Source organism: Furfurilactobacillus curtus, from assembly GCF_054657915.1.
Genome location: NZ_BAAHXU010000001.1, coordinates 1,380,856 through 1,438,526, shown reverse-complemented (window position 1 = coordinate 1,438,526; position 57,671 = coordinate 1,380,856). Strand labels below are relative to the sequence as shown.

At 42.5% G+C, this 57,671-nt stretch carries 56 protein-coding genes and 1 tRNA gene (2 of these 57 only partly in view); 9 read left to right on the top strand and 48 right to left on the bottom strand.

Annotated elements, in window-relative coordinates; genetic code table 11:
* Positions 1 to 675, bottom strand: partial view of an ROK family transcriptional regulator gene (locus ACYQ0Y_RS06790; RefSeq protein ID WP_407882681.1) — the 5' portion only. Its footprint begins 447 nt before the window's first position; the window shows 675 of its 1,122 coding nt (coding positions 1-675); the start codon lies at positions 673 to 675; the stop codon falls past the left edge of the window.
* Positions 676 to 889: 214 nt separating this feature from the next.
* Between ACYQ0Y_RS06790 and ACYQ0Y_RS06785 the strand changes: the two genes are divergently transcribed.
* The 3 genes from ACYQ0Y_RS06785 to ACYQ0Y_RS06775 all read left to right on the top strand — a co-directional run bounded on the left by ACYQ0Y_RS06785 (position 890) and on the right by ACYQ0Y_RS06775 (position 4,163).
* Positions 890 to 1,666, top strand: coding sequence for an SDR family oxidoreductase (locus ACYQ0Y_RS06785; RefSeq protein ID WP_407882680.1), 777 nt, complete (start codon positions 890 to 892; stop codon positions 1,664 to 1,666).
* Between the two features lie 88 nt (positions 1,667 to 1,754).
* Entirely contained in the window at positions 1,755 to 3,320 is a 1,566-nt protein-coding gene (locus ACYQ0Y_RS06780; protein ID WP_407882679.1) for an FGGY-family carbohydrate kinase, read from the top strand.
* 186 nt (positions 3,321 to 3,506) lie between these two features.
* Positions 3,507 to 4,163: a hypothetical protein gene (locus ACYQ0Y_RS06775; protein ID WP_407882678.1), complete on the top strand. Its 657-nt coding sequence runs from the start codon at positions 3,507 to 3,509 to the stop codon at positions 4,161 to 4,163.
* On the opposite strand, the gene ACYQ0Y_RS06770 is transcribed toward ACYQ0Y_RS06775, so the two are convergent.
* The 5 genes from ACYQ0Y_RS06770 to ACYQ0Y_RS06750 form a co-directional block, all read right to left on the bottom strand.
* Positions 4,160 to 5,197 carry a lipoate--protein ligase gene (locus ACYQ0Y_RS06770; protein ID WP_407882677.1) on the bottom strand — a complete coding sequence of 346 codons (1,038 nt, stop codon included), beginning with the start codon at positions 5,195 to 5,197 and terminating at the stop codon, positions 4,160 to 4,162. The two genes, ACYQ0Y_RS06775 and ACYQ0Y_RS06770, sit on opposite strands and share 4 nt — an antisense overlap.
* A gap of 504 nt (positions 5,198 to 5,701) precedes the next feature.
* Positions 5,702 to 5,932: a hypothetical protein gene (locus ACYQ0Y_RS06765; RefSeq protein ID WP_407882676.1), complete on the bottom strand. Its 231-nt coding sequence runs from the start codon at positions 5,930 to 5,932 to the stop codon at positions 5,702 to 5,704.
* Positions 5,933 to 6,137: 205 nt separating this feature from the next.
* Positions 6,138 to 8,003: a heavy metal translocating P-type ATPase gene (locus ACYQ0Y_RS06760; RefSeq protein ID WP_459935467.1), complete on the bottom strand. Its 1,866-nt coding sequence runs from the start codon at positions 8,001 to 8,003 to the stop codon at positions 6,138 to 6,140.
* Positions 7,996 to 8,550, bottom strand: a complete 555-nt coding sequence (locus ACYQ0Y_RS06755) for a ferritin-like domain-containing protein (RefSeq protein WP_407882674.1) — start codon at positions 8,548 to 8,550, stop codon at positions 7,996 to 7,998. Before ACYQ0Y_RS06755 ends, ACYQ0Y_RS06760 begins: the two co-directional genes overlap by 8 nt.
* Positions 8,551 to 8,560: 10 nt before the next feature.
* Positions 8,561 to 8,779, bottom strand: coding sequence for a heavy-metal-associated domain-containing protein (locus ACYQ0Y_RS06750; protein ID WP_407882673.1), 219 nt, complete (start codon positions 8,777 to 8,779; stop codon positions 8,561 to 8,563).
* Positions 8,780 to 8,856: 77 nt separating this feature from the next.
* On the opposite strand from ACYQ0Y_RS06750, the gene ACYQ0Y_RS06745 reads away from it, so the two are divergent.
* Positions 8,857 to 9,495, top strand: coding sequence for a Crp/Fnr family transcriptional regulator (locus ACYQ0Y_RS06745; protein WP_407882672.1), 639 nt, complete (start codon positions 8,857 to 8,859; stop codon positions 9,493 to 9,495).
* A 126-nt stretch (positions 9,496 to 9,621) separates the two neighbouring features.
* On the opposite strand, the gene ACYQ0Y_RS06740 is transcribed toward ACYQ0Y_RS06745, so the two are convergent.
* The 6 genes from ACYQ0Y_RS06740 to ACYQ0Y_RS06715 form a co-directional block, all read right to left on the bottom strand.
* Positions 9,622 to 12,156 carry a M1 family metallopeptidase gene (locus ACYQ0Y_RS06740; protein WP_407882671.1) on the bottom strand — a complete coding sequence of 845 codons (2,535 nt, stop codon included), beginning with the start codon at positions 12,154 to 12,156 and terminating at the stop codon, positions 9,622 to 9,624.
* A gap of 88 nt (positions 12,157 to 12,244) precedes the next feature.
* Complete coding sequence (locus ACYQ0Y_RS06735; protein ID WP_407882670.1) at positions 12,245 to 13,471, bottom strand: multidrug efflux MFS transporter; 1,227 nt, start codon at positions 13,469 to 13,471, stop codon at positions 12,245 to 12,247.
* 303 nt (positions 13,472 to 13,774) lie between these two features.
* On the bottom strand, positions 13,775 to 14,191 hold the full coding sequence (gene arsC / locus ACYQ0Y_RS06730) for an arsenate reductase (thioredoxin) (protein WP_407882669.1): 417 nt from the start codon (positions 14,189 to 14,191) through the stop codon (positions 13,775 to 13,777).
* Positions 14,192 to 14,224: 33 nt separating this feature from the next.
* On the bottom strand, positions 14,225 to 15,103 hold the full coding sequence (pepI, locus tag ACYQ0Y_RS06725) for a proline iminopeptidase (RefSeq protein WP_407883440.1): 879 nt from the start codon (positions 15,101 to 15,103) through the stop codon (positions 14,225 to 14,227).
* Positions 15,104 to 15,151: 48 nt separating this feature from the next.
* Positions 15,152 to 17,083 (bottom strand): GTP-binding protein, encoded by a 1,932-nt coding sequence (locus ACYQ0Y_RS06720; RefSeq protein ID WP_407882668.1) that lies wholly within the window; start codon positions 17,081 to 17,083, stop codon positions 15,152 to 15,154.
* A gap of 155 nt (positions 17,084 to 17,238) precedes the next feature.
* Complete coding sequence (locus ACYQ0Y_RS06715) at positions 17,239 to 17,886, bottom strand: NAD(P)H-binding protein (protein WP_407883438.1); 648 nt, start codon at positions 17,884 to 17,886, stop codon at positions 17,239 to 17,241.
* A gap of 302 nt (positions 17,887 to 18,188) precedes the next feature.
* On the opposite strand from ACYQ0Y_RS06715, the gene yaaA reads away from it, so the two are divergent.
* Complete coding sequence (gene yaaA / locus ACYQ0Y_RS06710; protein WP_407882667.1) at positions 18,189 to 18,941, top strand: peroxide stress protein YaaA; 753 nt, start codon at positions 18,189 to 18,191, stop codon at positions 18,939 to 18,941.
* Between the two features lie 386 nt (positions 18,942 to 19,327).
* Here yaaA and ACYQ0Y_RS06705 read toward each other — a convergent pair whose 3' ends face one another.
* The 4 genes from ACYQ0Y_RS06705 to ACYQ0Y_RS06690 form a co-directional block, all read right to left on the bottom strand.
* On the bottom strand, positions 19,328 to 20,590 hold the full coding sequence (locus tag ACYQ0Y_RS06705; RefSeq protein ID WP_407882666.1) for a chloride channel protein: 1,263 nt from the start codon (positions 20,588 to 20,590) through the stop codon (positions 19,328 to 19,330).
* Positions 20,591 to 20,779: 189 nt separating this feature from the next.
* Complete coding sequence (locus ACYQ0Y_RS06700; RefSeq protein ID WP_407882665.1) at positions 20,780 to 21,586, bottom strand: glycosyltransferase family 8 protein; 807 nt, start codon at positions 21,584 to 21,586, stop codon at positions 20,780 to 20,782.
* A gap of 83 nt (positions 21,587 to 21,669) precedes the next feature.
* Positions 21,670 to 21,858: a GNAT family N-acetyltransferase gene (locus ACYQ0Y_RS06695; RefSeq protein ID WP_407883436.1), complete on the bottom strand. Its 189-nt coding sequence runs from the start codon at positions 21,856 to 21,858 to the stop codon at positions 21,670 to 21,672.
* Positions 21,816 to 22,115: a hypothetical protein gene (locus ACYQ0Y_RS06690; protein ID WP_407882664.1), complete on the bottom strand. Its 300-nt coding sequence runs from the start codon at positions 22,113 to 22,115 to the stop codon at positions 21,816 to 21,818. Before ACYQ0Y_RS06690 ends, ACYQ0Y_RS06695 begins: the two co-directional genes overlap by 43 nt.
* 199 nt (positions 22,116 to 22,314) lie before the next feature.
* Here ACYQ0Y_RS06690 and ACYQ0Y_RS06685 point away from each other — a divergent pair, with 199 nt between their 5' ends.
* On the top strand, positions 22,315 to 22,650 hold the full coding sequence (locus ACYQ0Y_RS06685) for an isochorismatase family protein (RefSeq protein WP_407882663.1): 336 nt from the start codon (positions 22,315 to 22,317) through the stop codon (positions 22,648 to 22,650).
* A gap of 520 nt (positions 22,651 to 23,170) precedes the next feature.
* Here ACYQ0Y_RS06685 and ACYQ0Y_RS06680 read toward each other — a convergent pair.
* From ACYQ0Y_RS06680 to ACYQ0Y_RS06665, 4 genes are all read right to left on the bottom strand, one after another.
* Complete coding sequence (locus ACYQ0Y_RS06680; RefSeq protein ID WP_407882662.1) at positions 23,171 to 25,063, bottom strand: hypothetical protein; 1,893 nt, start codon at positions 25,061 to 25,063, stop codon at positions 23,171 to 23,173.
* Between the two features lie 563 nt (positions 25,064 to 25,626).
* Entirely contained in the window at positions 25,627 to 26,058 is a 432-nt protein-coding gene (locus ACYQ0Y_RS06675) for a hypothetical protein (RefSeq protein ID WP_407882661.1), read from the bottom strand.
* On the bottom strand, positions 26,052 to 26,261 hold the full coding sequence (locus ACYQ0Y_RS06670) for a hypothetical protein (protein ID WP_407882660.1): 210 nt from the start codon (positions 26,259 to 26,261) through the stop codon (positions 26,052 to 26,054). The genes ACYQ0Y_RS06675 and ACYQ0Y_RS06670 overlap by 7 nt, the downstream gene beginning before the upstream one ends.
* Positions 26,262 to 26,318: 57 nt before the next feature.
* A complete protein-coding gene (locus ACYQ0Y_RS06665) occupies positions 26,319 to 26,672 on the bottom strand; it encodes a MerR family transcriptional regulator (RefSeq protein ID WP_407882659.1) in 354 nt (117 codons plus the stop codon).
* Positions 26,673 to 26,813: 141 nt separating this feature from the next.
* On the opposite strand from ACYQ0Y_RS06665, the gene ACYQ0Y_RS06660 reads away from it, so the two are divergent.
* Entirely contained in the window at positions 26,814 to 27,194 is a 381-nt protein-coding gene (locus ACYQ0Y_RS06660; RefSeq protein WP_407882658.1) for a carboxymuconolactone decarboxylase family protein, read from the top strand.
* Positions 27,195 to 27,293: 99 nt separating this feature from the next.
* Here the strand turns inward: ACYQ0Y_RS06660 and ACYQ0Y_RS06655 are convergent, their stop codons facing one another.
* The 19 genes from ACYQ0Y_RS06655 to ACYQ0Y_RS06560 form a co-directional block, all read right to left on the bottom strand.
* Positions 27,294 to 28,151, bottom strand: a complete 858-nt coding sequence (locus ACYQ0Y_RS06655) for a hypothetical protein (RefSeq protein ID WP_407882657.1) — start codon at positions 28,149 to 28,151, stop codon at positions 27,294 to 27,296.
* Positions 28,152 to 28,301: 150 nt separating this feature from the next.
* The gene (locus tag ACYQ0Y_RS06650; RefSeq protein ID WP_407882656.1) at positions 28,302 to 29,945 is read right to left on the bottom strand and encodes a recombinase family protein; all 1,644 of its coding nucleotides are present in this window, start codon (positions 29,943 to 29,945) and stop codon (positions 28,302 to 28,304) included.
* A gap of 2 nt (positions 29,946 to 29,947) precedes the next feature.
* Positions 29,948 to 31,291: a recombinase family protein gene (locus ACYQ0Y_RS06645; protein WP_407882655.1), complete on the bottom strand. Its 1,344-nt coding sequence runs from the start codon at positions 31,289 to 31,291 to the stop codon at positions 29,948 to 29,950.
* A gap of 105 nt (positions 31,292 to 31,396) precedes the next feature.
* Positions 31,397 to 31,885 carry a replication initiation factor domain-containing protein gene (locus ACYQ0Y_RS06640; protein ID WP_407883434.1) on the bottom strand — a complete coding sequence of 163 codons (489 nt, stop codon included), beginning with the start codon at positions 31,883 to 31,885 and terminating at the stop codon, positions 31,397 to 31,399.
* A gap of 402 nt (positions 31,886 to 32,287) precedes the next feature.
* Positions 32,288 to 32,626 carry a hypothetical protein gene (locus tag ACYQ0Y_RS06630; RefSeq protein WP_407882654.1) on the bottom strand — a complete coding sequence of 113 codons (339 nt, stop codon included), beginning with the start codon at positions 32,624 to 32,626 and terminating at the stop codon, positions 32,288 to 32,290.
* A 205-nt stretch (positions 32,627 to 32,831) separates the two neighbouring features.
* Positions 32,832 to 33,875 (bottom strand): hypothetical protein, encoded by a 1,044-nt coding sequence (locus ACYQ0Y_RS06625; protein ID WP_407882653.1) that lies wholly within the window; start codon positions 33,873 to 33,875, stop codon positions 32,832 to 32,834.
* A 204-nt stretch (positions 33,876 to 34,079) separates the two neighbouring features.
* Complete coding sequence (locus tag ACYQ0Y_RS06620) at positions 34,080 to 34,385, bottom strand: hypothetical protein (protein WP_407882652.1); 306 nt, start codon at positions 34,383 to 34,385, stop codon at positions 34,080 to 34,082.
* Positions 34,386 to 34,388: 3 nt separating this feature from the next.
* Positions 34,389 to 35,339: a LysM peptidoglycan-binding domain-containing protein gene (locus ACYQ0Y_RS06615; RefSeq protein ID WP_407882651.1), complete on the bottom strand. Its 951-nt coding sequence runs from the start codon at positions 35,337 to 35,339 to the stop codon at positions 34,389 to 34,391.
* 11 nt (positions 35,340 to 35,350) lie between these two features.
* A complete protein-coding gene (locus tag ACYQ0Y_RS06610) occupies positions 35,351 to 35,632 on the bottom strand; it encodes a Mor transcription activator family protein (protein ID WP_407882650.1) in 282 nt (93 codons plus the stop codon).
* Positions 35,633 to 35,744: 112 nt separating this feature from the next.
* Positions 35,745 to 35,981 (bottom strand): Mor transcription activator family protein, encoded by a 237-nt coding sequence (locus ACYQ0Y_RS06605; RefSeq protein WP_407883432.1) that lies wholly within the window; start codon positions 35,979 to 35,981, stop codon positions 35,745 to 35,747.
* Positions 35,981 to 36,298, bottom strand: a complete 318-nt coding sequence (locus ACYQ0Y_RS06600) for a hypothetical protein (protein WP_407882649.1) — start codon at positions 36,296 to 36,298, stop codon at positions 35,981 to 35,983. Before ACYQ0Y_RS06600 ends, ACYQ0Y_RS06605 begins: the two co-directional genes overlap by 1 nt.
* Before the next feature lie 155 nt (positions 36,299 to 36,453).
* Positions 36,454 to 36,933 (bottom strand): 23S rRNA (pseudouridine(1915)-N(3))-methyltransferase RlmH, encoded by a 480-nt coding sequence (rlmH, locus tag ACYQ0Y_RS06595; RefSeq protein ID WP_407882648.1) that lies wholly within the window; start codon positions 36,931 to 36,933, stop codon positions 36,454 to 36,456.
* An 868-nt stretch (positions 36,934 to 37,801) separates the two neighbouring features.
* On the bottom strand, positions 37,802 to 39,094 hold the full coding sequence (locus ACYQ0Y_RS06590) for a S1C family serine protease (RefSeq protein ID WP_407882647.1): 1,293 nt from the start codon (positions 39,092 to 39,094) through the stop codon (positions 37,802 to 37,804).
* A gap of 202 nt (positions 39,095 to 39,296) precedes the next feature.
* Positions 39,297 to 40,085 (bottom strand): MBL fold metallo-hydrolase, encoded by a 789-nt coding sequence (locus ACYQ0Y_RS06585; RefSeq protein ID WP_407883430.1) that lies wholly within the window; start codon positions 40,083 to 40,085, stop codon positions 39,297 to 39,299.
* 158 nt (positions 40,086 to 40,243) lie between these two features.
* Positions 40,244 to 41,167 (bottom strand): two-component system regulatory protein YycI, encoded by a 924-nt coding sequence (locus ACYQ0Y_RS06580; RefSeq protein ID WP_407882646.1) that lies wholly within the window; start codon positions 41,165 to 41,167, stop codon positions 40,244 to 40,246.
* Between the two features lie 47 nt (positions 41,168 to 41,214).
* Positions 41,215 to 42,534 carry a YycH family regulatory protein gene (locus tag ACYQ0Y_RS06575; protein WP_407882645.1) on the bottom strand — a complete coding sequence of 440 codons (1,320 nt, stop codon included), beginning with the start codon at positions 42,532 to 42,534 and terminating at the stop codon, positions 41,215 to 41,217.
* On the bottom strand, positions 42,524 to 44,383 hold the full coding sequence (gene walK / locus ACYQ0Y_RS06570; RefSeq protein WP_407882644.1) for a cell wall metabolism sensor histidine kinase WalK: 1,860 nt from the start codon (positions 44,381 to 44,383) through the stop codon (positions 42,524 to 42,526). The genes ACYQ0Y_RS06575 and walK overlap by 11 nt, the downstream gene beginning before the upstream one ends.
* Positions 44,384 to 44,409: 26 nt before the next feature.
* Positions 44,410 to 45,120 (bottom strand): response regulator YycF, encoded by a 711-nt coding sequence (yycF, locus tag ACYQ0Y_RS06565; protein ID WP_407882643.1) that lies wholly within the window; start codon positions 45,118 to 45,120, stop codon positions 44,410 to 44,412.
* Positions 45,121 to 45,253: 133 nt separating this feature from the next.
* Positions 45,254 to 46,243 (bottom strand): helix-turn-helix domain-containing protein, encoded by a 990-nt coding sequence (locus tag ACYQ0Y_RS06560; protein ID WP_407882642.1) that lies wholly within the window; start codon positions 46,241 to 46,243, stop codon positions 45,254 to 45,256.
* A gap of 138 nt (positions 46,244 to 46,381) precedes the next feature.
* On the opposite strand from ACYQ0Y_RS06560, the gene ACYQ0Y_RS06555 reads away from it, so the two are divergent.
* The gene (locus ACYQ0Y_RS06555) at positions 46,382 to 46,801 is read left to right on the top strand and encodes a hypothetical protein (protein ID WP_407882641.1); all 420 of its coding nucleotides are present in this window, start codon (positions 46,382 to 46,384) and stop codon (positions 46,799 to 46,801) included.
* A 135-nt stretch (positions 46,802 to 46,936) separates the two neighbouring features.
* Positions 46,937 to 47,009, top strand: a tRNA-Lys gene (locus ACYQ0Y_RS06550).
* A 521-nt stretch (positions 47,010 to 47,530) separates the two neighbouring features.
* On the opposite strand, the gene ACYQ0Y_RS06545 is transcribed toward ACYQ0Y_RS06550, so the two are convergent.
* From ACYQ0Y_RS06545 to ACYQ0Y_RS06505, 9 genes are all read right to left on the bottom strand, one after another.
* A complete protein-coding gene (locus tag ACYQ0Y_RS06545) occupies positions 47,531 to 48,976 on the bottom strand; it encodes a helix-turn-helix domain-containing protein (RefSeq protein WP_407882640.1) in 1,446 nt (481 codons plus the stop codon).
* A gap of 53 nt (positions 48,977 to 49,029) precedes the next feature.
* On the bottom strand, positions 49,030 to 49,854 hold the full coding sequence (locus tag ACYQ0Y_RS06540; protein WP_407882639.1) for a WxL protein peptidoglycan domain-containing protein: 825 nt from the start codon (positions 49,852 to 49,854) through the stop codon (positions 49,030 to 49,032).
* A 19-nt stretch (positions 49,855 to 49,873) separates the two neighbouring features.
* Positions 49,874 to 51,850 (bottom strand): hypothetical protein, encoded by a 1,977-nt coding sequence (locus ACYQ0Y_RS06535; RefSeq protein ID WP_407882638.1) that lies wholly within the window; start codon positions 51,848 to 51,850, stop codon positions 49,874 to 49,876.
* 7 nt (positions 51,851 to 51,857) lie between these two features.
* Positions 51,858 to 52,907, bottom strand: coding sequence for a WxLIP family cell surface protein (locus ACYQ0Y_RS06530; RefSeq protein ID WP_407882637.1), 1,050 nt, complete (start codon positions 52,905 to 52,907; stop codon positions 51,858 to 51,860).
* An 82-nt stretch (positions 52,908 to 52,989) separates the two neighbouring features.
* Positions 52,990 to 53,679: a WxL domain-containing protein gene (locus ACYQ0Y_RS06525; RefSeq protein WP_407882636.1), complete on the bottom strand. Its 690-nt coding sequence runs from the start codon at positions 53,677 to 53,679 to the stop codon at positions 52,990 to 52,992.
* Between the two features lie 311 nt (positions 53,680 to 53,990).
* Positions 53,991 to 54,641: a YoaK family protein gene (locus ACYQ0Y_RS06520; protein WP_407882635.1), complete on the bottom strand. Its 651-nt coding sequence runs from the start codon at positions 54,639 to 54,641 to the stop codon at positions 53,991 to 53,993.
* A 66-nt stretch (positions 54,642 to 54,707) separates the two neighbouring features.
* A complete protein-coding gene (locus tag ACYQ0Y_RS06515) occupies positions 54,708 to 55,868 on the bottom strand; it encodes an LCP family protein (protein ID WP_407882634.1) in 1,161 nt (386 codons plus the stop codon).
* Between the two features lie 19 nt (positions 55,869 to 55,887).
* The gene (locus ACYQ0Y_RS06510) at positions 55,888 to 56,670 is read right to left on the bottom strand and encodes an ABC transporter ATP-binding protein (protein WP_407882633.1); all 783 of its coding nucleotides are present in this window, start codon (positions 56,668 to 56,670) and stop codon (positions 55,888 to 55,890) included.
* Positions 56,671 to 56,688: 18 nt separating this feature from the next.
* Positions 56,689 to 57,671 carry the 3' portion of an ABC transporter permease subunit gene (locus ACYQ0Y_RS06505; protein WP_407882632.1) on the bottom strand. Its footprint extends 760 nt past the window's final position, so 983 of the gene's 1,743 nt are visible here — the last part of the coding sequence; its start codon lies beyond the right edge, outside the window; it ends in the stop codon at positions 56,689 to 56,691.

Below are 57,671 nucleotides of genomic sequence, written 5' to 3'. Positions count from 1 at the left end.
AGTATAAATGTCATCATCAATCATAATCGCAGTGCCAAGGTGTTCACCAATCGATAGATACACCGCATCGCGATGATCCTTAGACAAGGTCTGTTCTGCCATCGCGACACAATCGGCATCATGATACAAAGTAACTGGTAATCCAAACGCCGTTTCAAACCGTGCGCTGGTTAATCCAGTGCAATCTAGAATTTTTCCATACAGGACTGTTTTTCCATCTGGGGAAATCAAGCCTTGAATGCCAATGCCAACACCAATCACCTTGTCCTGATCAATTTTTTGCTCCAGCAAAAATTGATGGAGCCATTGCGCTAACTTCGTGAAGTAAGTGTCATCAGTCGTAAAATCAATCGTTAACCGAGCCGTCCCTAAGTTTTCAAACATCACATTCAATAGCGATAGCGTTGCGTGATCGGAAAAAATTTCCAAACCGATGGCAAAGCGACGATCGCGATTTGGTGAATAAACTACCGCCCGGCGGCCAACCTGTGAAGAAAACTTTCCATCAGTTACGATCAACTCATCAGCTAGTAATTGATGTAAGGTCTGTGTCACTGTCGGTAAGCTAAGTTGCATTTGTTGAGCAATTTCTTGTTTAGATATTTTTTTTGAGTTGTAAATCAGCTGGTACATGGCCGCTGAATGCGGTGTGCCAGTGGTAATGGCATCTGTCATATTGTCCCCTCACTCCATTTTCACTACTCAAAAACTACCATTATGAAAAAATAAAAGCAATTTTAGAAAACGGTTTCAAAAAAGTGTTGACATCTTCTCGCTCACGTTTTACATTGTTGGTGTATTAAATAAAGCGATTTTGCAAAACTATTTGAATTAAATATCCAATTAGTCCAATGTTACTTTTAAAATCGTTTACCTTAGGAGGATAAACATGGGTATTTTAGATCGTATGGCACTCACCGATAAGAAAATTTATGTTACCGGTGGCGCTCAAGGCCTAGGTAAAGCCATGGCAACTGGGTTAGCTGAAGCAGGTGCTGATGTCGCTATTGTTGATATCAACGGTGACAAGGCGCAAGCAACAGCGACTGAAATTGCTGATGCAACTGGCCGTAAAGCAATTGCGGTGAAAGCCGACGTCACGGACCCTGATGAAGTTCAGGGCATGGTTGACACGGTTGTTTCACAATTAGGCGGTTTAGACGCGGCCTTTAACAACGCCGGGATGTGTTTAAATATTCCTGCCGAAGAAATGTCGTATCAAGACTGGTTAAAAGTCGTTAACTTGAACTTAAATGCTGTCTTCCTTTGCTCAACAGCTGCTGGTCGCTACATGATTAAGCAAGGTAAAGGCTCAATTGTTAATACGGCTTCAATGTCAGCACACATTGTTAACCGTCCACAACCACAAGTCTCTTACAACGCAACTAAAGCGGGTGTTATTCAAATGTCTAAATCACTCGCCATTGAATGGGCTAAAAAAGGCGTGCGGGTTAACACCATCAGTCCTGGTTACATGGGAACTGATCTAACCTTGAGTTCACCTGATCTCAAGCCACTAATCAAGACGTGGAATGACTGGGCACCATTAGGTCGTTTAGGTCGTCCAGATGAATTGCAAGGAATTGCCGTTTATCTAGCTGGCGACACTAGCAGCTTCTCAACTGGGGATGACTATCTGGTTGACGGTGCCTTCACTGCTTGGTAAACCTAAGTTAATCGTTACTGAGGCGAGTTATTGCGGCTGCAATAATCCGCCTCTGTCTATCCTTAACAGTCAGAAAGGACGTCAACCCATGAATTATTTAATTGGGACTGATATTGGAACCTCAGGGACTAAAAGTATCTTAATGGATACGGAAGGCCACTTGATTGCACAAGATTTGGAAGAATACGATGTCTTAACTCCTAAACCACTTTGGGCTGAACAATGGCCTGATGTTTGGGTTAAAGGAGTAAAGGATTCGATCCGCGCCGTCGTTAAGGCAGCTAAGTTAAACCCTGAAGATATCAAAGGCATTGGGATTAGCGGTTTGTATGGGGGCTCCGGTGTGCCACTTGACGAGCATATGAAACCCGTTCGTCCGGATCTAATCTGGATGGATCGTCGTGCGCAAGCCGAAACAGACTGGGTAAAGTCACACATTAGCCCAGAACGTTTAACAGAAATCACCGGTAATGATGTTGCCGACCCTTACTACGGCTACACAAAAATTCTCTGGATTAAGAATCACGAACCAGAAAATTGGCAAAAAATTCGTTTATTCTTGCCGCCGAATAACTACGCAATTTATGAATTAACCGGTCAAATTTCAATCGACCATTCGGCCGCCGGTAATCTAGGTGGGTTGTATGACATTAATACCAACACTTGGTCACAAGAAATGTTGGATGCCATGGGAATTCCCGCCAGCATGATGCCTGATTCAATCGTTGACTCAACCACCATCGTCGGTGGTCTCACTGCTGAAGCAGCTGCTGATCTGGGCTTAAAACCTGGCACACCAATCGTTCCCGGTGGTGTTGATGTTGGGGCCGCTAACATTGGCATGGGCGTCTTCGAACCTGGTCGTTACGTGGCCGCGATTGGTTCTTCAATGAACGCTGCGCTAGTGAGTGAAACACCGATTAAAGGTCAAGGACTGATCGTTTGGCCGTATCCTTATGATTCCAAGCATCTCGTCTATAACTTCTCCGGTTCAGCAACCGCTGGTGCTATTACGAAGTGGTTCCGCGACAATTTAGGTGAAAAAGAAGTCCAAGATCAAGCAGCCGGTGGTGTAAACGCCTATGTCGCATTGGATGAGCTTTCAAAAGACATTTCCGTCGGTAGCGATGGTTTAATCGTTCTCCCTTACTTCATGGGTGAACGCGCACCTGTATGGAATTCGGATGCTAAGGGATTAATCTTTGGTCTCTCACTTGTTCATACCAAAGCTCACTTATATCATGCTTTCCAAGAAGCCGTTTGCTATGCCTTACGTCACAGTATTGAAAGTACCGGTCGCGATCTAGGTGACTATATCGTCATTGCAGGTGGCGTAACTAATTCCAAACGGTGGGTCCAGATGTTTGCCGATATCACTGGCTACGCGGTTCGCACCCCCATTGAAGATGCTGAAGCCAACTTAGGCGATGTTATGTTGGCTGGTCTAGGCACGGATACCCTAACCGTCGATGACGTGCAAAAATGGCAAGTTCTTGGCCCCAAGGTTGAACCAGACCCTAAACGTCACGAAGCTTACAATAAATATTATGAATTGTATCGCAAGCTGTATCAAGATCTCGAAGGCGACATGCACACGCTGACTGAGATCACGACTGAAACAGATGCTTTGCTGAAACCACAATCGGTTAATTAGTTGTTGTCTAGGTCAAATAGCTTTCGCACACATTCCTAGTTGACCTAGTTAAGACATAAATTTTAATCAATCCAGCTTAAAAACACACCCGTTATCGGTAAACTTTCACCGATAACGGGTGTGTTCGTTCTTTTAGTGGTTTAATAAAGCTAATAACTACACTTCTTTCAGGAGGTCAGACAAGCAGTGGTTAAACAAGGTCACTACGCAAAAAGTAGTCGGCAAAAGCGATTACGTCATTTAAACCAGCGCCTTACCAAACAAAATAGTCGTACAATTCCCGATACCCAACTGAGTGACTTTCTGACGGTGCGTTGGCACTTAACTCAGCACCAGCCAGACGTCATCGAACAGACGATGCTGCATTTCTTACGCACCTGGCTTGAACAAGCTGCTCAACAATCAACCTTACCTTGGAATCTAACGGTGGCAGCCAAAGCAACCTTAGCCCAATTTAACCGCGATGTTCCTTGGCAATTCTACTTGGTGTTAGATCAGCAATGGTCGCATTTTCAATCATTCATCCAAAAGGAGCTCCCCGCTGTACCGCTAAGCGATCGCCGTCGAGTGTCCCAATTACTCACGGAGCCTCAATGGCACCAACAATTAGCTCAACAATTGGCCGTTAATAACTTATTATTGCTATTTAATGGTGACCAACACCGCCTGGCAAATGTGACTCAAGCACAAATCGAACAATTAACCACCAGCTTACTAGCTGATGATCAGGTGAATTGGTCACAAGTGGCAGCGCTGTTTGCTGGGACGCCGTTTAGCATCCCAGTTGATGCCGATGCAGAGAGCAAAAGTTGGCTTAAATCGTTGATGGCACTAGCTAGTTAATCTTTTGCCAACACCAGATGAGCGAACTGTTCTCCACTCATCCACGGAAAGACTTGCTTAATCGCAGTTGTATCAAACGTTTGTGCTAAATCGTTAAACGTCATCTTCGTCCCCACTAATTGACCCTCGGCCGTCGATAAATCTGCCACTTCAGTGAAAAAATCGCCAAAAATCATCGCCTGTGTAAGCCGTTCCTGTTCTACCTCGAAATTAATGGCGACGGTTCCCTGATCATAATGATGGCGCACATAATTGCTAAAGTGCGGTTGCCGCCCATAGTTCCATAAATCGTTGCCGTACCGTTCAGCTTTAATCGCCATAATCTGTGCCCACTGTTCATCAGTAAAACTAATAGTTGGGATTGGATCGCCGAGTTTCACGTGAAACACTTGTGCGAGGAACCGTTGCCGAAAGCCATCCGCACTTAAATCCTGTTGAGTAGCCGGTAATAACGACTTAATGTCGGTGATCCGGCTCGCTACTGAATGAAAACCTTTTGATTCAAACTTTGAACGCAATGGCGTCAACAATTGACTCGCCATTGTCGGATTAGCTTTGAAAATAATCGTGCCACCAACACCGAAACGTTGTCCGATTTGAAAACCAGCCATCCCGGACACTTTTCGTTCAGCGATCGTCACATCGTTTCGGCCGGTTAACGCCACATTTGGTAAGCCAAGGTCGGTTAATGTTTGAATGAGTGGCTGTGCATAATGGGCAAAATTCAATCTAAAGCCCATACTAGCCACCTCCACAATATTAAAAGTATACACAAAACTACCTTCGTCCATATAGACGGCCCCGCCACCTGATGAACGTCGGATCAGTTCGACACCGGCATCGCGCAAAGCGGTTAAATTCACTTCCGTGTAAGCGTCCTGCAGGCGACCAATGACCACCACCGGGCGATTAGTCGCTAACAGCAACGTATCTTCACTAAAAGGATTTTGCTGTGCTAAATAAGAAGTAATTGCCTCGACATCTGCGGCACTAGTTACAGCTTTACCTTGATACGTCAAATCGATTAACTTCATGGCCCACCCTCACCTTCGTTGACAATTTCCACTAACCATCACCTTTATTGTAAGCCAATCCGTGAACATCCCGCATTTAATTGATGTCACACGATGATCATAAGGAACAAAATATGTTAGCAAACGAACTACAGCTTTGGCATTTTTTAAACCACGGTTTATCGTCGGCGTCCCCCACTGCAATGACCATTACCCAGTAAAACATTGGCATCTAGGAGCAAGATCAGCGAATGGTCAAATTTAACCTTGCTCTTCGCTGGGTGAACCCTATCAGCCCATCGCGTGGTTTAAAAACAGGCTCTTGATGTCCCCATAGTCATGTCATCTCTAAATGGGCAAATAACCGTTACCAAAATGGCAGTCAGTTTTTACTGTCCAATCCTGACAACCCATCCATCAAGCTGAGCGGCAACAGCTTGAACAATGCTTTGCTATCATCGCTAATTTTTTAGCCGGACAACTAAACGAAATCAACTACGAAAAAATCTGAACGATCAATTTGATCTAAGCCGGATATTGCTTCAAAAAGGCACGAATCACACGCCAAACTGCCGGATCTTCGGTTGATAATCCTACCGGTAAATACTGTTGTAAATCTTGTTGAATAAACCCTTCATTCAACCGGAACCATTCATCCTCATCGACCGCATCCTGAAATGTATTGTGATAATATGGATCGTCAATATTTAATAACGCATCGCGAATGATTGTTTTTTGTTGATCTGAAAGCGTCATGATAACCCCCTGTGTGTTTGATGACATCATTCTCTTTGAAGATATACTAACATCGTTTACCTTGTCATGACAAAAGAACTCAGAGCGCAGTCAGCCGTTTTGAGCCTGAGCACTAGCAAGTTGGCAGTGATTGGTGGGCTTTACCAATTGCTGGCAACAGGCTAGGCACAAGGATCAGGCTGGTGGAGCTCGACACTCAGGGCAACTAATGAGTAGTAAATTTTAACCGCAGCAAGCGCATGGCATTTGCGATTACGACCAAAATACTCAGTTCATGTACGAGCATGCCACTGGCCATGTTGATTTTGCCCAAGCTCAGGCCAATCATCAATAGCACAACCGTGCCAATGGCGATCACGATGTTTTCAGTGGTATTTAATACCGTTCGTTTAGATAAATATTGCGCGTCGGCTAATTTACTAAACTTGCCATCCGTCAACACGACGTCAGATGTTTCAATCGCTGTATCGGCGCCACTTCCCATCGCGATCCCAACATTAGCTAACGTCAACGCTGGGCTATCATTAATGCCGTCACCAACGAAAATGGTTTGGTGCCCAGCCGTTGTTTGAGCAGTGAGGTAAGCCGCCTTTTGTTCGGGCAACATCTGCGCTTGAACATTGTCGATGCCTAACTGATCGGCAACTGTCTGCGCCATCACTTGATCATCACCAGTCACCATTGTGAGCTTGCGAATACTCCGGCGTTTTAATAAACGTAATGTTGCGGCAACGTCAGGCCGAACAGCATCTTTAATCCCCAGTAACACCATCAGTTGTTGATCAACAAGCGTCAAAACAACTGTCTCGCCTTGTTCGCGCATGCGTGCTAAATCATGTCGTTGTTGGGGCGTTAACTTCACCTGGTCAGTAAGAATCCGCGGGCTGCCGACGACAATGGTCTGGCCCTCAAACTCCGCGGTAATGCCGACACCGGCAACCGTTGTGACTGATAAGGGTTGTTTAGGAACCTTGATCCCTCGTTTGTTGACATCGTTTAAAATCGCTTGGGCCAGTGGATGTGTCGTTTGTGCTTCCATCGCCGCCAATAAACCTAACCAACGATCATCTTCACCATAGAAACGCCGATCGACAACGTCGGGATGACCAATTGTTAAGGTACCCGTCTTATCAAACAAAGCAGTATCCACTTTAGCAAGGGCATTCATAACCGTACCGCCCTTCAACAAGATGCCTGCTTGCGCGCCACGGCCAATGCCAGCAACATTAGATACCGGTGCACCAATCACTAAAGCACCAGGACAAGCTAAGACTAAAATCGTAATCGCCAAACGAAGATCACGAAAAATCACGAAAACGAAGATCGCAATAATCAGCACCAATGGCGTGTAATATTGCGCAAATCGATCGATAAAGCGAGCCACCGGCGCTTTGGTGTCCTGTGCTTCTTCGACCAATTCGATGATCTTACTAAACGTTGAGTCCTCACCAGACTTCGTCGCCGTCATGGTGAATGCCGTTTGCTCATTCATAGTCCCCATGTACACAAGATCCCCAACGTGTTTAACAGCTGATACAGATTCACCGGTGATCATCGCCTCGTTAATGGCCGTTGTCCCTGTTGAAACAGCCCCATCAACTGGCACTTGATCACCTGGACGGACCAGCAGCTGATCGCCTGGGTCAATCTCATCTACTTCAACTGTCTCTGTCTCGCCATCAGCCACTAGTTTTACAGCTGTCGTAGGCGCCATTTGCGTCAGCGATTTTATCGCTCGTCGCGTTTTATTAAGCGTTCGCTGTTCCAAATAGGTACCGAACACAAATAGAAAGGTGACCATGGCGGCTTCTTCCAGTTCTCCGATCAAGAAAGCGCCGACGACCGCAATACTCACAAGTAATTCCATGCTAATGGTTCGCGCTTGCAGTGCACCGATCGCTTTTAATCCTGTGGGTAATCCTGCAACAATACTAGTCACGATAAATAAAACGGCGGTTAACTGCGCCATGTGCAAGATATACTGACTAATTAAGCCGGCGATTAACGTAACTGCTGCAATGGCCGTCAGAGTCGTCCAATTTTGGTTCATCCACCGTTGAACTTTACTCATGATCGTCATCCTCATCTTCATCCCCGACCAAACCAGCTAATCCCCACCGCCCTAGGCGTGCTTTCAACTGCTGTCTAGTTGAAATTAATTGCCGTTGCACAGTCAACAAGGTGTGTTCAAGTAACGGCTGTTCATCGCGCTGCGCTAATTTCACACCACGATCGATAAACATTAATTGCGTCTGCAAATCGGCCACTAGTTGCTCAAACATTGCTTGTACTGCAAGATATTTGTCCTCACCATGAGTTTCAACCATGGCGTATTCACTTAATTCAGCGAGCGCCGAAGCTGGCTTACCACCCTCAGCCAGCACGGCTTGGCCCAAGGAATCAATTTGCTGTTCAGCCACAGTATGAATGTTGCTTAAAAATTTTTGGGCAGCTAAAACATTTTTCCCAGTGATATACCAACCAAATTGCCGAATTTTCAATGATTCCATTACCAGATTGGCGATAATGTGGTCAGTCATCGCGGCGGCTGTCGGATGGTGGTGATCATAATTAGCTTGTGTTTGTTCTGTCCGATACAAATCTCCAATTGATGCCATGGTCTGCCTCCTATGCTGATACCTTTACCCCTTTAACGTCGTAACCAAGTCGTTCAATCGGCTCGGTTAAGCTCGCCTCAGAGACGCTACTATCCGTCGTAACTTTGACTTTACTAGCATTGAAGAGCACCTTGACCGTTTCAACGCCGGTCACACGGCCAACCGCTTTTTCAATTTTTGTTAAACAACTGGGACAGGTTAATGCATCTAATGCCACGACCATTTTCATGTTAATGATCCCCCTTTTATTTGAATGATTTAAGCATAAGGGCTGGTGGCAAGCCACAACTTGACGAGGATCAAGTTGTGACAATTTTTAAGACCCTTTCAACCCAACAAATTCAATTAATCGATCAGATCGTTCATCATCACCACTTTGCGACTGGCGATTTTCTCTATCAAGAAGGCGATCCAACGACGGCATTGACAATTGTTGCCAGTGGTCAAGCCAAAGCCTTCCAAACAACCGTGGCAGGTAAAGAACATCTCCTTTACTTGTTACAAGCTGGCGATATTGATGGTGAAGCAGCCCTCTTTAGCGACGACAAGCACTATTCAGTCTCTGCCCAAGCGCTGACGCCAACAGCCGTTTGCTCAATTGAACGCCGTGAATTTCAGAACCTCTTACTAAAATACCCGCCGATCAATCTCCAAGTTTTAAAAGCTTTGGGGCACAAACTGCTAGGCGTTGAAACACGAGCAACCAAGGCGAATACAGCCTCCGTTGCTGACCGACTAGTAGACTATCTCATTGAAACAGCGGCCTCATTAGATACCAATCAATTTCAGTTACCGCTCAAGCAAAAAGACTTAGCGACTTTTATTGGCACCACCCCAGAGACAGTCAGCCGTTTGCCGGCCCGACTCGCTAAAGCTGGCGCTATTAGTCGCCCGAAAACTAACCAAATCAAAATTATCGACGCAGATAAATTGTTGTTAGAATAATCGGCCAATCACTTGATCCAAAACTAGCCATTTATTCCCCAGGAAATAAACCCCGGCCTAAAATTTTAAATGAGTCCAAAAAAAGAGCATCGCTGAAACGATGCTCTTTTTGCATTCAAATGAGTCTTATTTAATAACTTGGGCTAGTGCCGCGGCAACCTTTGCCTTGTCTGCTTCAACCAAGGCAACACGGCTCGCGATCACATTCGTATCCATTGTGATTTCACGGGTTAAGCCAGGTGTCGGCAATTTTGGTTCGAAAAAGGCCTTAAATTCAGCCAATCGAGCTGGTGTATGGAACACACCGGCAATGACCGTAATGTACGTCGAAAACTCCATGTCACCGCCTACAGTATCTTCAAGCCATTGCCAATCTTGCCGAATCCAATCCCACGCTGCCTGTTCGCCGGCCTGGTTTGCCAAAACGCCGCGGAACCAACCGCGCAAATCCTGAGGCTTGATCGTATCAGCATCTTCAAAATGACTGATAAGTGCCTCAACCAGTGTCTGATCCCTAGTGCTGGTCAATGCAGACATCAGGTCAAGCTTGTAACTTGCATCTGGTGTCGACTTGTAAGCCGCTAGCAATTGATCAAAGAGCGCTGAGGAACCGAAATGCTGGACTTCATTTCTTAAAATATAAACACGCGTATCAGCTGGTAAGTTGGCAAGATCGCTTTGATGACTGCTAAACAAATCATGAGCAGCACTAATCGCCGTTTGATCTTCGGCATAGAGCGCCGCGTTTAACACGTATGGTCGGGTTAACTGGTCATCGTTTGATTCATTCGCCACTGGTAACCAGCCCAAACGCTTAACTTGGTCAGCGCTCAATTGGTCGAAGAGCGTCTTTAACGAGCGTTCTTCAACTGAATCAGGTGTCACAAATTTTTTGAGGTTATTGGCAACCGTGTATAAAGCCGCGTTTACCACCGCTGAATGACTAGTCGCAAACTGAGTTAATAACGGAATCACCTCGGCGTAAGAGAGCTGTTGCCCTTCCGCCAGTAAACGCAGATTTTGAAGTAAGGCCAACTGATCAATCGCTGGAAGCGTCTCAACGTTAGCTAAAATATCTTTCATCAACGTATCATCATATTTGACGATAAAATGTGAACTATTCCCTAAGTTCAACCGGAAAGGCACGTTGGCTGTCGCCCGCAATGATTGGTAGTCGCCTAAGACAAGCTGTTGATCGCTCATAATCGTCGGCGCGGCTTCATAGTTACTATTAAGTGGAATCTGCCATTGCCGCCCAACTTCTTGGCCATCGCCAATAAAGAATTGTTGTTGTGATAACGTTAACTGGCCATCAATAACGCTAGCGGTAACCACGGGATAACCAGGTTGTTCCAGCCATGAATTCATAATTGACCCGATATCCATTCCCGAAGCTTTACCCAAGGCAGCCCATAAATCAGCCCCTGTTGCATTGCCAAAATGATGAGCGGCAAAATAGTTCTTCAAGCCAACACGTAACGCATCGTCGCCGACTAGTGCCCGCATCATCACAAGCATCCGCGCCCCTTTTGCGTAAACGATGGCGGCATCAAAGAGCGCATCAATTTCAGCTGGATTATTAACCTGCACGTGGACGGATTGAACGCCATCCGTTGCATCACGTTGTAGCGCAGCGGGTACATCCGATGTTTGGAACATTTCCCAGACATGCCAGTCCGGTTCCAAATGATCCACTGCGACATATTCCATCATGTTAGCAAAACTTTCATTCAACCATAGATCATCCCACCACTGCATCGTCACTAAATCACCAAACCATTGGTGAGCCAATTCGTGGGCAATGACCGTCGCCACTAATTGTTTCATATCCAACGCGGTGTTTTCAGGATCAAGCAATAAGTATGCTTCTCGGTAGGTCACTAACCCCCAGTTTTCCATCGCACCAGCCGAAAAATCAGGCAGTGCCAATTGCCAGGAATGTGGTAACGGATAAGGCGTTTGATAAAAGTCTTCGTAGAATTCAATCGAACGTTTGGCGATATCAAGCGCAAAATCCAATTCATGTGGTTGATGCGCTTTAGTGGCAAACACGCCAACTTGAACACCACTCTTAGTGGTCGTCTGTTTACTTTGCAAATCACCAAAGGCAAAGGCCACTAGATAAGTCGACATTTTAACTGTCTCATCAAAGTAGTGAACACCATTTTCAACGTGATTTTCTGGCATATTGCTCAAGACAATTTCGCCCGGTTGCTCATCAAACTTAATTGCCAAAGCAAAGGTTGCCTTGGCTTCTGGTTCATCAATTGACGGAAATGCTTGGCGCGCGAATGTCGTTTCAAACTGAGTCCCAATAATCTGCTTCTTAACGCCATCTACTTCGTAATAAGATGGGTAAATACCCATCATTGAATCAGTCAATTTAGCCGTATAATCGATGGTTAAGGTTACATCACCGTTGCTAGGCAACGTGATCCGAATCGCTTCATTTTCGTCATCCACAGTGAACGGAACGGTTTGCCCATCTGCTTGGACTTGACTAATTGCTAGTCCTTTTTGATGAACATTGATCGCTGTCGTAGTCGCCTGACCCGTAATTTTGGTCTGTCCACTAAATGACTTAGTCTCTCGATTGATATCTAGGTAAATATCATAATGCGATGGTTGAAATGCTTGATAAAAACGCGCTAACTCTGCCATAGAATTCTCCTCGTTTTATTAGATTAAAGCCATTATACGCTAAAAAAGGCTAACCTTAAGAATTAACAACTAAATGTCATGACAAACTTTAACGTAAGGGCTGGTCCTTACGAAGACGTCCCGTGTTACGGCGCACCAATAAGAAATTAATCAGCACTAAAATCGACGTTGAAATGAACACCCCAGGATAACCGGCAAAATTGGTGACGGTTGATCCAATCAAGGGACCGATGACGTTACCGGTCGCTTGAAAGCTTTGATTCCAACTAAAGACCTGTCCCATCGTATCCGGAGATGAATACTTGGCCATGATCGTTTGAACACTCGGAATTAATGCTGCATCTGAAATGCCAATCAATAACCGCAATCCACCTAATTCCCAAACATTGCGGACGAATGCCATAGGAAGAAAGACCAACATGGAAAAAAGCAACCCAACCGTTAAAATCCAGTGAGTACCGATTCGATCCCCTAAGGCACCAAAACGGGGCGCAGCAATGATGGTTGCCACACCATTGATTGCTTCAATGACACCAGCTGCGATTGCCACGTGACCACCGCCATGCATTAATTGCTTGACGTATAAACTCAAAATCGGCTCAATTGAGTTGTTCGAAGCCTGGATAATAAGCGTCGTGATAAACATTCCCAAAATAATCCGCCGATTATCGAGGGTTTTAAAAAAGTTTCCCCGTTGCTGCAACTGTGCCTTAGTCACCGGAACAAAATGTTCCTTAACAAAAAACAGAACCAAAAAGAACGCCGCTAGCATCATAATCCCAGTCACCGCAAAGGTATACCGATAGCCGACAAAGTCAGCAATAACCCCACCGACTAATGGACCAATTAATGTGCCAGAAACATTACCCGTTGTTAATGTACCTAAAGCTTGCCCGCTCTTTTCTCGCGGGACCGATGTGGCAATTAAGGCGTTAGCATTACTGATAAAACCAGAAAAAGCACCTTGTAACAATCGTAATCCGATTAGTTCATACACATTAGTGACAAAACCAATCGATCCAATAACCACCGCCATCCCCAAGGAAGCGCGTAGCAGCATTAATTTACGTCCATGTGTGTCAGCCAGGCGTCCCCATAACGGAGACACCAGTGCCTTTACAATAAATGGTGCGGCAAAAGCAATGCCGCTCCAAAAAGCATTTTGTCCATTGGTGAAATGGCCTAATGTCCCGATGTATAACGCGATAAAAGGACCAATACTGCTAAAACCAATGCCCACCATGAAATTGCCAAACCATAGGACACGCAAATTACTGCGCCACTCAGCAACTGGGGTTATGTTCGATCCATTCATTTGCTGCCTCCCCAGCTCATTGAGTTCGATTGTCTCAGCTCAGGACAACTCCTCATCGAAGCATATGCCCACCCTGGCTCAGCCAACTTTACTCTAATTTTTCCGCCAAGCTAACTTAAATTAAGCCGGCCAATTCTAACAAAGGACGATTATAACACCGGACGTCAAATAGCACTTTGGTCCTGAGCAAAACTTAAATCAGTCGTTATTTTAGCTCATCAGCCGATCGTTTCACGTGAAACATTAATGATGAACATAAAAAATGGATCTTGCTAAATAACGCAAGATCCAAGGCAAATTCGGTTATATTGCTGTCTCATGGCTAGCCAACTGGCGAACACGCTGGTCAATGCCATCACGTACGTTTCGAAAAATGGCCATGATTTGATCATCAGTACCTGTCGCCTGTGCTGGATCAATAAAGTCCCAATGCTCATGTTTAACTGATGCTGGCAATCTTGGACATCGATCACGAGCATCACCACACAATGTCACAACCAAATCGCATTGCTGTAAATAAGCTAAATCGATCCGCTTGGAAACTGCGTGCGAAATGTCAATATCTCGCTCAGCCATGACTTGAACCGCGCGTGGATTTAAACCATGCACCTCGATGCCTGCGCTGTCCACGCGCCACTTGGGCAAATATTGATGAGCGAAGCCTTCTGCCATTTGACTCCGACAAGAATTGCCTGTACATAGAAAGTAAACTTGTGGCATATAATCTCGCCTCCGGTTTCATGTTCAATTTACTTAATCATGAGCGTGTAACCATTGATCTAACACCTGAATAAAGGCGTCATGCTGATCTAATAAGGCTAAGTGACGGCTATTAGCAAATAAATGCCATTTAGCGTTAGGAATATGATCGGCCACTGACTTCGCAATTAGCGGTGTACATAAATCATCCGTGCCACTAGTCACTAGCGTTGGCGCCTGAATTTTAGCCAACTGATCGGTTAATTCAAAATCACTAATCGTACCATTCTCTGTAAACTCATTGGGTCCTTCAGCAATTAAGCTTGCCCGTTGACCATTCGTCGGTCGGCGTAACGGTTCAGGTGAATTTTCATCAGGATCATCCCAACAATAACGTTCCATATAACGATCATTTGCTGCTAAATATTTAGGCTCTGTGAAATCACCTGTTCGTTCCGCTTCGGCAATGGCTTGACGATCTTCATAACTCAGATAAGAAATGAGCCGATGTTGTTCTTGAGTCCATAGTTTAATCGAAGCCGGTGAATCATCAATCATCACACTTTTGACACCATCCGGATTAAATTGCGTCAAATAGTACATTTCAAGCATGCCACCCCATGATTGATCCAGCAAATGAACCTGATCAAGGTGCAGGTACTCACGCAAAGCAATTAATTCCGCCACCCACGTTTCTTTCACATAGATCGCAGGATCTTCTGGCAAAGAAGATTTTCCGCAACCGATCTGATCATACATGATTAATTGACGCCCCGTTTTAGCGTAATCGTCTAGTAATTCAAAGTAGTTATGCGATGACCCTGTCCCACCATGAATTAACAGCAAGGGTGCTAACCCCGCTTGCCTTTCGCCGACGATTCGATAATAGGTTTGATAGCCTCTAAATGGCATGTATCCTTCAACAATTTTCATCATTTTCTGCCTCACTTACTTAACCAGCCCGTCTAACACAAATTCAACTTACATTTTGGTTTGATAGGGATAGTGCGCCATGTTGGGAACTTGATCCCAATCTACTGGGTAACCAGCCCCATGCGCACAAAAAACAGAGTCTGGTGTGTTAGGTAGATCGGCCTTAGGATCGTAACGACGATCAAACACCACCTGGTCTGCTGCCTGACACGATTGATACCCAGCCACTGAACATTCAAATTCACCTTGACCACGGGTGTAACCTTGAACTTCTTTAGCATAATCTTGCATATTGGCCACCGGTGCCGCACCAGTCAATATCCTTCCATTACTCCTGGCCAAAGGCGTATCAAAATGACCATGCATGCGTTCAATATCCGTCATTGCCCGCCCAATTTGATCTTCTGGCACCACTAATCGAAATGAATACCAAGGCTCCAGCAAATCGCAATCACCATTGGCTCGAAGCATCATCAAGCCTTGCCGCACCGCTCGCCAGGCTGCTTGGCGAAAATCACCGCCAACGGAGTGAACATTGCTGGCTCGGCCACCAATTAGTGTGATTTTAACATCCGTCAAAGGCGCACCGATTAAAACCCCAACATGTTCCTTCGAACGTAAGGCCGTCAGCACCTGATGTTGCCAATTTTTATCCAAAACTTCCAATGAACAATTTGAAGCAAAGATCAGGCCACTTCCTGCCGGTAAAGGTTCTAACCGTAAATGAACTTCCGCATAGTGACGTAGTGGCTCAAAGTGCCCCACGCCCTCTACCGCTCGCGTAATCGTCTCACGATACATGATCTGTCCTTGCGTAAAAATCACCGGTAAATGGATCATTTCTTGCAACCGCTCTTGCAAAATTTCTAACTGAACTTGCCCCATGATCTGCACCCGAAGTTCTTGCAGTTCACTCGACCAAGTCACATGCAGGTTGGCATCTTCATCAGCCAATTGGTTTAAAGCTGGCAAATAAACATGGGGATCTCGCTCCTGTAGATCAATCGCATAAGTCATCACCGGTTGAATGACCATTTTGGCTGCGTCATGACTGTCACCTAATCCTTGACCTGGATAGCTCTGTGTTAACCCAGTTACAGCGACTACTTCACCGGCCTTAGCTTCTTGAATAGTGGTGAATTTTGCGCCATTATATCGGCGCAATTGATTGGCTTTCTCATCAGGTAATAACAGCTGTTTGGCTGACAAGGTGCCACCGGTGACACGAATCCAAGAGAGCCGTTCGCCCTGTACATCGTGAGAAACTTTAAAAACACGTGCACTAAATTTTGGTTGAGGTTCACGCTCCTGCGTCCAATCATTTAAACCAGTCAACAATTCATCAAGACCCGTCAATTTTAGTGCTGAGCCAAAATAGCAAGGAAAGATTTTCCGCTGTTGAATCAGCTGTCTAACCTGTTGGTCACTCAAAGTTTCGTTCGCCAAATAGTCAGCTAACACAGTTTCGTCCTGAACCGCTATTTCTTCTCTGATTGCTACTGATAAAGGTGTGGTAAATGCCACACACCCGGCTGACAAGTTCGTTTTCAATGTGGCTAATAATGCATCTGCATCGACACCGGGTGCATCCATTTTATTGATGAAGATAAAGGTTGGCACATGATAGCGGTCAAGCAGTCGCCACAAAGTTCGCGTATGTCCTTGAATCCCCTCAGTCGCTGAAATAACTAATACGGCATAATCCAAAACGGACAGCACCTGCTCTGTTTGGGCAGCAAAATCAACATGTCCCGGTGTATCTAGCAAGGTTAGGCTTAAATTTTGAAATGCTAAACTGGCTTGATGAGTATTGATTGTAATACCGCGCCGTTTCTCTAATGCATCTGGATCTAAAAAGGCGCTTCCTTTATCCACACGACCGAGAGCTCTTATTTCGCCAGCTCGATAAAGTAACCCTTCTGACAAGGTTGTTTTACCTGCATCAACATGGGCCACAATCCCGGCCACAATTTTCTTCATGCGCATTTCTCCTCAAACCACAACTGACTTACTATCTATTAGTCATCATACACGGATTCTTCGTTTATTCCCCGGGAAATTTAAACTGCTTAAAAAAAGCTACCCGATCAGGGTCACTTTCCATACCCCATCTAAGTAGCTTTTTCACAGTTCTTTCACTTAACTTGTGCTAAGGCAGTGTCGATTGATTCACCACCACTAGCCATTTCGATCACACGCTTAATTGTTTGATCATACGTTGGTAACGTGGCTAAGACCGCCGCAACATCGGCAATTGGATTGGTGGTTGCCGATAATTTTCCAATCGAAATTTTCCCTGTCCCTGTCGTTTCAGTCAACGTGGCTGGCTGTAAAATCGTGTAATCTAAAGTAGTCTGATTAACTAAATAATTATCTGCAAAAAACTTTGCGACATTGTAATCCATGATATTAGCTAAACCACCTTCGTGCCATTTATCAGGTTCTAAGGCATGTAGCGAACTAAGCATGATGTATCGTTTAATCCCGTTTTTCTCCGCTGCCTGCATTGTCTTGACTGCCCCAAACGCATCCGTTTGCAGTAAATCTTGACCTCGTGAACCAGCGGTGAAATAGACGACATCCACCTGGCCGATCACTTCGGCAATATCGTTCATGTCTGCCTGTAAATCTAACTTCACAGCGGTGACCAACTCATTTTCCCTTAACACCACGTTTTCCGGATGTCGGGCTCCCGCGATAACCTCATGTCCATCGGCAACTAGATTTTGAATTAATGCAGACGCCACCCGTCCAGTTCCACCAGCAATAAATATTTTCATAATTCGTTATCCTTTCAATTACTTAGTACTACTACACCAATCGATGAACTTCATTCAGATAAGTGAGCTTTAACAACCAACGTGTCGATGCTTCAATGCCGCCACTATAAACCTTTTTCAGCTAACTCACTTTCTTATGCATAATGAACCACATTACCCATACAAGTCTAGTCATCTGCATTGTGATTAACTAGGCAGCTTCATATTGGCCCTTTATCGCTTCCTGATGCCACTGTTTTTGCCTTCAGTTGACGAATAAAACTGATAAAATAATGCCATCAATACATGTGGGAGTCGCCTAACTTATGAAACTTATTATTTCGCCAGCCAAGAAAATGGTTATCAATACCGATGACTTTACACCCCGTAGCACACCAACCTTTCTAGTTGAAGCACGACAGTTACACAAGCAACTTCAATCATTATCTTACGCTGAATTAAAGGCATTGTGGCATTGCAGTGACAACGTGGCTCAGACCAACTACCACTTATTACAGCAAGCCGATTTGGACCAAGCCTTAACACCAGCCATCATGGCTTTCTCTGGCATTCAATACCAATATATGGCCCCCGACTTGTTCACGGCACCGGCATTATCTTATATCCAAACGCACCTACGAATTTTATCTGGACTATACGGTATTTTACGACCCTTTGATGGTGTCATTCCATATCGATTAGAGATGCAAGCCCCGCTACAGACGGCACAAACACATAATCTATACGATTTTTGGGGCGATCGCTTATACACCGCTCTGCAACCCGCGTCAGAGCCCATTATTAATCTTGCTTCCAATGAATATGCCAAGTCAATTCGGCCCTATTTACGCCCTACCGACCAACTGGTGGATATTAAGTTTGCTCATCTAGTTGATGGTAAATTGAAAACACGGGCTACTTTAGCCAAAATGGCACGTGGATCAATGGTGCGTTTTATCGCGGAAAATCAACTGGAAACCATCGCTGATTTGACGACTTTTAATGATCCAAATTATCAATACGATCCCGTAAGATCCACCGATTCAACATTAGTCTTTATTGCCACCAAAGGCAATTAACAAGCGGACCAACTTGCTATCGCAGCTGGGACTTCTGTGGTACCTCCCATGTTGTGCAGGGCACGGCGTCACCCATGGTCGATAGCTTGCCAATGTTCACGCCAATGACTTGTTTTTTAGTTTGTGCTTGGATTGCTTTAATGGCAGGTCGATCCTCTTCTAAACCAAATTGAAGCACGGCCACCTAGCCTGGCACTATTTCGCTGGCTGATTGTACTAAATTACCCTTCCCCAAAACCAAATACGCCTTAGCTCACCACCATTCAAAAATGCCGGGTTGAAGAAGTCTTAAGACTTCTCCAACCCGGCTATTCGTTTCTAACAAACATTACCGATCAATACCGACTTTTAACCACAATAATCATCGCTGAGTTCTACGGGCAACGTCACTTTGATGTAACCGGACGGGTTCGTTTTAACACAAAATTTCCCGTCGCTAACGCCAAGCTAATGCCGACCCCTAGGGGAAGAAACGCCGAATAATTCAAATGGCACACCTCAAAGACCATAAATAACGCCATTAATGGTGCTTGCTGTGAAGTGGCCAGCAAGGACGCCGCGCCAATGACCGCATACTGCCAGATTTGAATACCAGGAATAAATAAACTAGCGATAAAACCGACTAACATCCCTAAAACGGCTCCTAAAGAAATCGATGGCGTTAATGTCCCGCCTGAGGCCCCTGACTTAAGGGTAAACACAGTGACAAAAGCTTTTGCTACCGCCCCCACTAACAAAAGGCTTGTCATCGCGCTAGTTTGACTATGAAAAGCAGCTTCAGCCAATGCCCGACCATTCCCCATAATTTGTGGAAAATACATCGCAATCAACCCGGTCACCAGACTGATCACTGGCAATTGCCACAGGATTCGTTGCTTAGTCGCCCGTGTCCGCCCGGCCCACTGAAAGGCCTGGCGAAAATAGGCACCAGTAATCCCGCAGAGTGGCGCCAAAATGATCACCACCGGCAATGATGCCACGGTAAACTTTGTGCGACCGACTAAGTAATATGGACCAAACCCACGCAATAACGATCCCATCAACATAGCAACTGTCGACATGGTTAAACTAACCACTACGGTTCGTTTAGTCACCTTTTTCAATAAAATTTCTACGCAAAAGAGCATCCCCGTTATGGGGGCGATGTAAATGCCGGCGAATCCAGCACCAGCAGCGGAAGCAATTAATAGTTGTCGATCATCTTCGCTCACTTGAATGTGTCGAAACTTTTTTAGCCCATCGATCCAGGTCTGTGCGATCAACGCCCCTAATTGACGAGGTGCGACTTCTCGACCAACCGGTGCGCCAGTGGCGACGTAAAAGATCTGAGTAAAAACATCAACGAGTGTTGCCGGAATTGGCATCCGTTTACCAGCAACGCCATCACTAATCCCTACGACTGGTTTAAAATGAACACTACTATACCACCACAATATTGTGGCAATCCCACCACCCAACACGAGTGAAATCAACCGATGTACAGGCGAGATGAAGATTGCCGCTGGATAAAGTGCGTTTTCCTCAAAGCTCAAAAAAACATGTTCAATGAGATCTAAAAAAGAACCCAATGTTAAGGCACCAATGCCAATTAGCAGCCCTAATCCTAAGGTCGAAATGGCGATGATGCCTTGTTCTCGTTGTTTATTCATTCGTACAGGTACTTCCTTTCACCATCGCCTAATCAGGCCTTGAGGATAATAGACCAAACAAGCACAAACTTTCTAAAATAGAATACCACGCCATCTAATCTACATCACCAAAAGCATCATACAGATTAATGATGCTTGATAACTCGTTAACCCACTCATTTTACTTGACCGCCAACTTGGCAATCATGTTCAACGTCGATACTGAAGATATAGCGTCGTGAAACGACCATCACTATTTTGCTCCCACGGCTTCGGCCGGCCAGCAAAATGTAACACCACCGTATTAGCCATCACCCACTGTAAATCATGATCGCCACGGCTGCGCAACTGATAGGTCATAAATTTGCGCGTGTCATAATTCCATATTTCCTCTGGTACCTCTAAAATATGGGATCCGTATAAAAAGTTTAATACATCTTGATCTGGTAAAAGTAGCTGGCCACGGTATCGGTCAATCGCCTGTTGAATGTCTACGGCCTTAATTATTTTTCGTGTTTGACCCAAATCCATCAGTAAGAGACCCGTATTAAAATATTTTGTTGCCGTGTTTAAGCGCAAATTATTGAGCGGCGTAACGGCGTCAATTAATCCGGCATGCGCTGCAGCTGCCATCATGGCAGTGCCAAGATCCAGTTGCCACAATTTTGTTAAGTCATTAATAATCAACGTGTCTGGATCAAGATAAATGACCCGTGTGACTGATTGTGGCAACAAGTCGCCTGCCAATAAACGAAAGTACATCTCCTGTGGATAGTTATGAATCGTGTCAATCGCTTGTGTGCCGAACACCTGATCAACTTTAATGGCTGAAAATGTCCAACCTAAATGATTAACGAACCGCGATAGTTGCGTTAATTCATTTTTGGTAATCGATTGATGTAATAACCACACGTGGCAAGTGATATCCGAATTATTATCAGCTAAAGAAAGTAAGGCGGTCTTGAGTGGTAGCAGATACTGTGCATTCAGTGTGACTAATAAATTAATTTCCATCATGATTATCCTTCAAGTCGCTTTATCAATATGAGCATCAGTCATTGTTAACCATGTCCTAGCGTTTGATACTGCCCGATGTCATGTTAAAAGGCGGCCGTGAAAACCGCCAAATCGGTTAGTTGCTGAAAACCAGTTTTCCCATAAAATTTTTGCGCACCACTATGCGGACGAGTCATCAACATCATCGAATGGATGTCTTGTTTAACTAGCGCGCTTTGAATCTCGTTGATCAGCTGTTGCCCGAGTCCCTGTTGTTGATAATTTGGCGCAATAAAAAATTCTTCAATTTCAATATAGTATATTCAAATCCTTCATACCATGGTTTGATAAAGCCATAACTCACTGCAATGACGTGCTGGTTCTCAATCCCTAAGTAGCTCATAAAATAGTTATTGGCGACATGCTTTCTAAGCATCGCGGCCACCCGTGCTACATCAAAATTTTCTAACCATGGCGCTTGTGAAAACACTTGGACGTATAGTTGAACGATTTCATCAAAATAACGTGGTTCATACTTGATCACTTTCATTTACGGCCTCTTTACACTTCATTATCGAGATAACTTAGACCATTTAACTACACTTCATCTGATTTCTCCAGACGTTTCACGTGAAACAAGTTAATTTGAAACAAAAAAAGCATCCGCCATTGTGCCGATGCATTTACTAGCCTACTGTGAGATTCAAGGAATCGGTATTTAGTCAAAATCATACTGAGAGGACTTAACTATGTTAACTGACACTTTAATTGTTATCGATTTACAGAATGGCATTATTGGTAATCATCCTGATCTACCAGCCTTTTTGACTAGAATTAACCAACGCATCGTTGAATATCGAAAGGCTGAAAAACCAATTCTATTTATTCAACACAACGATCAAGAAATTAAATATGGCACCATCGCTTGGCAATTAATCACTGGATTAGACCGCCAGCAAACAGACATCGTGATTGAGAAATGTCATCCCAATGCTTTCCTAAAAACGGACCTTCTCTTTCAAAAAAAATTGATTAAATTCATTATACTGGCCATTTCCAGCTACTCACCAAACCATGATTATTGATACTCTCGACGCTTCAGTCGCTGAATGCTCACCATCGGCATCGCCACATTCCATACATGTACGTAGGTGCCCTATTTATGATACGGACTTCCATATCGCTATATGCAGCGGTACTTAACTCCACAAGGGTTGCGATTTTTATAACAGTTAAAACCTAATGTCGACGACGAAGCGGAGAACCCAGCAAAATATAATCGGATTTGCCCTGAACTTCTTACCACCTATCGATCATTACCTGAACATCATATTGATTAACAACCTGAGATAATGGCAAATTAATTGGTGGGGCTGAAAGCAACGAATCAATATCAAAATCATTAAAGAAAGTAACAACAATGTGGTCTAGCTGTTCGTTTAATACACTAATAACATTGGTTTTTCAGCCGGTGGTTACACCACTAATAGCAATTACTTTACTAATTTAGTCGCCCTCTTTTACAACAACCTCCTAACGCCATACCTCTACTACGAAATTTGTTTTTGGTTCAAATTCCTGCATCTCACTAGTCAACCATTAATCCTATCCGTTCGTCCCTATTCTATCCATGCCATCTAATTCGGCATTGATCTTTATAATTAACATTACCATGAACATTAGCGTCAGCATGTAGTTATTCTGGTGTTTTTCTTCACTAAAAGAATTAAATGCGCCATGTGCGTACTTGTTCCGCAGTCCAAGTCCATTTGCATAAAAATCAGAAAAATAGTAATTAAATACCGACGCTTCTCGGTCTGTTAATAACCGCGTGATACCTCTTACCTTACCTTTCTGGAATAAGTCATCTAAGATTGGGTGCTTTTTAAATTGGAGATGCATTTCCATGACTGGAATACAATCATTTTTAAAATCATATTTTAAAATCTGATATACTTCAAAACTTCTAAAGCGAATAATTTCGTCAGCACAAATTAATACTTTTTGTTCAAGTAAGAAATCTAACAACTTAGACTGGTACTCATCTAACTCACTTCTTTTAATATTCTCCTTGAGTACTAAATCAGCAAAGTATCTTTCTTTCTTGCTTGGCATAGGGGATTGGTCTGAAAATAAAGTTCCCTCGCACCTTAACAAATCTGGGTCTATGATTTTCCCATACTTTCTTTTAAAGGAGCTTCCAATATCTCTAAAATCATTTTTTGTATGTGAATAGTTATCAACAAGACCCCTATCAAAATCTTTATCTAAAGCTAGTAGATCAAACATTCTAACAATTCTATGCAATTGCGTCATTGCTAGTAAAGCCTTAATCTCTGGCGCTTCCTCTCCTTTAGGCAGATTAACAGAAAGACCGTTAACGTTAAAATTAGAAGCCAAATAATCAGAAAAAAACCATTCTACAACTCGCTCTAGTTGAATCCCTCGATTAGCTAAAAAACGATAGTACGACACAAATGACAGTAGCGCTTGCTGATTTTTAAGTTGAAATGAAGTACCTGTATTAAGTATGCTTCCGCTTTCATATCGAAACGCTCTCTCTAATGATCCATCGTCCTCGACCTGAGAAGAAATTGTTAAAATCCCAAAGTTATCTATAAAGCCAAAAATGTATATAAAGTTATTCAAAATGGTCGGCCAATCTATTAGTTCATTTAGAACTAAACCATTGTATTCAACATTTGCAAAGTTAACATTATCCTCAATTTCTGCATGTAACTTGTATAAATGTAAAGTATCTAACGTAAAGTTAATCGAAACTTTTGTCCCTATACCAAGACTATTTGCCTTTTCTTCTTTCAAAACATTAACAATTATTTCTTGATATTTTTTCTGCGCTTTCAGACGAATACTATCATTCACGGACCTTGAAGTAGCCACCCGTTCCAACATATTTGGATTTGGGGCCTCAGAACCAATATAGTTTAATAAAAACGTTTCTATTTGATGCTGATTAAATTCCTCAGGTAATTCAGCATCATACAGCTTTGGATTTAAAACTAGCCCAATGTTTCTTAAATCTTGCATAACAATTGTGGTTAAATCTCTTCCATATCGTGCTCTAATGACTTGTTCTTGCAAAGGATAAACTACTTTTGTCCCGGAATACAATTTCAAAATATCCCTTATTTCTAGATTAGGTGCTTTTTGTGATGCTAATAAGTGCCACAGAGACTTCTGATATTGTCGTGAAAATTTAGAATCTTTTATTCCCGAACTGACAGTGCTAGTCGGCACTGATGAAAACCACTTACCTATCCTGCTTTTAATAGCCGAAAGATCGGCCTTTAATCTTATTTTATCTTGAAGAATGATAGGTAGATACCGGCTAATTTGATCTAACTCAAGCACATCCTCCAAAGTTAATTTCTCATATGATAAATCCTTTAAGAACTTGAATCGCTTTTTAAGTGCTTCACAATCCGTGTTAAAAGCAAAACTATTCTCACCGTAAAACGTGACTCTGTCTAGTTCCATTCGCCTACTCCGTCATTTATTCTCTGTTTAAATCACTTATGATACAGAGTACCGTATCACTACAAACAGCGTTACCACCGTTCATTGAGCCATTTCATAAACAAATCAAAACCATTAAACTAGTTACTCAAAAAGCATATATATCGGAAATTTCTGTACCCAAAAGTCTTCACTGCACTTACATTCTATAGTCAATTGAATAGACTGTATCCATGATTTTCAAAAGCGTGGTTTTCATCCAACTCATTATCGTCAAATAAAGGAAAAAGCATCATTTCCATCATTGAGGTCATTCCAAAATTTTCTTTTTCACTCTCGGAGTAACTATGAACTAACCTGGGACTCATAACAAGATCCTCAGTGTTTACAACTAACTGATAATCAATGAATCGTTTCTTTTGCAATTCTGTCAGATGTCTTAAAGTCGAAACGTATTTTGAAAAAGTTTCATCAAAGTCTTCCAACCACGAAATTACGCAATATGCTTTATCATTTTGCGGAAATACGTTCATGTAGACATGTGCAATCTTTTCATTCGTTCTCAAATTCTGAATAGTTTCATTTTAAAAATTTCGAATTGGTGAATAAAAGGCACTACCTGCAAAATCAATTTTTTGATTAAACCGCCAAATTATTGATGTAACTGGCGATTTTGGTCTCTGCCCTAAAATAAATTCATCCATTTTGCGTTTATCAAATTCAAGATCACTAGCTCCACTCTTAAAAGCGTCAAGGATTTCATTATTTCTCTTTTTAAAAATATCCGCTAGTTGCTGTTGTTGCTTTACCGCTTCCTCTTTTGCATGTAACTGTGCAGCCAAAGTTCGATATGTATATAAAAAGATTTCCCAATCTGAGGATTTAAAAATGCCAGTTTCGATATCTTTAAATAAAGTTGCATCATGATAGCCACAAAACCCAGAAAAGGTGGTTGCCTGCTTTCGTCCGTATTCAACAAATGTTTCAAATGGGTTATTCCCTCTAGGCTTTAGCATAAGACTTTCCCGTTTTCGGCTATTTGTGTTAGAACCCCATTATTTTGAATAGCGTGAGCTTTTAGTATGTTATCGGTACATTCATCATGATTAGGATACAAGCATTGTTTAATTTTCTTGCTTCTATTAGTTTCATCAAACTTTTTCCAAACCTTCTGCACCAATTGTAACCCCTCTTCATCTTCCAATTTTTCCTTTTTCATAGCTTTTCTCCTTGCACCCATAACAATTAAAATTTTCACTAAAATGTCGTTAACCTACTACTCTATTTTCAGATACTTTTTAATTTTTCTCTCCAAAAAGTCCAATTGTTTATCAAGCTTATTTCGTTCCTGTTTCAACAAATCCATTTGATCAAACAACATCCTTAACCGCTCAGAAACTGTTTCGTCCCCTTGATACCGTAAGTCGGCATATTCCTTCATATTTTTAAGAGACATTCCAATCTCCTTCAACCTAGTCAGAAAAGCAATCCACTCCAAATCCCTATCTGTATAATATCGACGATTATTTGCATCTCGATTAACGTGAAGTAATCCATTCTTTTCATAAAAACGTAGCGTATCTATGGATAATCCACACATTGCTGAGGCAGTACCAATTGAATAATTCATCTTTAGCTGCTCCTGACTTGAAAATACTAGACACTATAGTTTCTTTGCTAATTAAAAAAAATTTGACATGGAGTGCACTCCAGCATTTACAGTGCTGTTATTGGTAAAACTACTGAGTAAATAAAGGAGAAGTGCACACTCATGGAAAAAGAAAATACTCGTTTTAAAAACGGCCTTAATGCCCTACAAAATATCGATGGTACTGCCGGACAGAATGTCATGGATTCCTTAACTGGTGACTCAAAAGATATCGCCAAATATATAGTTGAATTCGCATTCGGTGACATCTATACCCGCAACAGTTTAAATCTCAAACAACGTGAGATGATTACTATCACGGCTCTACTGGTCCAAGGAGACACTGCCCCACAACTAAACGTTCATATTAACGGTGCTCTTAACGTCAGCTTGTCGGAAACTGAAGTGATTGAAACTTTTATTCAATGCATTCCTTATATTGGTTTTCCAAAAGTACTCAATGCTGTATCAGTGGCCCATGAAGTTTTTAAGACTAGAAATTAGCGGTTTCTATTAGTCATAATAACCGCATCACTTATGATACGGACTTCCGTATCCTTATGCCCTGCGGTTCTCTATAATCAAATTCTTGGACTGAATTCTTCAATTTGTTTTCCTAATTATGAACCTTTTGGCTTGTTCAAAAAGAAGCTCATCACTCATCGACAAAGACAGCAAATTCCCAGCACTGATGTACCCCTGAATGAAGCATGCCACCTTTGGTAGTATCACGCCCATCATTTCCTCAGGGCTAATAGTGATAGGATCTACTTTAACTATCTTTTTCCCATGTACCCTATAGCTATGTCTATTTTGACCAGTAAATAACCCTTTTCCTAGATCAAATCGCATATCACCATGATTTTCTGCATTACGTAAAATGTCATTCCACCCCTCAGTCAACAAAATATAATCAGACTTCTGATCTAACTGACGGCAGCCATTTAACTTTTGCGATGTACTTAATGAAGATATTTCTAATAAATCATATTCTTGTTGGTTCATTTCCAACATCATTGCATAAATAAATGTGAAAATTTTCATACTTAGTTCAAAACCAGAGACATACGTTGTTAGAACTCGACTCCCTAGACTTAACCTTCCAGTATCCGTTTTATCACCTTTACGAATGCCATTTTTTAGTATTTGGTTTTCTTCCATGAAACGTGTGTACGCAACCTTGTTTTCCAATTCCGGATACTTTTTCGTTCCATTGACTAAAGCTCCAATTAGCTCATAAACAGTATTAGGATCAGTTTTCATTGCTGCTTCTTTAAAAAGCTTAGAAAATACTTCAGTGTAATTATTTAACTCTTTTACATTTGATGAAGAACTATAAATAGAAACCACACTTGAGTAAAGACTTTGTGGTAAAGACTCTGTACTTTGCTTTTCCAATAACTGTCGTGATTCTTCACCAAAAAATCCTTTAGCAGTTAAATCATTCAATTCATCTTTCACAATCGTACTTCTCCTTTAATATCTCTGCAGGTTTCGCATCGTCGACGATCAACTCTATTGTCACAAGATCCATCTCCCACTTATAATTTTAACCCACTCCCCCTGCTCTGCTCTAGCGTTTCACGTGAAACAACCAACGTCGCACATCATTCACACAACAAATTCAATACGCTTTGTAAAAGAAAAGACTGAATCCGCTTTGGATTCAGCCTCTTTACTCTGTGCTTTTAGCTGTGAAACGATTTCATTATCAAATTCTAACTGTACCCAAACCAGCTTCTTTTCTCTGCTAAATGTTATTTGAGCGATGAATGTTTGATACAACGCTTTTAACGAGCACTTATCAGCTCGTCTTATTAACCGAGCAACTACCACTAAAAGTTCTTGAATATCTCGGGGATTTGGCAAATTCACAAAGGACTTCTTAGTTTTTTCTAAATTGAGCTCCTCCTCTTGCTTGTCGTTTAATTGGTCTTGAATTTCCTCAATTCTTGGAAGAATGGCTGTTTCAAGCTCTTTATTGGCTCGTATTAGTTGATGGTACTTATCAAGACTGTGACGCAAATCATCCTGATTGTTCAAATTCGCTGTCTGTTGTCGCTCGATTCGGCTCAGTCGTTCTTGACTGTTTTCCCGCATTTGTCTGAGAACAGATTCACCAATGTCCTTTAGTGAAAGCGTTTGAATCAACTTCATTTTGACAAGTTCCTCTGCCTCGTCTGCGCGAATAGAATTAGCATGACACACTGCTGATCCCTTATTTCTAAAGTTTGCGCACGAGTAATACCGGATTCGCCTTTTGGTTCCGTCTACCAAACGATTAGTTGTATTCGATGCTGCCATTGGCCCCCCACACTCTGGACATCTCAAAAGCCCAGTTAGCACATTTTCACCACTGGCATTCCACGTAGGTACCTTCTTTCGATGACGAACGAGTCTAGCAACATCATTCCACATATTCTTATCGATAATCGCTGGATGCTTTCCATTAACCAATAAAACATCCTCTTGCTTACCCTTACGACGCAGTTTTTCCCAATGACGATACTCTCCGTAGCGAACTTTTCCAACATACAATGGATTGCTAACGATTCCTTTAACCGCGGTTGAAGAGAAATCATTACCTCGCTTAGTTTTATAGCCCTCTTTGTTTAAAGCGTTAGCAATGCTACGATAGCCCTTCCCTAAGGACGCGTCTCTAAATATCCGGCGAACAATAATAGCCTCGGATTTATTGACTGTTAACGTACGATTCCCGTCTGCATCTACAACGTTATCGTAGCCTAGCACACGACCCCCGTTAGTCCAACCTTCTTGAGCTCGTCGACGACTACCCAGATAAACATTCTCTGCAATGTTATTGCGCTCGTACTCTCCCATACTGGCCATAATTTGCAGCATTAAACGACCGGCTGGTGTTTGCGTATCCATTTTCTCCGTAATTGAAATGAAACTGACACTATTTTTCTCCAAAATATCGATAATCTCTAATAAGTTTGCGACGTTTCGGGCAATTCGTGAAATATTCCAACAAATTACAGCGTCAATGCCACCAGCCTTTACGTCGTCAAGTAGTCTAATCATGCCTGGTCGTTTTTCAATTGATTTCCCGGAAATTCCTTCATCGGCATAAACATGCACAAGCTTCATTTGACCATCGTAACGCTCGCACTCCTGTCGAATACGCGCTTCTTGTGCAGCGATACTAAAGCCTTCCTCTGCTTGTTCTGCCGTAGATACACGGACATATCCGACAGCGTGCTTCAAGGACAAACTTGGTTGTCTTTCAGTCATGCTCACTTTCCCCCTCTCAAAGAGAGTAAGTTAATGGCAGGCAACTCTGCCAAAAACACTCCTCCAATATCCTTATTCATAGTTATTTCAATTCGATCAAAATTCAAGTTCTTAACAACGCTGGCGATGTTGTCTTCATCACGTGGATCGGTAAGCTTATAAACGATTTGCTGAGCCAGTTTACGACAATGCCGCCTTCTCTCGATCTCTAAATTTGGCATAGAACTTTTTGTCAAAGCAGTCTCAAGTTCGTCAACCGTTATTCCACCAGTCTCAAATTTCCTAAACATCTCATCTGCTGGCACAACATCTTGACGTGTCTGAAGTGGCCAATCATCATTCAATTTCACCATCAATGACTTTTTAAAATCACTAGTCACCAAACCACTAATGACCGCTGTTAATTGATTAAGGACACGTTGTTCATCTACTCTAATTCCTTTGCAGTAGTCGCGACTACAGTACCAGTAATCAATGCGGCTTTTACTGGCTGTTATAACATGGCTTGCTGTTAGGATCCCCTGGCAATAAGGACAACGTAATTTCTTCTTGAATAAGGGATTGGTAATGAACTTCTGTTTAACACGCCGTGACTTACGAAGCGCCTGTGCATTGTTAAACTGTGTATCAGTCACGAGCCGTGGAAAAACTTTGGTGGACACACCGTACCGATTGACAAGCTTTCCAACATACGCCTGATTCTGCAAAACCTTAGCCACACCATTAGCAGTCAGTTGATAATCAAATTTATTCATAACGGCTCGCGATAATTTACGATACCCAACGTCCCCCTCCAAGTAATTTTCATAAATAAACTTAACGATTTTGCTAGTTTCTGAGTCAATCTTTGCAAGACCTTTGGTGTAGTAGTAGCCAAGTGGAACGCTAGAAGATAACAACTGACCTTCACGAAACTTTTGACGGTAGGCGTTATTTTGATTCACTTTCAAGATACCTAGTTGCCACTCACCAAACATAACGTAGAGCTGTTGCTGAAAACGTCCCATGATGTTGACGTCAACAGGTTCCATAACCGAGTGAAGCACCACGCTGTTCTCCTCACACAAATTGAGCAACAATAAAAAATCTTTTAAAGACCGTGTAAGCCGATTTAAACGCCATACTAATACATGACCATAACGACCAGAACGAATGGCATTGGACAGCTCGTTCATGCCTGGACGATTCAAGTTAGAGCCAGACTTGATGTCGTGAAACTCGGCTTCAATCGTCAAGAAAAGCCGCCCAGCTTCTTCATGGACGGCTTCTTGTTGTGCCATAATTGACCAATTATGACTCTGACGTCTTGAGCTCACACGGTAGTACGCTACCGCTTGGTTAGTCATGACGTTCCTGTTCCTCCACGATCAATTGTTCAATTGCATCAGCTAACGCTCGAACGATTTGATCGAAACTATGATTACCATTTGATTCCATACCACCACTCCTACCTAATAAAAATCCAAGCCTTGTTTGCTCAACTCTTTCAAGTAACGAGCGTACCAAGCAACTAAACCTCTGCGTCTAATCTCTGAAACCCCAATAGGACTGCGAAATTGTACACGCGCCCCTAGCCAGTCAGCAACGTACTTCCCCAAAGACGTGTCATCACTGAGTAAAACAGCAACAAGTTGATTACAATAATTGTTTTTAAAGCGAAGCTCAACCCGATACCATTGCCCTACCACCTGTTGTTGCTCGAGCCCTTTATCGTAAATAAAGACATGTGCATCATTGGCTCGTTTTCCCAAATAACAACTAACACCAGTATCGATACCTGAAGAAATCTTCCTTTCATTGATAAACCGAACAGATTGCAATCGACTGGTTAACAAACCCTTGCTTAAATAATTCTGGACTGTCTTAGGTTTCAACCTAATTGACGATCCTCGTTCATCAACCGCGACATCAAGTCGCTTGAAACGAAATGATGTAGCCAAGCCACGACTCCCACAAGAAATAACTCGTTCTAAGAAAGACCGCCAAGACCAATTACCACACTCAAGAGACCGACACGTCTCGCCGGACATCACAAGTAAACTTGTGAAAGAACTCGCCGCAAAATGAAGATGAATCTTTCCGTTAGTAAGCTGACGGTTAAAACCCTTAATACCACTATTTCTTCCGGCCCAACATCCCGTGCCAATCGTCGGAAATAAATATCCCAACAACTGGAAAGCATTAACTTGCTGGAAGCTAATCGTTAAAAAGTCCAATCTCAACAACAAGTTAGTCACAGTCATCACCACCTGAAACACTGGTATTACTAAAACCAATTGTTTTAAGTTCGTTAGTCCTCAAAAGAACATTGACTGTTGGATTCCTGTGCTTTCTAAGCTTATTCATTCAGTTACCTCTCCAGCAGAAGTCATAGAGAAATACCCGATAATGGATGCTGATGTCAACACAGTCAAATCGAACGCAACCCTTTTTCCTTTAAGTTCTAGCAGCTCTTCGGCTGGACAGTTGAAAGCCGTTGAAATTGAAGCTCGAAATCTTTTTGGCTCGCCCAGCGCATAATACGCAAAACTGTCGATTATCCTTTCAAAGCCAGGTCCGGAAATGGTGCATTTATATGGATCTATCTCAACAAAGATCACATATTCATCAATTACCCTACAATCTACGAGAACGCCCTCAACGTAACAATCGCTAGCCAAAAGCTCTTGCTCTGGTATCATAAATAAAAATCCTCCGTCAATGTGATTGCTTAACTTAATGGCCATTAACTAAGCGTTTGCTGTGTCACATGGATAAATTCCATGTGACCAACAACTACATGATCGCAAGATTCTTTACAAAGGATTAGTGACAACTATGAAAAAACCCCCTACATGAATCGTCCTACAATACAAAAAAAGTCCGTGAAATCAAGTTCCACGGACTTTATTTATTCTCAATAAATTTTTTTAAGTTGACTAATTTTTCGTGCAAATCAATTTCATACACACGAAGCCATGGATTATCCGTTACTTCAATTTGATCCTGACCGAGTCGCTTACCGACTGCTTCAGACTGAGTCAACAGTTCCTTAAACAACTTATCATTTTCCTGTATTAAGGACTGTGTCATTGATCTAAATAACTGTGGACGCGACGCCTGAGATAAAAACATTTGAATTACTGTGATATTGTCGGCCACGCTACTATGAATTGCGTAGCCAGGTCGCGTGACAGCCTGAAAGATGGCATCCAGTATTGAATTTTCCGATCGAGAAATAGTTTCAGCTCGGGGTAATACCTCGGCCAACAGGTTATCAGTAGCCTCATAACCTGTTAACAATTTGAAATTGTCAGCACTTCTGAAATACTCAAAAAAAGGATTTGTAATACTCTTGTCTACATTTTCATTGGACTCTACTTCAGACTTTACATAGTCATACACGCTCAAAAAACGCTGATAAACAGGATCCGTGTATAATGTCTTCACGTCAACCTCGCCATTCATAACTTGTTCATACTGTTCTGGTGTGAGTTTAGGATTATAGTAAGCTTTCGCTTGCTTATTATAAATGGTTCGCTTCTGTTGCAACGTTAACCCTTTTCTAGCCGCGAGCACCTGCATACTGCTCTCTCGTGACCAAAAGGTATATGTTGTTAAAATAATCATGAAGGCCGCTAAAGTATCTCCATCAATCATAATATTCTCAGTAAATTTTTTTAATTTTTCATCTGAGAACATTTGTCTGTAAACATCATATCCATTTCTTTTTGAACATGTTTTGTTCAGCAATAGTAAGCTGTCTCTCACTGCTCGCTGTCGGACACGATGATCAGCTTCAGCAAGTGAAATTAACTCGAAGCCTGCCTCGTCGAATTTTTCATCATGCTTTGGCACTTTCAAGGGATAAGGAACCAGTTTAAGAATATCAATCATCTTTGTCCCTATAAGACTGTCAATCATCCTTGTTCTTATTGGTTTCTCCTGCATCGTGTTGTCTCCATTCATGCCAAACTATCTTGGCTAAATAGTCATTTTCCTAGTTGTTTAACAAGCTCCAAACAGACAACTGAAGTGACTTTTAAAACAATTCTTGCCCAATCTTTTAATATCATAGATTATCCTCCAAACGTTGACCCATATAAACAAAAAAATAGCGAGTCTTCAATTGAAGATTCGCCTTTCTCAACACACTTATAAATATCGTCGCCAGTTATCACCGTGACGCTTGCGTAATTCCCTGTCCGCCATATCACGTAGAGTTGGATCATCATTTTGCATAGCCCAGTTCGCTAGCTGTTCATTGCTAGCGTTATAAACCTGATCTGCTGATTCATGCAAATGTTTGTTAGTGTTACTTTCTGTTCTTAAAGCCCAGCCAACAATGCCTACCAATGCTACCCCTGCACCAGTCAGTATTTTTGACCATGAGTACCCCATCTTAGCGTGAACGAACCACGCACCACCAGCGATCGCCAGAATTAATAAGATAACAATCATGCTTTACCTCCCGGATCCCCAACCTGCAACGGTTTTATTCAGTACGTAGTAGAAGTTAACTTGTTGTCCGTTTGCCGCGTTAAAGCTCTGAGCATAATTGCTTGGATTAAATGTGTCTGTAGATTCTGGTGTACGATCTGGCGTGTTCAGGTTCGTGTCCGGTATTGCCCCAATTTGCCCGTAAACACCAACTCGTCCATTAGGTCCGTCTGAGCCAGCTAATATAGCCCCTTCAGTTGGATAATTCCCATCAGCGTCAACTCGTGGATTAATAGTGACGTATTGGCCACTTTGTGCAGTTCTCGTCTCATTTCCGAGTGCGCCTGTTCCAACAATGTCTCGACCATCCGAAGTTACCAAGTAGTAGTTAACAGCGTAAGAAACTTGATTTTGATCTGGATTAGAATTTGTAGTAGTCCCCGCCTCATTTGATCCAGTTGCTACTGAAGTTGCTGTCCCATTCGACGTAGTTGTGGATCCCTGCGATGGCGTAGTTGTCGTTACAGAAGTATTTGACGATTGGGTGTTTGTGGCTGATGCATTTGCACTAGGCAAAGTATATGAACCACTAGCTTGGATCTGAGCCGTGTTTCTTGGCGTTTGGGTCACCGTATATGTCCCAGTGACTGTACCGCTTGCTTGAACCACCGACATTTGGTTTCCATTAAACACCAAATGAGTTCCAGCGATGATCAAATCTGCATTGGTCGCGTGGTTGATCTGAACCAATTGAGGGACTGATACTCCAGTTGCTTCACTAATGCCTGATAGCGTGTCGCCCCATTGAATGACATAGTTGTTAAAACCAACTTGATCAATTGATTGCTTAATTTGTGTAACACTGCGTGCTTGCCATTTAGCACTAGCATTGGCACTAGTTGTCGTGGCCCCAATCAACAAGCTTGTTGTTAGTGCAGTTACTGTCCCTAACATGGCCTTCACATTATTTTTCATACGAAACACCCCTAAATGAATTTATTATTTGTTTCCAGCTGCGAACTGTTCTTTAGAACTGATCGGAGCCAGCGGCGAGAATAACCGTATCTATCGGCCAACTCACGTAAATTGGTACCGTCATATTGCTTTTTAACGGCTGATATAACCCGTTCTCGTGAGTACATGTGAAGTGGAAATGAAATTTGCTCACCACGGCACAACCGATATATTTTCAACATATTCTCAACGCCAATTTCCTTAGCAATCCGTTGATACGTATCTTGCAACGCATCCTCATCAATATCACCCATCAGCGATCCTCCAAAGAACTAATGACATCATAGCAATTTGATTAAGTCATTGGAAAAACATCGGTCACCCTTAGATGAATGTAGAGTTGCACGTAACTGTGCACCCTTTATGTCACCCTAGATAGCGTCCGACGGTTCGAACGGATATCCCTAACTCATGAGCAATTTGCTGATGATTCAAGCCTTTTTCCTGTAAAATTTGAGCATTTTTGACCATTCCTTCTGGGCTAATCATGCGCTGCGGAAAAAAGACTGATTCCCCTCCGAAATGCTCACTAAGCCGAATTGTTGTACTTTCTGAAGTGAAACTTGCAATCTCCTGATAAATGGAATACCAATCGGACCTCATCACTCGTTCTCTCCTTTACCAAGGATCTGAGTCCAAATAATCTTTTCGTTATTTACAACACACCCTTCGACAATGGGATCTCCGACGCCAGAAGCTTCTCTAATGAAATAAATCATGACGCTTTGATCACCAATGTCTGACTCATACATATCAACAATGACCCATCCCGATAACAAACTAATTGGCATAGCTCCTAGTATTTCAGCGTCCACTTCATCCGATGTTAGTACAACTGATTCTTGCGTTAATTCCTTTGCCACAACCACCATGCCGAGATAATCGCTAATTTGCTTAGTGGCAATACTAAGTTCATCCATTTTATCTGCCCCTTTCATTTTTTATGATGATTATGATCAGACATCATTTGAATAATATATATTTGAAACGATAATCAAGTTACGTACACTTCAAATAATAAAAAAATCGCCCTCCATCCAAGGAAGGCGATTCGTATCTATTTTAAAAAACCGCATCACTTATGATACGGACTGCCCGCATTAATCATAAACGCGCGGTAGATTTGCTCCGTCAACACGAGCCGCATTAACTGATGCGGTAATGTAAACCGCCCGAATGAAATTTGTGTATCGGCGCGCTTCAAAACAGCTGGGGTTAGTCCTAGCGAACCGCCAATAACAAATGTAATATCTGAGTGGCCATACGTGCTTAGCTCATCAATTTCTTTCGCAAAGGCTTCGGAAGTTCGTTCTTGGCCCTTAATCGCGAGAGCATAAACATACTCGCGATCTTTGATATGTTCTAAAATCCGCGTCCCTTCCTTGGCCATCACTTGCTCCATTTCTGCTTGACTCAAGGTTTCAGGGGCTTTTTCGTCGGGCACTTCAACAATTTCAAACGTACAGAACTTGCTTAGCCGTTTAGCATACTCCTCAATCCCTTGTTTAAAATACTTTTCTTTTAATTTCCCCACGCCAATAATCTTAATTTTCACAAGAATCCTCCCACTAAAAAGCAACTAACAATTTGGCAAGCCAGCAGAGTGCTTTAGATTTCCTTAATCTTTGTAACCAAAAGTTTAAACATTTCGTGCAATTCTAACGGACGTACTTAGTCACAATGAATAAAAGTTATCCACAGTTATCCACAGGGAGAATCAGAGCGAACACGTTCGTGTAAAACGCTGATACAAAAGGATTTTAAAAACGAAAAAACCTGAAAACAGAAAGTTATCCACCTCGTTTTTCGAGGGTGTGGATAACTTTTTCCACGGAAACTGGATCCCGATTTTTCGGCGTTTATTTCGCATTCACAAACTTATCCACAGTTTTCCACATACTTTTCCACTTCTGTGCAAAACAATTTTATCATTGCAATTTAGCGTCCGAACCACTTTATTTTTCTATTTCGTCTTTGTTCGGTTTATTCATTGATTTCATTAGTCAATAAGTGAAAAAAGCACTCACATAAAAAAATAACATTCGGATTTGTAATCTTACTATACAAAAATTAAACACAGACCGAATAACATGTTTACTTCATCAGCTCGTTTACTTTTTGCCTAATTGCATATTACCAAAAAAAGCTGCATAAAGTGCGTCAATTTTCGCCACATTCCGTTATCTTGCACAACAAAACGTGGTTATATCATTATTTGTATTCTTCAAGGAAGTTAGGCGTGTCCACGCTCAAAAACACTGTCTATCCCTGACTTAATGCACCTTATCAAGGGTTTTAGCTACCCAAAAATTTATAGTGTTTAAACTATTACGCCAGACAATCATCGAATTCACAAAGTAACCAGACTCTATTTCACGCCTTATCGCATAAAAAAAGGCCATCCACTGATGACCTTTTTTGTTTTACTTTGTTTGATTGGTTAAATCACTCGTACTCTCACTTAATGTCACCGTGCCAGTTTTAAGACTGCCATCACGGTAGTATTCCACTGAAACTTTGTCGCCAATTTTATGGGCATAGAGCACATCTCGTAAATCGGCTTGTGAGGTGATCTTCTTACCATCCATCTTGGTAATTACATCATACTTCTTCAAGCCTGATTTCTCCGCAGCTGACCCGCTGTAAACCTTCATGATGACCACACCGCCAGTTACACTGTTTGGCAGTTTTAGGGTGCTAGATTGGCTGTTGCTGTCCACATTAGAGAGATCTACCAAACCGACACCTAATGCTGGTCGCACAACTTTACCATTCGTAATGAGTTGGTTGATTATAGAAACCACTTCATTAGATGGAATCGCAAAGCCGATCCCTTCAACTGACGTGCCACTAGAAGACGAGGCTAACTTCATTGAGTTAATGCCAATCACCTGTCCAGCTAAGTTCACCAGTGCGCCCCCGGAATTCCCAGGGTTAATCGCCGCATCGGTCTGAATAACCGTTGCATCACCGGTTTGGTTCCCAGATTCATTTTCGACAGGCACCGTCCGTTTTGTCGCTGAAATAATCCCTTCGGTCACTGATGTCGCATATTGCGATCCCAATGGCGAACCGATTGCGAGCACCGATTGTCCAGCTTGAATAGCCGTCGAATCACCGAATTGAGCGACTGTTGAAACTTCATCTGCTTTAACGCGAATCACGGCTAAATCAGTCGTTGAATCTGTTCCGACTAACTTACCTGATATTTTCTTTCCGTTACTCAAAATGATCTCTAGGGCACTAGATCCGGACACTACATGATTATTCGTCACGATATAAGCATCGTTCCCAGACTTCTTATAAACAACGCCTGAGCCTTCGCTGGCTGCCTCTAAAGAGTTGTCAGAACTACTACTGCTACTGCTGCCAGAGTTGTTAGACGAGGAGCCACCGCCAAAAATACCATACAGTCCGCTTTCACTATTGGAAGATTGTTTCTGTAGATTAACTACAGAAACAACCGCATTTTTGACTTTGCTAAAGGCCTTAGTCGCGTCAGAGTTCGTCTTAACTGTGACATTCGCCACCTTAGTCGTCCCATTTTTATAAGATGTATCGCCACCGTTGGCATTATTGATCGCACTTGCGCCACCATAAGCGATCCCTCCGCCCAATAAACCCGCAACGAGAGCGACAATCCCAACTTTGACTAATCCACGATTGGATTGTTTAGGCCCGTGCGGTTGGGGGCCGCCGTTTGTTTGATTATTCATGTCATTATAATCCATAGGCAATTTGCGGTAACCCGCCTACCTCCTCATTTCTTATTAGTTCCATTATACCGTTCCAGCTTAAAAACCACTTAAACCTGTCCCTGGACTTGCTAAAAATTTAAAGAAAACATCCCTCAACCACTTTAGCGACAAAAAATAAACACTTGAACATCTCTGTCCAAGTGTTTCACGTGAAACATAGCTAAAGAATTGTCAAATCTGTTGCTGCATCAGGGTCGGTATCTAACAAATGAAAATCATGTTCAACGCCGTAATCCTTTTCAGTCATCATTGAAGCAACTGTCAGATGAGCAAGGGCCTTCATGTTATTTTCACGACTAAGATGCCCCAAGTAAATCCGTTTCGTCCGATTTCCTAACACTTCCATTAAGGCATTGGCGCCGTCTTCATTAGACAAGTGACCCGTATCACCTAAAATTCGTTGTTTTAATGGCCACGGGTAAGCCCCCATTCGTAACATATCCATGTCATGATTACACTCGAACAAGTAGCCATCAGCATTTTTAATCACACCAGCCATCCGCTCAGAGACGTATCCGGTATCCGTCAGAATCACAAAGGACTTGCCACCATAATGCATTTCATAAAATTGCGGATCAATTGCATCGTGGGAAACAGGAAAACTTTGAACATCTAGGCCATCCAATTCTTGGATTTCTCCCGCTTCAAGGTCAAACTTTTGTTCTAAGGGAATTTTGCCAACTTTACCAGCGATAGCTGACCAAGTTTTTTCGTTTGCATATACATTGATCCCATATTTACGCGCTAGCACACCAACACTCTTTGCATGATCCGTATGTTCATGCGTCACAAATAAACTATCAACGTCCTGTAAATCACGACCAATGCTTTGCATTAATTCATTAATTTTTTTACCAGACAAACCCGCATCAACCAACACTTTATGCGTCGGCGTTTCGATATAAGTCACATTACCGGAACTTCCACTAGCTAAAACACTAATTTTCATCGCATCCGTTGATGATTCAGCAACCGGACCCAATCCCAATTGTGGTGTATTCAAATTAATCACAAAGCCATCTCCATCACAATTAAATTTATGTCATTTAAAAATCACATCTCATCGTAACACGAATTGGCCGCTTACGCGGAAGTCACAAGCTTTTTTTAATCTCCTACAGAACTAACGTCAACATTACTTTGGTCAACAGTCGGTGACTGAGAATTATCCGAGCTTACACGACTATTAACCGCTCCATTTCCATTCGTCACCGCCGTTGTTGAATCCGTCGACTTCATCACCGCACCAGTGAAGGCATTGACCCGCTTAATAACAACATTGTTTGTACTCTTAGAACGTAACGCGATAAACCACGTTGGCACATACACATTATTATCGGAAACGCGTAATAATCGGGAATAAGCCAATCGCGACCAAACAACTCGACTATTATTCGGTAATTCATTGTACTGGTACAGCCAGATTAGCGCTTTTTGCTGACTAATAGTGGTGGTTTTTTCGCGTAATGGTTCTACGTTACTAACGTAGGATTGTGTATAGCCGATGACTTGGTTCTTATCCCCTACCCGAAAACGTAGTTGACCTGAGGGTGCCATAATTGTGCCAGAGGGGACAACTTGAACGTAGACGACCTCATTTGCTGCCACGCGAGACAGTTCCGGGCTATAAACATAATCATTGCCCGCTGTGACGTTAGAGCCACTTTTAATGAAACGATTGAGTTGAGTTTGCGGTGATTTAGGATTAATGACCAATGTTTGATGTAAGGTACTGGTCATTTCAGTTGATGTAAACCGATACTCTTGGTAGGTCAAATTTTGCGCACCAGTTCTTAACCGCGCCAAGCCTGTCTTACCGGAGACATAGTAGCCTTGGGCCTCTTTATTTGACAACGTACTAAAGGTAATGCCATCACCACGCATTTCCCGTAAAATCGTCGTCGCAGAATTCGCATTTCGCGGTGAGGTTTCCTTCACCGTCGCATCGCTTTGCTGCCATGAAATTAATAAAAAGATATCAATCGCAATAAACGCAATTAAAAATATCCATTGAATGCGGCGAAAGTTCATGTTGAATTCCTTCCCTTAACAGTCTCACTGATCTTCAGCTAGCAAAATTACTCACCTAGTAAATCTGTATAAACTTGCCACTTGCCGGCCACATAGACATAGTAGGTTGGCTGTAAATCCACGACTTGATTTGAATCAGAATTACTCTCCCATTGATAGCCCAAGACAATGTCTTTAACTTTGCTTGCCGGCGTTCCAGCCGCCGCAAGTTGGCTCATGACCGTGAGCGTGCTCGGTAATGTCACGCGACTCGTGGAGTCTGTCGGTAACGGCACTTGTAAGTTCGTCAATGTAAAGTTAATTTCTTGCGTGCCAGCATGATCGTGTTTAACCTGGACAGCTCCAAAATCTGTCTGGTTAAAGATGGGGAACCCTTCAACAAAAGAGCGATAGGTCACTTGATGACCGTTATGTTCATTATCAAAATAGCGAATCGTATCTAACGGTAGGCCCGTTTTAGACAAACCATTAAAGCTCTTGATTAAGTTATTCCCTAAATCTCGGGTCATCTTTTGATTGGCATTATAGTCTTCAAATTGAACAGCACCCGTTTTATTGGTGACAGTCATCCGCTTATACGTGCCCGCTAAGTAAATCGTATGGCCTGTCGTGCGATGAACGGTCACAGACGTGGACTCGCCAGTATTAAGTAACGATGTGACAAAAAAACTAGCACTCTGTTTGCCAACCAAGTAACTGTAGCGCGGTATGCGCACCGAGTTCTCATAGTAGGTTAACGTATGATCATTAGCAGCGTGTTCGGTCACGCGATACCGTTGATTGGCCTTGCTCAATAACTGACGAATCTGGCTTAATGCCTGCTTTCGAACATGAATTTGATAGATCGATTGATTATCGTCGTTCAATAAATACAGGCTTCCAGCAGCGTGCGTTGAAAAAATAATTCGCGAAAATTTGGCGGTTGGCGACATCAATAACTTTTGTCCATAAGAGCGGTTAAAAATCCCTCGCCCAATATTATCCGCATACACAAGTTGCACCATTCCATGACGATTTAACAGCCTTTGATAAGCACTCACATCACCTTGGCTAATCTTTCGAAAGTCACTCATTTGCCACTTTTCAACGACACTTTTTAGTGACGTCACTAAATTAATCTTCGGATTGTAGACCGTTTCTGATTGACCTTGCTGGTTGGTCACAACCACTTGGGTTGGCAAAAAAATATCATCAATGGCTCTTGTCGTCACTGTTGAGTGTGTCGACCCCGTACTAGCAGCGCCATTCAAGCGTGTGCGATCGTAGCGCGCCGGATTGGTCCAAATCAAAAAGGATAATATAATACTAATAATCACTAACAAAAATAAGGCAACCGGTAAACTGCCTGAACGAATTTTATTCCACATCCCAGTCATCCTCCTCAAACTGCTCGAATGGCAATGAAATATAGAACGTCGATCCCTTGCCTTCAGTACTGTCGACCCAGATACGTCCACCTAACATCTGAATCACCTCTTTAGAGATGGCTAACCCTAAACCTGTGCCCCCCTGAGCCCGAGATCGCGCCTTATCGACACGGTAAAAACGATCGAAGATGTGGGTCAGATCTTTCCGTGGAATCCCTAATCCTTGATCAGAAATACTCATGATGACTTGATTATGCGTTTCTAGCAAACGGCAAGTAATGATACCACCATCAGGAGAATACTTAATCGCGTTATTCATCAAATTATCGACCACTTGAGTAAACCGATCGGTATCAATCTCAACCCAAAGATCCTTATCAGTGAAGTCTCGTTCAATTTGGTAGTGCTTTTGATGATGCGGGCTATCTTCATTCTTGAGCATCATCTCAAATCGATTCAAGATGTAATTAAATAGCTCATTTAGGTTAACAGTTTCCAATTCCAGCTTGGTGGTGCCTGAGTCCATGCGACTCAATGCCAATAGATCATTGACCATCCGAATCATTCGCTCAGTTTCGTCTTGTGCCACTTTCAAAAAATTCGGTGCCACTTTAGGATCTTGCCATGCCCCATCAACCAATGCGTCAATATACGAATTGACGGAAGTTAACGGCGTCCGCAATTCGTGTGACACGTTAGAAACAAACTGCTTGCGGTCTTGATCTTCCTTTTGCTGTTCAGTGACATCATGGAGCACACAGACCAAACCAGAGATAAAACCTGATTCACGTTGAATGAGCGAGAAAGTGGCATGTAAAATCAAATCACGACCTTCTTCAGACAAATCCAAAGAAACCTCATCTTGGCTCTCTAAAAGCTCGCGCAACGTATATTGGTCACGAATATGCAACAAATCCAAAATGGATGCGTTTTCTGCCTCATCTTCTTCAACATTCAAGAACTCACGGGCAGCTGAATTGATGATGTTGACAGTTCCGCGTCGGTCAGTGGCGATCACGCCATCACTCATATGAGCGAGCACGGAGTCCAACCGACGACGCTCGGCCTCCGTTGATTCTTGTGCCTCTTCGACCCGGACCGACAAATTGTTAACGGCGCTGGCTAACTGGCCTAATTCGTCTGTCCCGTAGACGCGAACCTGACCAGAATAGTCCCCCTGAGCGATTTGAACGGTTTGACGTTTCATTTCGTCGATTGGTCTTGTTATTGCCCGGGAAATAACAATGGACATAAATAACCCTAAGACGATGGCGATTAGTGCCGCCGATAAGTAGATCAACGTGATATTATTGATGTTTTCATAAACGCCTTCCAACGAAGCACGAATATACAAAACACCCACTAAATTATTTCCGTTACTACCAGACGAATTCAATAACGGTACGATTGAAATATAATAACGATTATTATCTCGCGTATCATAAATATCGCGTTGATAAGATCGGTTATTATAGATAGCGTTCTTTACGTTGCTATCCGTCGTTTTTTGGCCAACAATCGTTTGATCATTGATATTACTCGTACCACGGACCGTTCCTTTATTGTCAATCACGCGAATTTCGGTAATGTTCGCATTGTTCACATCTGATAAAATGCTTCTAATTCGCGAATTTGCCGACGTTGTATTACTGCGAATTAATTGATCCGATAGCGAATTATCAATATAAGCAGGTAGCTGAATTTGTTGTTTGAAATTACTCAAATTCTGCTGCTCTAATTGACGTACGAAAAAAGCCCCGACGATTTCAAGCGTAATCAATAACATCAGGGCAAATACAAGCGCAATTTTAAAATTAATTGATTGAAAAAAACGAATCTTCTTATTCACAATCAGAAGAGCTCCTCAATTTCTGATTAGTCAGTTTCCGGGTTTCTCAGGTAGTAACCTACCCCACGACGCGTAACTAACCACGATGGATGACTAGGTGTATCTTCGACCTTTTCCCGTAACCGCCGCATCGTCACATCAACGGTCCGCACGTCACCGAAGTAATCATATCCCCAGACTGTCTGTAGTAAATGTTCACGTGTCATCACTTGTCCAATGTGCTGCGCTAAATAATAAAGCAATTCAAACTCACGGTGAGTCAGTTCAATATCATCACCACGTTTAGACACCATATAAGCATCTGGATCGATTTTTAAATCACCGACCTCAATCGTGTTTGACTCCGATTCAGCAGCTGCAGAATTCTTAACTACAGTATCTTGACGACGTAGATTTGCTTTCACTCGCGCAACTAACTCGCGATTCGAAAATGGTTTTGTCACATAGTCATCTGCGCCTAATTCGAGTCCCAACACTTTATCGATTTCTGAATCTTTGGCGGTCACCATAATGATCGGCGTCGTATATTTAGTCCGAACCCGGCGCGCAACTTCTAAGCCATCGATTTTAGGTAACATCAAATCAAGCAGGATCAAATCGGGTTGCTCTTCATCAACCTTTTCAATGGCTTCTTCGCCATCAGCAGCGGTTACAACGTCGTATCCTTCTTTTTCCAAATTAAATTTAATGATATCGGAAATGGGTTTCTCATCATCGACTACTAAAATTTTACTCATGCAAATTCCCCTCCAACAGGGTCTGTAATTGATTTTAATTCACGGCCAACGCCGTAATGTAACTTACGGCAACTTTCTACATTATATCACAGACATGCAGCTTCACGTTGAGGGCCGGTATCGGCTGAGTCCACTAGCAATGTTCCTGTTGATATTGTTTCGGTGATTCACCCGTTATTTGCCGAAAAACTTTCGCAAAATGGCTCTGATCACTGAAATGTAAGTCATAGGCGACATCCATGATCGACTGTTTTCCCAATAACTGTTTGGCCAAAAGCACCTTGCGTTGCAAAATATATTGCTTCAATGTCCATCCCGTCTGCTGATGAAAATGGCGTGAGAGATAATCCTTTGAGCGTCCTAGTCGAGTCGCAATGTCAGCAACGGTTAGGCGTGTCATCAAATGATGGTCGACATCTTCACTGATCCGATTAATCAGTTGATCACCATGCTGACTTAAATCTCCTTCTGCCATCATGTTTAACTCATCAAACAGCGCCTCTTGTACCTGTTTGATTACTAGCTGGTCCCGTTGTATACGTTGCCACCAGTGTGCTACTTTATTGGTATAGCGCTGGATGGGCGCACCATTCTCCAATTGCCGGCCAAAGACCAATCCGACAAGAAAAGACAATCCAATCGTTTGTTGTCGCCCCTTCGTCACTTTATCCCACTGGCGAGCCATTACTTGCTTAACCATTCCCCAATCTCGCTGACTAATCGCCATTAACAGGTGATAAAGTGGTTGGGTATTTTTTTGACGTTCAGCGACCACTATCGATCGCATTAGAATTGGAATCGACCCTAGGAGCGCCACATACAGACAAAGTGCACTCAAACGCAATTGTGCCAACTTCATATTTGAAATTGCGATCCCACATAAGATCCGTTGCTCGCTTAAACGAAAACAAAATCCATGTCGATGTGTCGTCGAACTCTCCAGCAACACCACTTGTCGACCTACAACCTTTTTTGGTGCCTCCTTTAAAAAACCCCAAGCAACCTCATCCAACTCGATCCCCGCTAACTGCCCCTTGATTTGACCATGCCCATCAATTTCAACTAGCTGGATGGTCATTAAGCGACCCAGTTCACCTTCAATTATTGCCCGTCGATCTTTCATCAAGTTTTCTCCCCAAAATGTCGCCTTTTTACCAATTAGTCGGTTTTTTCCTCGTTTGCAACTAGTGAACCACTTAAACTGTAATCATTAAATAAACCATGCCATTAATTGCTTGCTGATCGTTTAAGGGGGTCAAAAATGATGTTTGACACTAAAAAGATTCACGCGCAAAACAAACTTAACCACGTCATGGTTCACAAAACCGTTAAGCACTACTTCGATTCATTGAATCAACCTGTTCACGCAAACTTCGTCACTGATTTCTTCTGCGAAGAATCTTATATTCGTTTTGAGCATCAAGAACGCGCTGGGCGTGCTGCAATTTTAGAGTTACTACAATCTAACCAGCTTAACCGAATCCAATCACTAACGGATCTGAGCATCGATATTCCTTCATTAGACCTCGTTGCTTTAGTTCACGGTCACGTGATGATTGAAACGGAAAATCATTTAACTGAACCCTATACATTTACGATGACACTGGTTTCTGATCGTTTAGTTTGTGATCGTTACAATAACCAGTGGCTGATTCATCGTCTCAACTATCAACCTATGTAAAATCTTGTGAGTACCACTGCATGCGTCCCTCAAACAACTTATTTAGTCAATCAATTAGATGACGTGAAATTTTTTTGAAAAAGTTATTGTCAGCCTTGGGGAGCGTATGATACTATATACAAGTTGAATTGATATGGATCGCTAGCTCAGCTGGCAGAGCAACGGACTCTTAATCCGTGGGTCCAGGGTTCGATCCCCTGGCGATCCATCAAAGACGATTAACCAGTTTTCACGATGCGATAAAACGCCGTGATTACTGGTTTTTTTTGTACATTAAATAAATCATCGTTGAGTTTTATTGAAATTCATCAAAATAAAACTAAGTATCGCTAGGTTAAAAAATAGACAATTGCGCACAAAAACAAAGGTGTAACCAAACTGGGCACACCTTCGCTCAATTGTTTGCCTTTCCTGATATAACGTCATTGGAAAAGGCAAATCAATTCACTTAAAAATTCACTCTATCCGCTGAACTTAAATGTTGCTGGGAAAGGTACTCGCTAATTTTGGTTAGTCTTTTTGATGTCTTGGAATCTCCAACAAAAATTAGCATCCAACTCTTAGCCAAGACATACGAGAATACATTAGCCCGCATTATACTCCGCAAACACTTTAGACTGGGCGTGATTCATGTCCTCCATTTTTTGAAACTGGTTCATGTATCAATCAGATCACCCCAACATTGAGCATATTTATCTGCTTCATTGCAACGTCACCCAATATTGTTGATTACATCTTAAAAAGTTTGGTTAAGTATTTGTCGATAAATATGTCGTTAACAATTTCTGGGACTTCGTCTAAGTCAGTCACATGTCCCTTAAATTCAACCAGTTCCGTGGACAAATTTTCTTGGTCAACAATCTGTTTATCCGTCACCACTAAGTCACAGGCAGCCCCATCTGACCAATCCTGAAGTAATTTAACTTGTGCACCTAATTGTGTGAATAAATGAATCAAATCCAACACATAGCTTAATACCAACGTAGCTGAATATTTTTTAACGAATATTCCAATCGTAATTTCCACATTTAGATTAGCTAATTTATATAAGAACAAATCCGTATATAAACTAATGATGATCTTCGTCGATGGTCGCGATAAACTCGATTTTGGCAAGACGTAAGTCGTTAGCGCCTGCTCAATTGCCTGAAACGTTTCTTCTAATAATTTACGTGGATACCGCTGATAGACATCAGTAACGTAAGCCTCAATTCCACCAGGAACATAGTAATAAAAGGTAATGATCTGCAAAACCGCTTTAGACACTTCAGCCGGTCCTGACTTCCGATAAAATAACGTTCGCATCGTTTGATTGACATTTTGCGTAATTTTTTTAATATGCCGTTCGCAAAATGCTTGCCATTGATCTAAAACAGGGTTATCAACACTAACTAGCCGCGAAATGATGAAAACTGTCAGAATTTCCGTGGCCTCAATCGGTTGATCCGCTGTGTGTAAATTCCCGGCGATTTGAAGCTGACTCATCAATTGATTCATCGGCGATAACCACGGAATCGGTCGATGCTTTTCATAATGATCTCGATCAAATCGCTTTAAAACTTTAAGGAAAAGGCCTAGCCGACCCGTTTTAATCTTTGTCGCCGGTTCATTAACCAACGCCAAACACGCTACTGCCCATTGCCGTTCATCATTCGTAACAGCTATTTCTGTTACGTTATCACTGGCCGTTAACAACAAGTCATATAACTCGTAAAATAGAAAAACTTGCTGACTTAATGGCCCAATTAAATTTTTTTGATGAATGACTAAGCCTAAACTAGATAAGGTCTTGTTTAATTGTTGGACCTGACGATAATACTCAGTCTTACTCAAAAATAATCGGGTATAAACATTCGTTTTTGTTTGTTCACAATGGAACATCGCGTTTAAAACGATAAATTTTGTTGAACGTCGCATGAGAAATGCCAACGACTTATTAAGGTTAACAATATCAGCTTTGTTTTTTAAAAAAACATGATGCACGCTTTGCTCCAGTGACCAACCCTGATCGCCAAACGTATGATTGATCTGAACAATCAGCCGGTTAATCGTTTGACTACTACATCGCATTGTTTCGCTGAGAACCCGTTTATCAGTGATGCCTTTTAAAACAATTGCTTTTAACAGGGTCATCATTTTTTGGTCCTGTTTACTTAATAACTCTGTAAACTGCATCCGGCACCTCCAACAATTTTTTTAGCCGTGATGGCTTTATTTTCAATCGAGTTTTACTTACATCCCCATTCGTGAATCTTAGCCAATGTGCGGTGGCCTTTCGTTAAGGTTACAACCATCGATTCATGACCCGCTGCCCCCTTCTTCCCTAGAGGAACCTGCCATTTAGTTAGCGGAGCCATACTAAAATCACGTTGCCGATACAATATCCGTCCATGAGTACGGGTCCGAATTGTCAAGGTTACATGGCTGATAATTCGCGCTTTAGCATTAACAACGATCAATTGCCGTACACCATGTTTAACCGGCGTTCTCATTCGCAGATTAAGCCGCCGATTCTTCCATAAAATGTGACTGTAAGATAGCTCAATACTTTTAAGATACGTAACGCGATTTCGCACTAATTCATTTGAATGAACCGTGCCAGAAACAGCCAGTGCTCCTAAATAAGTTCCATGTCGATATTTTGGCGCTTTCAAATGAAACGTCACGATTTGATTTCCATGGGCCTTAACTTTAATTTGCTTACTAGTCGGACCGATGATAAAACGACGAAAGCTGTTTTGCTTGCCTAATTTTCCTGTAGATCGGTTATGGTACGTAATCGTCCCCTTTGCGCTAGTTGCTGATCCAAGCAAACGCGCATTAACAACTAACTGATGTTTCCCGTTATTATGAATGAGCGCAGTAACCTGATACTCATGCCCACCTTTCACGAAGAGTGAATAATAATCCGTAACGCTTCGCTTTTGTGGTAGGCCATATTGAAGCGGCATCACACTAAACGAGTCTTTTCCAGCCGCAGTAACAACATAATTTCCCACAAATAGCATTACCGTTATTAACGTCAAGCAAGTCACAATGAACCTAATGCGCATTTTACTCACCTTTAAGCAACTAATCACCGGAGCGAACGGTCCAGTCAAGCGTGGTTTGGAATTGACCTGTCGTATTCGGCATTTGATTCAAAATCAATTGAAGTGCTTTCCCCTGATGACCATTCCAAACGAGGTTAGGCAGTGCCCCGCGGCTTTTTTCGACAATTAATGGGTCTGCGGTCAAAGGTGTTAATTCGCCAGTAACTGCGGGCGCTAACAAGCGGGCATTCAAGGCTTCTTGCGCGTTGTTATTGATAATTGGCGTTACTTGAGATAACTCTAACTGGGCTGCCGTTTTTTTAAGCCGATTATCAACCACTTTTACGACTGGATTAGGTACCTCATGGAGGCTATAGCGACCGGCGGAAAAAACATTGCCAAAATTAAGCATTTTGGCGGGCTCGATTTGAATACCGGAGAATGACCACCCAACATAGGCACTACTCTTATGAACCGGCGAGATGTAATGTTGAGCAAACAAAATGTAATCATTGCTAATTGAAGCATCCAATTTAATGGCAGGATCTCCATCTGGATCGGTTGTTAAGTGTTTCAATAGCTCTGGATCATTGACATCTAGTTTGCCTGAAAAGCTAATTTTGATCACCCGGTTCATCAAAGCACTAGGTACTCGAGCAACTAATTGATACTTCCCATCGGCGACTGTGATATTAAACTGTCCTGTAAGATCGGTACCAGTCGTGACATCATTAATTGTGATGCCATTTTCTTTTATATTAGCCAAGGGGGGTAAATCACCCGTTAACTTAAATGCATTAAGCGCAGCAGAACTGGGTTGGTTGGGCAATGTTTGAATGGCATCCCAGCTGATTTTAAATTGCTGATCTTTGTTTTTATTATCTACGCCGGTTATTTCAGGGTCTGGTAAATCAACAGGCGATATCGCTGCTGGAAATAGACTCGTATAGGCAACATCCAGTGAGACGTAACTACTTGGCTTTTGAATAATCATGTAGTAAATCCCGTCTTTATCGGTTGTAAATTGTTCTGAAAATCGTGATGTTGCTTGTGTACTATCACCAGTACCGCGATTAGCAGTAATATACAGAGCTCCCGTCTCGTTGTAAGCCTTGGCATCATAAAATAAAATCTTACTGTCTGCTGGACCTCGACCACCGTCATACTGATTCATATTCATAACACTAAATTTATTCCAAGAAAGCGCCCCATACGTCCAAGTTCCTGAAACCTGAACCGGTGTATTCGTCCCCGCCTTCACGAATTGAACCGTATTTACATAGCTCGCGCCGCTCTTAAGCCCCCCACCAAATGTGCTTTGAAATAGGAACTTATCTGGCACATGCCAACCAGCGGTGAATGTATACATCGTTGCATTACGAATCGTTTTATCGCTTCGAGAAGCCAAAATCGTGTAAATCATATCTAGCTCTTGACCCTTGTAATATCCAATGTGCGTCACCCGCATCGCGTAAGGACCCGGATATGCCGGCGAAATCCCATTTGGTAGCTGCATACCCGTCTTTTCATCATAATAACGGGTGTCCTTAGTCAATAACGGCGTAAATGCATTCTTACCAGGAACTGCCACGTTATTTGATTGAATACTTGGTACCTGACTGACTCCATCCACGAATACTGGTTGAAAATCGGACCACGCATGTTCGCCAACATTTTTTAGCTGAGTTTGTGCACCCACATCACGTTTGACCCGCGACTTAGCTTCGTTTTGCGATTGTCGCGGCTGTGTTTCAAGATTAGAACTAAGGTCCGCTAATGGATCCTTAACGAGGCTAGACTTTGAATCACCGCTAATTAAATCATCCGACGTGCCTGTACCACTTGTTTGACTCATGGAAGTTTCGGTGGCCTGCTCTTTCGCAAAAATCGTTGTCGTGATTGACAGTCCGACTAACCCAGCCGTTAATAAATTCAAGATAACAATTACTGTCTTATCAAACATTGACTTTGTGAATTTCATATTGATTTCACCTGACTTCATCATTACAAAGTTCATTCGTGCGCTACCCCTGGCGATTACCTGACTGTTCACGCTGCCGACGTCGATAAACCAGCACAATAATTAATAGCAACAGCAGGAGTAATAATCCCAAAAGAATGTACTTTACTGATGGGTGTGCCTGATTGTAGTAACCTAATGAATCACGCCACGTAATGTGAAAATCCCGTTCTAAGTGCCATCGACCATTGACCGCTTTAGCATCGATTCGTAAACGATAAGTACCAGGTAAAATGCTTTTATTCTGCCAATGATTGGTGAATGAAAAGTTGGAATTAGGCGCCATTTCGTAATTCTTGACATGTGTCTGGCCAACCTTTTTACCATCTTTTTTCCGATTGATAGTTGAATCGATTTTCATGCCGCTAATAATGGCTGGTCGCAGATTGTGTAAAACACTTTTTACGACGATTTTTTGACGTAATTTAGACGGCTTTTTAATTGAACCTAACCGTAATTTTGGTCGAGCAGTTTGCTGCTGCTCTTTTAAAACAACTGGCATGGCGTAAGCAAAACGATTGTTAATCGTGATGCCTTTATGCCGATCATGGCCTTTTTTAGCAAGCACTTGAACGTAAAAACCACCAACAACGACGCCTTCAAAGCGACGTTTAGGCACTTTAACCGTAAAGGTTAGGTATTGGACTTTTCTAGGAGTCAGTTTACGTCGCTGGCTTTTCTCTACCACTAAATGACTAAACGGCTGCTTCAATGTTTTATCTGCCGGAATTCGCTGGCGATCCAGAGAAATAATGCCAGCATCATTTGTATAAGCTGTTCGCGGGATAACTTTAATTGTTTGCTCACGATTAGCTAAATTGATTACTTTTAGCGTTAATTTCTGCCTTTGCCGCGGAACCACGTGCACATCGAAAATGTTATTTTTCATCAGTTGGTTTTGGGGATAAACAGGGGCCAACGCAAGATTAATTCCTGGGTCAGTCTGGGTATCCGCTCGCGCAACGATCACCTGACATAACATTGCTAAGGCAAGGATCAATAGGCCATATACTTTGTGTAAATTAATTGCTTGATAATGCCCCCCAATTTCCATAACTCGTCTCCATATTAGGTCATTAAATTTAACAAAAAGGGAATTGCTGTTAACAACAATCCCCCTAAGACAGGTAATTACCTTAATTACTTTCCGCAGTGACGGCTGCGTTTAACGTCCAAGTAATTGGTGCACTATATTGACCAGTTGGAATGTTTCCAGGCATATCTAAGCTGGCTGTTTGTGGTTTGTCGTAGTAAACCAACGTGGAGTTACTCCCTCTACCCTCGTTTGCTTGGATAACCGTTTGAGCCATATTGTTAGAAATCAGCGACGGTGTAAGCAATGATGGCATACCATTACCGGTATTCCGCCCATTTTTCTGTTTCAAATTAATCTGCCAGTCATTTCCGCCAGCAAATTTAGGATCTTGTGACGTAAATTTATCAACTGCAGCAGTTAACTTCCACGTATGCCCCTCACCTTTAGCACCAGGCGTCCGTGAATCAGTGACTTTTAACAACCCAGCGTTATTCCCGTCATCATCAATAATTCCTTGGTTACTAATCAATGGCAAGCCTTTAACCGGACTGGCTGTTTGAACCGTTCCACCGAAGTTCATATCTGGCACTGCTTCGAGGACCAGATACCCCGTCAAAACATTGACTACCGCATCAGACTTCCCCGTTGCCGTTCCTGTATCTCCATTCGGTTCTGTGTTGGCCTGCGCTGGCAAGTAATTGTCAGCCCGAGCTACATTAGTTCCTGTAACCCCCATCATTCCAAAACTAGAAAGTAACAACAACGTCGTAGCTAACTTTTTCGAAATCATAAACACCCTCCTTTCAATGAAGTTAGGCTAGCATAGATTTACCAACCTCACCATGCGCAGCAGGTTCCTCATTTTGAGACAAAAAACGCCACTTTATGGAAATTAATCAGTAAAATGTCGATCACAAATCAATTTGAAGCGCGCCCAATAATAAACAAATTGCGCAATAATTTATGATGAACAATTGACAATAAAGTAGCGATCATACGCAAATTGGTCTAGATGTTTTGAGCTATGCGGCCGTACTTAACCACGGATAATTTTGATAATCTGATCATCTTGGTCTAGTACCTGAAAAATTTAGACACCCCTCAAATCGTTGACCAAGCTACCGCAGTCAAGCCTAAAAATAAGCCGCCAATCCAGAAAGCCGCTAGTGAGCCACCACCAATCCATAACATTAATGACGCACTGATAGCGCCAAGAACAAAAAAGATCGTTAGTAATAAATAGCGTCCTAAATTTTGCAAGTTTGCCTTGCCGAATAGGAACAAAACGACTTCAGAAGCTAATCCTTTAATATTTCCTGACACATACAAATTGACATAACTCTGACCTTCCATCGTGTTAAACAGTGTCCACTGCATCGACACAACAAAAGCAATCACGGGTAGTACAAGGTGCAGGTGCAAAATCACCATTGGGAGCCCAACAATCCCAAATGTAATTGCTTCAATAACGAGCACGCTCAGATAAAATCGATCATCTTTCAATCGTTGTTCCACAAAGAGTCGGCACAAATTAGTAAAGACAACTCCGGCGAAAAAAGCGATTACTGCCGCAAATTTATAAATTGCCTGTGCAACATTACGGTTATATAGATCGTAAATACCGATAATCAAGTTGCCACTTTGCGCAACCGGAAAAGCATTGTATTTAATAAATGTAAATGCGTCCATCGCACCACCAATAAACGTCAAGAAAAGCCCAAATTCTCTTTTTGTGTGGAATTCCGTTTGCATTTACATCCCCCCTTTATTTCATTTACTACTCCCCCTCTTCCTGGTGGGAATCATTGGCGATGATATTCATCGAACACGGTAGTTCGTGCTTGTCTGATCCGATGCTCTGAAACCATTTTCAAGCTGCACTTCAATCGGTAATCGGCCTGTTTTGGTGTTACCAGCATGACCAACATAAGTATGGAGTTGCCCGTAAGCAGTATCTTCCTTCCTTTCGCTGGCGATCGTCTGAACTGTTTCATCAGTCGCGTAACGATAATGTCCGTTAGTTAAGAACGGTCGATCAGGTAGTGGCCGTCGCAGCCCAGCGGCGGCTTGTAATTCTTGAGCCACATGGTCCTGACTATCTGGATAAACTTCGACCATACTACGCCCACTCGTATCAAATGTTCGCCACTGGAAGGTCAGCCGCTTTATCTGATAATGTTGGAATGCTGCATGCTGCTTCATCAAGCTAACCAATTCGCTTTCAGTCAGGTTCGTTCGTAACTGCCCCTTTAAATCGTGCATGACTTGATTACCATGGGTCACGAGCTGTCCTTGATTTAATCGCTTAATCAATGCACATAAGACGGCTTGCTGTCGAAAACCACGATATTGATCATTATCCACATGCCGTTCTCTAGCGTATGCTAATGCTCTCGCACCACTCATTGGTTGCATTCCAGCCTTAAATTTAACCGGTCGGCCCCAATAACTTTGTCCAACGAAAGGTCGATCAACTTTCACTTTGAGCGGACCAACGTCATCAATCGCTTTAATAAAACCATCCCAGTTAACTGTAGTGTAATAATCGATTGGTAATTTCAAAAAGTGTTCCACTGTCGCTACTGCAGCGGCATCGCCACCATAGGTATATGCTGCCTCAATTCGCTGGTATCCATGATATTGTTGCGAATAAATCTTTGTAAAGGTATCCCGCAATAGGCTACATAACGTGATCGTTTTCGTATGTCGATTAACAACCGCCACCATCATGCCATCGGTACGCGTCGTTGAAAGCCGCCGTTTGCCACTATTGTCTAAACCGAGCAATAAAAATGTTGTCACTGACTGTTTGGCTAAAGGCTGGCGCCGTTCAATCACATTCTTTTCATGAAAAGAATGTAGCATCCGGAAAAATTGAATTCCTTCAACCGTAAAAGCAATGAGAATTAAACAGCAAAGCGTTATGACAAGCGTAATTAATCGCTTACGCCGTTGATTGTGCATTTGAAGGCGATTCATCTTTCCAATTCCCCCGTTCTTATTCGGACTGCATATCGTGTTTAAATTGATTCGTGATTTCAATCGTTTTCTGCATAATTTGTTGCATTGTCCGTTCGTTTCTAGGTTGATTGAGATAATAAACTCGCACAACCTCACCCGGTGTGCCACCTAAAACATAGACCACGTCCGATAATCGCACCGCTTCTTCGATATTGTGGGTCACCATAATAATGGATTGGGTTTGAAGTAAATTTTGCTCCCACAATCGAATGAAGTCTTGGCTGAGCTGCTGACCGATTAATACATCTAATGCGGAAAACGGCTCATCAAGTAAAAGTAAGTCTGGATTTACAGCTAATGCTCGGGCAAACCCCACGCGTTGCTTCATGCCGCCTGATAACTCATGAGGGTAAACATCGTCCAATCCAACTAAACCAATCAATTCGATTAGCTGTGTTACGCGGTCATTAATCGCTTGCCTACTTAACCCTGGTTGTCCCTCCAAACCAAAGGAAATGTTTTTGCGTACGGTTAACCAAGGAAAGAGTGCAAAATTTTGAAACACCATACTCATTCGGCGACTGGGTTCAGTTACAAGTTGATGCTCAAAGGTCACAACACCAGATGTGGGCTGCATCAGCCCAGCAATCATGCGCAATAGCGTTGACTTACCGACACCTGAATGACCTAAAATACTGACAAATTGATGTCCTGACACCTGTAGACAGATATTATTTAAGACCGTTTTTTCCGCTGCCTGTTCCCGTTGAACAAACGTTTTTGACACGCGTTCCACTGTTAATAAAACATCGTTTTTCATTGCAAACACCCTCCTTACTCAATAATGGAATCGTCGTTCGGCAAACCGATACAGCGGCTGCCAAACAAAGATGACGCAAAGGCCAACCATGCCACAGATAATCAAGACACCGGTTGCCTCAGCTGGTTTATTATCAACATTTTTGGCAACGTAAGCACCCAGACCGGAAATGGCATATGTTTTAGTGCCCCATGTAATTAACTCAGCGGCAATATCCGCATTCCAAGCAGCTCCAGCAGCGTTAATAATCGCTGTAATGAGATAAGGAAAGATGGATGGAATGAGAAATTGGATCCACCATCGCCAACCGGTTAAGTGAAAAACATGGGTGACCTCATGAATGTCATTTGGAATCGCAAGATAGCCAGCAATGACATTAAAGAAGAAATACCACTGCGTCCCAGTCATGATCAGTGGCAACACCCACCATTGATGGCTAGAACCAGTTACCGCAATGATGACAACCACGATCGGTACATAGACATCAGATGGAATTGAACCAACCACTTGTCCGATTGGTTGCATACGGCTCAACCGGGTAGGCGTACTGGCTACCCAAATCGCCAACGGAATGAAAATCACCGCGGACATAATCACAGCTAACACGACGCGTCCTGTTGTCAGCAGTGTCCAATCAAGCAAGGTTTGCCATTTAGGCCAGTCTAAATAGCCAGCCAAAAAAACAGCCAACCAAGTTATTAACCCGGTTAAAACGCCATACCATAAGATCGTCCACAGTGTCGCTAACCTTTTCAAACGACGAATTGTTCTTGTAATCTGCCTCATGATCCAAGTTTGCGGTAGCGTGAATAGCCACCAGGTTCTGATTGATCGGCCCAAACGTTGGCTGTCGCTTGGTAACTTGGCCCCCTTCAATAAATCATAAATAGCTGATTGCGGGGAAAATGATTCCGCACTACTAGTGCCGTATTTGTAGTTGGCTGTCGCTTTAATCAAAGGCTGAAAAATGAGCACATTTACGACCAAAACACAAATGACCA

Excerpts from the sequence above, each read along its gene's own strand:
- ACYQ0Y_RS06785 (WP_407882680.1), top strand. The coding sequence starts at position 890 with ATGGGTATTTTAGATCGTATGGCACTCACCGATAAGAAAATTTATGTT.
- ACYQ0Y_RS06780 (WP_407882679.1), top strand. The coding sequence starts at position 1,755 with ATGAATTATTTAATTGGGACTGATATTGGAACCTCAGGGACTAAAAGT.
- ACYQ0Y_RS06770 (WP_407882677.1), bottom strand. The coding sequence starts at position 5,197 with ATGAAGTTAATCGATTTGACGTATCAAGGTAAAGCTGTAACTAGTGCC.
- ACYQ0Y_RS06765 (WP_407882676.1), bottom strand. The coding sequence starts at position 5,932 with ATGACGCTTTCAGATCAACAAAAAACAATCATTCGCGATGCGTTATTA.
- ACYQ0Y_RS06760 (WP_459935467.1), bottom strand. The coding sequence starts at position 8,003 with ATGAGTAAAGTTCAACGGTGGATGAACCAAAATTGGACGACTCTGACG.
- ACYQ0Y_RS06755 (WP_407882674.1), bottom strand. The coding sequence starts at position 8,550 with ATGGCATCAATTGGAGATTTGTATCGGACAGAACAAACACAAGCTAAT.
- ACYQ0Y_RS06750 (WP_407882673.1), bottom strand. The coding sequence starts at position 8,779 with ATGAAAATGGTCGTGGCATTAGATGCATTAACCTGTCCCAGTTGTTTA.
- ACYQ0Y_RS06740 (WP_407882671.1), bottom strand. The coding sequence starts at position 12,156 with ATGGCAGAGTTAGCGCGTTTTTATCAAGCATTTCAACCATCGCATTAT.
- ACYQ0Y_RS06735 (WP_407882670.1), bottom strand. The coding sequence starts at position 13,471 with ATGAATGGATCGAACATAACCCCAGTTGCTGAGTGGCGCAGTAATTTG.
- arsC (WP_407882669.1), bottom strand. The coding sequence starts at position 14,191 with ATGCCACAAGTTTACTTTCTATGTACAGGCAATTCTTGTCGGAGTCAA.
- pepI (WP_407883440.1), bottom strand. The coding sequence starts at position 15,103 with ATGAAAATTGTTGAAGGATACATGCCATTTAGAGGCTATCAAACCTAT.
- ACYQ0Y_RS06720 (WP_407882668.1), bottom strand. The coding sequence starts at position 17,083 with ATGAAGAAAATTGTGGCCGGGATTGTGGCCCATGTTGATGCAGGTAAA.
- yaaA (WP_407882667.1), top strand. The coding sequence starts at position 18,189 with ATGAAACTTATTATTTCGCCAGCCAAGAAAATGGTTATCAATACCGAT.
- ACYQ0Y_RS06705 (WP_407882666.1), bottom strand. The coding sequence starts at position 20,590 with ATGAATAAACAACGAGAACAAGGCATCATCGCCATTTCGACCTTAGGA.
- ACYQ0Y_RS06700 (WP_407882665.1), bottom strand. The coding sequence starts at position 21,586 with ATGATGGAAATTAATTTATTAGTCACACTGAATGCACAGTATCTGCTA.
- ACYQ0Y_RS06690 (WP_407882664.1), bottom strand. The coding sequence starts at position 22,115 with ATGAAAGTGATCAAGTATGAACCACGTTATTTTGATGAAATCGTTCAA.
- ACYQ0Y_RS06685 (WP_407882663.1), top strand. The coding sequence starts at position 22,315 with ATGTTAACTGACACTTTAATTGTTATCGATTTACAGAATGGCATTATT.
- ACYQ0Y_RS06680 (WP_407882662.1), bottom strand. The coding sequence starts at position 25,063 with ATGGAACTAGACAGAGTCACGTTTTACGGTGAGAATAGTTTTGCTTTT.
- ACYQ0Y_RS06675 (WP_407882661.1), bottom strand. The coding sequence starts at position 26,058 with ATGCTAAAGCCTAGAGGGAATAACCCATTTGAAACATTTGTTGAATAC.
- ACYQ0Y_RS06670 (WP_407882660.1), bottom strand. The coding sequence starts at position 26,261 with ATGAAAAAGGAAAAATTGGAAGATGAAGAGGGGTTACAATTGGTGCAG.
- ACYQ0Y_RS06665 (WP_407882659.1), bottom strand. The coding sequence starts at position 26,672 with ATGAATTATTCAATTGGTACTGCCTCAGCAATGTGTGGATTATCCATA.
- ACYQ0Y_RS06660 (WP_407882658.1), top strand. The coding sequence starts at position 26,814 with ATGGAAAAAGAAAATACTCGTTTTAAAAACGGCCTTAATGCCCTACAA.
- ACYQ0Y_RS06650 (WP_407882656.1), bottom strand. The coding sequence starts at position 29,945 with ATGACTGAAAGACAACCAAGTTTGTCCTTGAAGCACGCTGTCGGATAT.
- ACYQ0Y_RS06645 (WP_407882655.1), bottom strand. The coding sequence starts at position 31,291 with ATGACTAACCAAGCGGTAGCGTACTACCGTGTGAGCTCAAGACGTCAG.
- ACYQ0Y_RS06630 (WP_407882654.1), bottom strand. The coding sequence starts at position 32,626 with ATGATACCAGAGCAAGAGCTTTTGGCTAGCGATTGTTACGTTGAGGGC.
- ACYQ0Y_RS06625 (WP_407882653.1), bottom strand. The coding sequence starts at position 33,875 with ATGCAGGAGAAACCAATAAGAACAAGGATGATTGACAGTCTTATAGGG.
- ACYQ0Y_RS06620 (WP_407882652.1), bottom strand. The coding sequence starts at position 34,385 with ATGATTGTTATCTTATTAATTCTGGCGATCGCTGGTGGTGCGTGGTTC.
- ACYQ0Y_RS06615 (WP_407882651.1), bottom strand. The coding sequence starts at position 35,339 with ATGAAAAATAATGTGAAGGCCATGTTAGGGACAGTAACTGCACTAACA.
- ACYQ0Y_RS06610 (WP_407882650.1), bottom strand. The coding sequence starts at position 35,632 with ATGGGTGATATTGATGAGGATGCGTTGCAAGATACGTATCAACGGATT.
- ACYQ0Y_RS06605 (WP_407883432.1), bottom strand. The coding sequence starts at position 35,981 with ATGAGGTCCGATTGGTATTCCATTTATCAGGAGATTGCAAGTTTCACT.
- ACYQ0Y_RS06600 (WP_407882649.1), bottom strand. The coding sequence starts at position 36,298 with ATGGATGAACTTAGTATTGCCACTAAGCAAATTAGCGATTATCTCGGC.
- ACYQ0Y_RS06590 (WP_407882647.1), bottom strand. The coding sequence starts at position 39,094 with ATGAATAATCAAACAAACGGCGGCCCCCAACCGCACGGGCCTAAACAA.
- ACYQ0Y_RS06585 (WP_407883430.1), bottom strand. The coding sequence starts at position 40,085 with ATGAAAATTAGTGTTTTAGCTAGTGGAAGTTCCGGTAATGTGACTTAT.
- ACYQ0Y_RS06580 (WP_407882646.1), bottom strand. The coding sequence starts at position 41,167 with ATGAACTTTCGCCGCATTCAATGGATATTTTTAATTGCGTTTATTGCG.
- ACYQ0Y_RS06575 (WP_407882645.1), bottom strand. The coding sequence starts at position 42,534 with ATGTGGAATAAAATTCGTTCAGGCAGTTTACCGGTTGCCTTATTTTTG.
- yycF (WP_407882643.1), bottom strand. The coding sequence starts at position 45,120 with ATGAGTAAAATTTTAGTAGTCGATGATGAGAAACCCATTTCCGATATC.
- ACYQ0Y_RS06560 (WP_407882642.1), bottom strand. The coding sequence starts at position 46,243 with ATGAAAGATCGACGGGCAATAATTGAAGGTGAACTGGGTCGCTTAATG.
- ACYQ0Y_RS06555 (WP_407882641.1), top strand. The coding sequence starts at position 46,382 with ATGATGTTTGACACTAAAAAGATTCACGCGCAAAACAAACTTAACCAC.
- ACYQ0Y_RS06545 (WP_407882640.1), bottom strand. The coding sequence starts at position 48,976 with ATGCAGTTTACAGAGTTATTAAGTAAACAGGACCAAAAAATGATGACC.
- ACYQ0Y_RS06540 (WP_407882639.1), bottom strand. The coding sequence starts at position 49,854 with ATGCGCATTAGGTTCATTGTGACTTGCTTGACGTTAATAACGGTAATG.
- ACYQ0Y_RS06535 (WP_407882638.1), bottom strand. The coding sequence starts at position 51,850 with ATGAACTTTGTAATGATGAAGTCAGGTGAAATCAATATGAAATTCACA.
- ACYQ0Y_RS06530 (WP_407882637.1), bottom strand. The coding sequence starts at position 52,907 with ATGGAAATTGGGGGGCATTATCAAGCAATTAATTTACACAAAGTATAT.
- ACYQ0Y_RS06525 (WP_407882636.1), bottom strand. The coding sequence starts at position 53,679 with ATGATTTCGAAAAAGTTAGCTACGACGTTGTTGTTACTTTCTAGTTTT.
- ACYQ0Y_RS06520 (WP_407882635.1), bottom strand. The coding sequence starts at position 54,641 with ATGCAAACGGAATTCCACACAAAAAGAGAATTTGGGCTTTTCTTGACG.
- ACYQ0Y_RS06515 (WP_407882634.1), bottom strand. The coding sequence starts at position 55,868 with ATGAATCGCCTTCAAATGCACAATCAACGGCGTAAGCGATTAATTACG.
- ACYQ0Y_RS06510 (WP_407882633.1), bottom strand. The coding sequence starts at position 56,670 with ATGAAAAACGATGTTTTATTAACAGTGGAACGCGTGTCAAAAACGTTT.